The sequence below is a fragment of the Oceanobacillus limi genome, assembly GCF_900111445.1.
GTDB classification, from domain to species: domain Bacteria; phylum Bacillota; class Bacilli; order Bacillales; family Amphibacillaceae; genus Ornithinibacillus; species Ornithinibacillus limi.
The window spans coordinates 1-55,804 of record NZ_FOHE01000011.1 but is presented as its reverse complement, the minus strand read 5'-3'; the positions used below and the strand labels follow the sequence as shown (position 1 = coordinate 55,804).

Here is a 55,804-nt window from a genome sequence, read left to right as displayed (position 1 = left end):
GCACATATTTGTAGCGGGGATTAAAGATTATTTACCATTCCCGAAAAACCTAATTTACCCTTTTATTCAAAAGAAGCAATATAATATGGTGGTTAAAGTTGATCATGGCGGGGATACACATGTTTGGACTAAGATTTTGGAGCAAACGACTCCTAATTATCAACCGGTTGAAGTCGATCCGAAAGAAGATTTGGCTTTACTACAGTATACAGGAGGCACAACTGGTTTCCCAAAGGGGGTTATGCTAACCCATTATAACTTAGTGTCTAATGTTCAAATGAGCGACGCTTGGCTTTATAAGACAAAAGAGGGAGAAGAAATTGTTCTTGGTGTGTTACCGTTTTTCCATGTGTATGGGATGACTACAGTCATGAACATGTCGATTATGGCTGGTCAGAAAATGATTTTAATGCCGAAATTTGATGCTGGTGATGTCTTAAAAACAATTCAAAAGCAAAAACCAACATTGTTTCCTGGTGCACCAACGATATATGTTGGATTGTTAAACCACCCAGATTTGAAAAAATACGACCTCTCCTCTATTGAGGCTTGTATTAGTGGATCAGCACCTTTACCAGTTGAGGTTCAAGAGCAATTTGAGAAAGTTACTGGTGGTCGACTAGTTGAAGGATATGGTTTAACAGAATCATCTCCTGTTACACATGCTAATTTTGTGTGGGAAAAAAGAATAAATGGTAGTATTGGTATCCCATGGCCAGATACAGATTCTAAAATATTGGATATGGAAACGTTAGAGGAAGCGGAGATAGGTGATGTTGGAGAGGTTGCTGTGAAGGGTCCTCAAGTCATGAAGGGGTATTGGAATAACCAAGAAGAAACAGATAAAGTGTTAAAGGATGGTTGGTTATTCACTGGAGATATGGGCTACATGGATGAAAATGGTTATTTTTATATAGTTGATCGAAAAAAAGACATGATTATTGCAGGTGGGTATAATATTTATCCAAGGGAAGTAGAAGAAGTATTGTACGAACATGAGGGCGTACTAGAAGTGGCTGTTGCCGGTATTCCGGATCCTTATCGCGGGGAAACCGTTAAGGCATTTGTGGTAGCGAAGGATGGATATGACTTAAATGAAGAAGATTTGAATACTTTTTGTAGAAAGCATCTTGCTGCTTACAAAGTTCCACGATTATATGAATTTCGTGATGAATTGCCGAAGACTGCTGTTGGGAAAATATTAAGAAGACAATTAATCGATTCCGATACAAAGAAAAAACAGGAAGAAAGCAATGTTACGTAGTATTTTTTTAATTCGTTTATGCCCAAGCTGTATATTGACATCTACATGATTCAGAAGTATAATAAAATATGAATGAGTATTCATTCATTTTAGTTTTGTAGATAGAAAGCTACTTATTTAATTACGTGCACGTAAAATATTTGCCCTAAAGGCTCTGCTTGTGCACAGCTTTCTAAGGTTGTTCGAAGGAGTTCAAGTATGAAGAAAAACAAGCCAAAATACAAATTAATTATTGATGCAGCTGTAGAAGTAATTGCAGAAAACGGCTATCACGCTTCACAAGTATCAAAAATTGCTAAAAAAGCAGGGGTTGCTGACGGTACTATTTACCTCTATTTTAAGAATAAAGAAGACATTCTTGTTTCTGTATTTGAAGAAAAAATGGGGCAATTCATTGAGCAAATTGTGTCAGCAACTAGTGAAAAGGAAGATGCGAATAAGAAGTTGCTAACTTTGATCGAAATGCATTTTCGTCAATTGGCTGAAGATCACTATTTAGCGATTGTAACTCAATTAGAGCTTAGACAATCCAATATTGACTTAAGGTTACAAATTAATAATGTACTAAAGCCTTATTTAGTAGTTATCGATGAGATTATAAAAGAAGGAATAGAGCAAAAGCTCTTTCGCGATGACTTAAACAGGAAATTAGTACGCCAAATGATTTTTGGAACGCTGGATGAAACGGTTACGAACTGGGTAATGAAAGATGAAAAGTATGACTTAGTTAGTTTGGCGCCTTCTGTTCATGCGTTAATTACAAATGGTCTCTCTGTTAAGTAAGATTGCTCCAGCTCCCAAAAATGGGAGCTGCGATGGAGAGATGTGATAAAAATGAGTAGTTTTGTTAATATAAACATAAGAAGGAGGGGGAACATGGGGACATTATCATATGAACTACAGGATCAAATAGCTGTTTTAACGATTCAAAGTCCACCAGCTAACGCATTATCTAGTAAATTATTAAGAGATTTATCCGTAAAGCTCGATGCAATTGAACATGAAAATACTGCAAAAGCGATTGTTATTAAAGGGGAAGGGAAGTTTTTCTCTGCAGGGGCAGATATAAAGGAGTTTACTTCTTTCCAAAATTCTTCTGACTATCAATCATTGTCAGAAGAAGGGCAAAACCTTTTTGACAGGATGGAAAGCTTTTCTATACCAATTATTGCAGCTATTCATGGAGCAGCATTGGGTGGAGGATTAGAGTTAGCGATGGCTTGTCACATTCGTATAGTGACAGAAAGTGCGAAGCTTGGATTACCAGAATTAAATTTAGGTATTATTCCTGGTTTTGCTGGAACACAGCGCTTGCCACAATATGTTGGGGGACCAAAAGCATATGAGATGATTTTAACAGGTGATCCAATTAGTGGAACTGAAGCGCAGGCCTTTGGGTTAGCAAATCGAGTCGTCGCTGATGATAACTTAGTTGAAGAAGCTATGAATCTAGCAAAGAGAATTGCTGCAAAAAGTAAACCAACGATCAATCAGGTAATGAAGCTGGTACCATATGCAAAAACGACACAATTTGCAGAAGGTGTGAAGGAAGAAGCGAGAGCCTTTGGAGAGATATTTGGCTCTGAGGATGCCAAGGAAGGTGTTCGTGCTTTCATTGAAAAGCGAAAACCCAATTTCCAAGATAAGTAGATTATCTATTTAAACCTGACTTAAATTTTGAAAACGCTTAAAGAGGAGGAAAATCAAATGAATATTTATGTATTATTGAAAAAGACATTTGATACAGAAGAGAAAATTGTCGTATCAAATGGGCAGATTGAGGACGATGGTGCAGAATTCATTATAAATCCTTACGATGAATATGCAGTGGAAGAAGCAATTAAACAGCGTGATGAACACGGTGGAGAGGTAACAGTAATTACGATAGGTGATGAAGAATCAGAAAAACAATTGCGAACTGCATTAGCTATGGGAGCAGATAAAGCAGTGTTAATTAATACAGAGGAAGATCTTGAAGAAGGAGATCAGTTTACTACTGTAAAAATATTAGAAGCATTCTTTGAAGATAAAGAAGTAGACTTAATTCTTGCTGGTAATGTTGCTATTGATGAGGCTAGCGGTCAAGTTGGGCCTAGATTAGCGGAACGTTTGGATATTCCTTATGTGACAACAATTACAAGTTTGGAAATTGATGGAGATACGGTGAAAATAGACAAAGACGTAGAAGGTGATGTTGAAAAAGTTGAAACAACTTTGCCTGTTTTAGTCACTTGTCAACAAGGTCTTAATGAACCAAGGTATCCATCATTACCTGGTATTATGAAGGCAAAGAAGAAGCCATTGGAAGAATTGGAAATTGATGACTTGGATTTGGATGAAGATGAACTAGAACCAAAAACGGAAACCGTTGACATATTCCTTCCACCAGAAAAAGAAGCAGGAAGAGTGTTGGAAGGCGAAATAGACGATCAAGTAAAAGAGCTTGTGTCATTACTTAAGGATGAAGCGAAGGTACTTTAAATAGAGGGACAGAAGGGAGAAATTCTCATGAGCGATAAATTATTAGTTATTGGTGAAACAAGAGACGGTGTATTACGAAATGTAACCTTTGAAGCTATTGCTGCAGCAAAACAAATTAACCCAGATGGAGAGATTGTTGGTGTCATCTGTGGGGAAGAAAGCCTAAAAAGCCAAGCGCAGGAAATGATTTATTATGGAGCAGATCGAGTAGTTTCTGTTCTTAATGAAAAATTAAAAGATTATACCTCAGACGGTTACGGGCAAGCCGTATTATCTGTCATTGAGGAAGAGTCTCCATATGGTATTGTTATGGGACATACTGCCGTTGGAAAGGATTTAACGCCTAAACTTGCAGCAAAACTTGAAACCGGTTTAATTTCCGATGTAACAGGTATTGATGTAGACGGTGATGAGGTAGTATTTACACGACCAATATACTCTGGTAAAGCCTTTGAAAAGAAAACAATTACGAGTGGTGTCGTTTTTGCTACGATACGACCTAATAATATTCCAGCACTTGACCATGATGATTCTCGTTCTGGAGAAGTTGATGAGAGAGAAGTAGATATTGCTGATTTACGTACAGTGATTAAGGAAGTTATCCGAAAAGCTTCGGAGGGTGTTGATCTTTCTGAAGCAAATGTAATCATCGCAGGTGGCCGTGGGGTTAAAAGTGCTGACGGATTCAAGCCGTTGTATGAGTTAGCAGAGGTACTAGGTGGAGCAGTTGGTGCTTCACGTGGTGCATGTGATGCAGATTATTGTGATTATTCGTTACAAATTGGTCAAACTGGTAAGGTAGTAACACCAGATTTGTATATTGCTGTTGGAATCTCCGGAGCAATTCAACATCTGGCTGGTATGTCAAACTCAAAAGTCATAGTAGCAATTAATAAAGACCCAGAGGCAAATATTTTTAATGTAGCCGATTATGGAATTGTTGGAGATCTATTTGAAGTAATACCATTATTAATTGAAGAAGTAAAAAAGATAAAAGGATAAATACTTTGAAGAGGCTTGGATAAAAGGAATCAAGTCAAAAGGAATCCGAACAATGATTCAAAATTCTTCCATTAGAATTGAATCAGTTCGGATTTTTACTTTACGCATCTTCATAGTTTACTGCGCGTTAGGTATATTATGTGACGTAACTTTTGGTTTCACCTAATGGAAATATTGTTAGATAACCGCTACGGCAGAACGCTTCGCTTTCCGCGGGCACGGCCTTAGCTTCCTCAGAAGCAAAAACCGCTTCTTCCGGGATCTTCGGACACGTGCTGTTCCCGCAGGAGTCTACGCATTCTGTCTCCGCTGTTGAAGTGGTTCTTATTTTGCGAGAATATACAAAACTATGATTATTGATTGAATAATAATCAAAAAATATCAGCGGAGGAAATACATGGAGACTCCTGCGGGAACAGCGAAGATGATGAGACCCCACAGAGAGCGGTCTTTGCGATCGAGGAGGCTCAGCACGAGCCCGCGGAAAGCGTAATGTATTTCCGTAGCGGTTGTCGAAGCGCTAAACAATCGTCGTTAAAATTTTTAACTAAAGCTACAAGAAGTATGACGCATCATATATCAACTGTGAATCAATTTAATCGTGTAATTGTTCTTGGGGTTGAAAGTTTTAATATTCTTCAGTCTCTTTCACATAATTATACTGATAAAAAAATTGGCTTGAAGCAAACTATTAGTAAGGTAATATTTTTGATGATATACTCGTTAACGAGTACAGTATGAGGAGGAAAAATAATGGCAATTGTAAATGTAACTGATCAAAACTTCGCTAGTGAAACTGCTGAAGGATTAGTATTAGCTGATTTCTGGGCGCCATGGTGCGGACCTTGTAAAATGATTGCTCCTGTTCTAGAAGAAATAGACGGAGAAATGTCTGAAAAAGTTCAAATCGTTAAACTCGATGTTGATGAGAATCAGGAAACTGCAGGGAAATTCGGCGTTATGAGTATCCCAACTTTATTATTATTTAAAGATGGTAACGTTGTGGATCAAGTGATTGGATTCCAACCTAAAGAAGCACTTGTTGAATTAATCAATAAACACGCTTAAGAAAATATATGATAACATGAAATAATAATCCCTTGTTGCAAATGTGACAAGGGATTAACTATCGTTATTATAAAATAAGAGTTAAGGATGAAATTGGTTATGAACCAAAATATAAAAGAAAAGTTGGCTGTCCTCCCCGCACAACCTGGCTGTTATCTTATGAAGGATAAGCATAAAACAGTGATATATGTAGGGAAATCAAAACTACTGAAAAATCGTGTCAGATCTTATTTTACTGGTGCTAATGATCAAAAAACACAGCGACTTGTACAAGAAATAGATGATTTTGAATATATTATTACTTCTACGGAAATGGAAGCTTTAATATTGGAAATGAACCTAATCAAAAAGTATGATCCTAAATACAATGTTATGTTAAAGGATGATAAGTCGTATCCTTATTTAAAGATAACTGCAGAGCGACATCCCCGATTGTTAATAACACGGAAAGTAAAGAAAGACAAGGGAAAATATTTTGGTCCGTACCCAAATGTTTCAGCAGCTCGGGAAGCAAAAAAATTGCTTGATCGACTGTACCCTCTACGTAAATGTAATAATCCTCCAGGTCGATATTGTTTGTATTACCATATGGGTCAATGCCTAGCTTGTAGCGAACAACCACCCACAAACGAAGCGTATAATCAAATTGTTCAACGAGTGACATCATTTCTTCATGGTGGTTTTAAAGATATAAAAAAAGACTTACAAACAAAAATGTATGAGGCAAGTGAACAACTTAATTTTGAACGAGCAAAAGAGTTACGAGATCTAATCGAACATATTGAAGTTGTGATGGAACAGCAAAAAATGACATTAAATGATAATGTGGACCGAGATGTGTTTGGATATAGTTATGATAAAGGCTGGATGTGTATTCAAGTATTTTTTATTCGCCAGGGAAAATTAATAGAGCGGGATGTAGCTATTTTTCCATTTTTTGATGAACCAGAGGAAACATTCATTAGTTATGTGGGACGGTTTTACTTGCATCAACATCACCCAAAACCAAAGCAAATATTTGTTCCAATAGGAATTGATATAGAACTTCTCAAGGAGTTACTTGAAATTAACGTTCATACACCATATCGTGGTCGTAAAAAAGAACTAGTGGAGCTTGCTATGGAAAATGCGAAAGCATCCTTAAAAGAGAAGTTTTCTCTCATTGAACGTGATGAGGAACGCACTATTCTTGCCGTTGAAAAATTGGGAGATGCATTAAATATTGAAATACCACATCGAATCGAAGCTTTTGACAACTCCAATATACAAGGAACAGATCCGGTATCGGCAATGGTCGTTTTTATTGATGGTAAACCAAATAAAAAGGAATACCGAAAATATAAAATTAGAGATGTTAAGGGACCGGATGACTACGAAACAATGCGTGAAGTTATTAGGAGAAGGTATACACGTGTTTTAAAGGAATCTTTACCTTTACCAGATTTAATTGTTATCGATGGGGGAAAAGGACAAATGAGTGCAGCTCTAGATGTATTGGAGAATGAGCTTGGGGTAGATATTCCTATTTGTGGTTTAGCAAAGGATGATAAACATAAGACAAGCGAATTACTATACGGGGATCCTCCCGCTGTCATTCCTCTATCACGAAAATCACAAGAATTTTATCTTGTACAGCGTATTCAGGATGAGGTCCATCGATTTGCGATTTCATTCCATCGACAATTACGTGGTAAGAGTTTATTTCAATCGGAATTAGATAAAATACCGGGTGTTGGAGCGAAGCGTCGTAAGTTATTATTAACCCATTTCAAATCCGTTAATGAAATAAAACGAGCTTCCATTACAGATATTACGAAATTGGGAGTACCTAAAAACATTGCTGAAGAAATCTTAGAGTATCTCAATACGGTAAATAATGAAAGAGGTACGGAGTAATGTCGTACCTCTTTTTGTAAATAGTTGTATCTACTCAATAAATACAATTTCGAATTCAACTTGGCGTATTTTTTTATTAGTTTCTTCGACGCACTCACAGTCTTTTCCTTTTAATATACGTATTGCTTCCGCAAGAAACCCTGCTTCAAGTCGGAAATTTACATCTATAGGTGCATTAATCCGTTGTACGACGGAATCTGAGAGCATATGAAAGATTAATTTGTTTCTCTTTTCTTTAAATAGGTCTAGTTTTCCCCAACCACATTTATCAAAGAAGTGAACAATATCTCCTAAAGATTTGATTTCAAACTTTCTTGCCAAATTCTTTCCCATAAAGTATAACAATGTATCTGCTTCTGATCCTAAAATATCTGGTAAACTTATGTAACGAAGGATGTCATATCCCGCTCCCGAAGTGTGTAATTCATCAAGAACAGATAATGATAGTGGTTCCTGTTTGTTCGACATTTTATATTCCCTTCCTATAGTGAAAATTAGCAAATGTAACTAATAGTATTATGTATGCATTTATAGGATTCTGCAAGGGGGGCTTTCGATCATTTATATATTATCTACCTAATCGTAAAAATGATGTATCCATTCCTTGACGCTTATTGTAGATAGAAGTACAATAAATATGTTGTAAATATGTACATTTTAAGAACAATAATAAATCTATAATTATTGTCTGAAATGTCCAACTTTATAAAAAAATCATAGATAAATTAAGGGGGGTAACACATGGCAGAGCATCGTGAGTTTTTTTACAGAAGATTGCACTCACTATTAGGCGTTGTTCCAATTGGGGTATTCTTAATTCAGCATTTAGTGGTGAATCATTTTGCTGTGTATGGGGAAGAAAGTTTCAATAAAGCTGCTGCATTTATGCATGATTTACCATTTAGAATTGTACTTGAAACTTTCATCATTTTCCTACCAATTTTATTCCATGCTATTTTAGGGGTTTACATTGTGTTTACAGCGAAGAACAATGTGAAAAGGTATGGATTCTTCCGTAATTGGTTGTTCTACTTACAACGATTTACTGGAATTGTGACGTTAATCTTTATTTCCTGGCATGTATGGGAAACTCGTGTACAAATCGGATTAGGTAACGCAGATTTAGATTATAGTCTTATGGAAGGGATTCTAGCTAATCCTATCATGTTTTGGTTCTATATTATTGGTGTGATTTCTACTGTATTCCATTTCTCTAATGGGTTATGGGGATTCTTGGTTTCTTGGGGATTTGCTCAATCACCGAGATCTCAAAAAATCGTTACATATGCTACTCTAGTGGTGTTCTTAGTAGTAAGTTACATCGGTATTCGTTCATTAATTACATTTGCTTATGGAGTATAAAGAAAAAGGGAGTGAGTATATATGAGTAATCGTAAAGTCGCTGTAGTCGGTGGAGGGTTAGCTGGACTCATGGCAACCATAAAAGCTGCTGAAGCTGGTGTAAGCGTTGACTTATTTTCTATCGTACCTGTTAAACGCTCTCACTCTGTATGTGCCCAAGGTGGTATTAACGGGGCTGTCAATACAAAAGGGGAAGGAGATTCTCCTGATATCCACTTTGATGATACGGTCTATGGTGGGGACTTTTTAGCAAATCAACCACCAGTTAAAGCTATGTGTGATTCTGCACCTAGTATCATTCATATGTTAGACCGAATGGGAGTAATGTTTAACCGTACTCCTGAAGGTTTATTAGACTTTAGACGCTTCGGTGGTACACAACATCACCGTACAGCATATGCAGGAGCTACAACAGGACAACAATTATTATATGCATTAGACGAACAGGTTCGTCGTTATGAAGTAGAAGGATTAGTTACGAAATATGAAAGTTGGGAGTTTATCGGGATTGTTACCGATGATGAAGGCGTTGGTAGAGGAATCGTTGCACAAGATATAAAAACACATGAGATTAAATCATTTCCATCTGATGCAACCATTATGTCTACTGGAGGACCTGGAATTATCTTTGGTAAATCCACTAACTCTATGATTAACACTGGTTCTGCTGCTAGTGCTTTATATCAGCACGGTGCGAAGTATGCAAACGGTGAGTTTATACAAATTCATCCAACTGCAATTCCTGGAGATGACAAACTACGTCTAATGAGTGAATCTGCTCGTGGTGAAGGTGGACGTGTTTGGACATATAAGGATGGTGAACCTTGGTATTTCTTAGAAGAGAAATATCCTGCCTACGGTAACCTAGTACCTCGTGATATTGCAACCCGTGAGATTTTCGACGTTTGTGTCAATCAAAAACTAGGTATTAATGGGGAAAATATGGTTTATTTGGATTTATCTCATAAAGATCCTAAAGAATTAGATGTAAAACTCGGTGGTATCATTGAGATTTATGAGAAATTCGTAGGTGAAGATCCACGTAAAGTGCCAATGAAAATTTTCCCTGCTGTTCACTATTCAATGGGTGGGTTATGGGTTGATTATAACCAAATGACTAATATTCCTGGTATTTTCGCAGCTGGTGAGTGTGATTATTCGCAACATGGTGGAAACCGTTTAGGGGCTAACTCGTTGCTATCAGCAATTTATGGTGGTATGGTTGCTGGACCTAAAGCGATTGAATATATTGAAGGTCTAGAAAAGCATGTTGACGATCTTCCGTCTAGTTTATTTGAGAACCGCGTAAAAGAAGAGGAAGAAAAATTTGAAGCAATGATGAATATGGATGGCGACGAAAATGCTTATCAGCTTCATCAAGAGCTTGGCGAGTGGATGACAGATAATGTAACCGTTGTACGCGATAATGAAAAACTATTAAAAACAGATGAAAAGATCCAAGAATTACTTGAGCGTTGGGAAAATATCAATGTAAATGATACCGCACGTTGGAGTAATCACGGGGTTATGTTTACTCGTCAATTGAAAAACATGCTTCACTTGGCTCGTGTTATTACAATTGGTGCATATAATCGTAACGAAAGCCGCGGGGCGCACTATAAGCCAGAATTCCCTGATCGAAATGATGAGGAATGGTTGAAAACAACAATTGCTCAGTTTGATAAAGAAACAAACTCTCCTGTCTTCTCTTATGAAGATGTAGATGTTTCGTTAATCAAACCTCGTAAGCGTGATTACACAAAAAAAAGCGAAGGGAGTAAATCTTAATGGCTGAGAAACAGACAGTTACTTTTATTATAACTCGACAAGACAGCCCAGAATCTGCTCCTTATGAAGAGACATTTCATGTGCCGTATCGTAAAAACATGAATGTAATCTCTGGGTTAATGGAAATCCGTAAAAATCCAGTAAATGCAAATGGGGAAAAAACAACACCAGTGCAGTGGGACATGAACTGTCTTGAAGAAGTTTGTGGAGCTTGTTCCATGGTTATAAACGGAACGGCTAGACAATCTTGTGCTGCATTAGTTGATGAGCTTGAGCAACCAATTCGACTTGAGCCAATGTCTACTTTTCCAGTTGTTCGTGATTTAATCATTGACCGCGAACGTATGTTTGATGCGCTTAAGCAAGTTAAAGCATGGATTCCGATTGACGGAACGCATGATCTCGGTCCGGGGCCACGTATGCCTGAAAAGAAACGTCAATGGGCTTATGAACTATCAAAATGTATGACATGTGGTGTATGTTTAGAAGCTTGCCCGAATGTTAATGATAAATCAGACTTTATTGGTCCGGCTGCGATTTCGCAGGCTCGTCTATTCAACTCTCATCCAACAGGTGAGATGAATAAGAGTGAAAGATTAGAAGGGTTAATGGAAGATGGAGGAATTGAAGGATGTGGGAACGCACAAAACTGTGTTCAAGTTTGTCCAAAAGGTATTCCGCTAACGACTTCCATTGCAGCGATGAATCGTGCAACAAGTATTCAATCATTTAAAAATTTCTTTGGTAGCGATAACGCTCATTAATAGTTTATGAACAATACGACCCCTACCTAGCTTGGTAGGGGTTATTTTTTACAGAGGAGAAAAATATATGAAGAATATTAGTTATATAGATAATATGGACACGTGGAGAGAGGAGTTTACCTTTTCTACACCGATAAAAATAAGGTTTTCTGAAACAGATATGTTTGGCCATGTTAATAATGTATCCCCTTTCATTTATTTCGAAGAAGCTAGAATCGAGTTCTTATCCTCGCTAGGATTGTTTGGTGAAAATCAAGCAAGAGATGGGATTCCGATCGTAGCTGATTTACAATGTGATTATCATAAACAATTGTTTTTTGGACAAAAGATTGATTTGTTCGTAAAAGCGAGCCATGTTGGAACAAGTTCTTTTGATATTCATTATATGGCTTTAAATAAAAGTGGAGAGGTTTGTTTAACCGGCCGAGGGAGAATGGTTTATGTAAATCCTACTACTGGAAAGCCTGTCCCTTTACGTGGTGAGATGAAAGAAAAGTTGCAATCTAATTAGTATAACTATGGATAAAACCGACTTCCAAAAAAGGAAAGTCGGTTTTATTTAGAGCTTTAGTTCGCCCATACGAATAAGCTCTACTACAGCTTGAGAACGCCCCTTGACACCTAATTTTTGCATAGCATTTGAAATGTGGTTACGGACAGTCTTTTCAGATATAAACAATTCCTGGGCAATTTCTTTTGTTGTTTTGTCCTGTACTAAAAGTTCGAAAACTTCTTTTTCGCGTTTAGTTAATAATTGCTTCGGTTTGTAGTCGTTGTCCTTCAAATGTTAACCCCTCCTTGCTGTCATAGAGCTGCAGTATGAAGGGAAATTATTTAGTCACTATTAGCTTATGAAAAGATGCTCAAACGGTGCGCACATTTCCATTTTAAAGAATATAATTACGAATAAAAGCTGGGCTTGTAGTATGTTTCCTCGGGAAAAAAAGAAGCTTGTCTATTCTGCAAAATTAAAATTGAAGCAGGCGTCTTCAAGGCTTCATGAATGTCCATTTTTGAATAAATTACATGTTTCACAAACAAATTATAAGTTTTTTAGCTTATTTATGATAAAATATGACTATATACAGGGTAATTCTACGGGAGGTTACATCTTTGGAAACAGAAATGCAAAGAGACGCGATAGAGAGATTAGAAAAAAGGTTACGCCATATATCCGGCGCAATAAAACAAAATGGTCGAAAAATTTTAAATAACTATCCAATTACATCTCCACAGTTTATAGCTCTACAATGGTTGATGGAAGAAGGAGATTTAACTATTGGGGAGCTTTCAACCAAAAACGGATTAGCTTTTAGCACAACTACTGATCTTGTAGATCGAATGGAAAAAAATGAACTTGTGGAGCGGGTACGTGATTCCAATGATCGACGAGTCGTTCGGATTCATGTATTAGATAAAGGGAAACGAATTATCAAAGAAGTAATTTTAAAACGCCAACAATATTTAGGAGAAGTTTTAGAAAATTTCTCAGATGACCAAACAGCTACCTTAATAGAACTGTTGGATCAATTACATGATAAAATGAAAAGTATCAATGAAAAATAACAGCAAAGATGAGGCGGTATGTTTGAATAAACCAATTGGGGTCATCGATTCTGGTGTCGGTGGCTTAACAGTAGTGCATGAATTGATGCGCCAATTACCGAAAGAAAAACTGATTTATTTAGGTGATACACAGCGTTGTCCATATGGTCCAAGATCGGAAAGTGAAGTAGTTGAATTCACATGGGAAATGGTTGATTATTTATTAGAAAAAGATGTGAAAATGATCATCGTTGCTTGCAATACTGCTACAGCCTATACGTTACAAGATCTTCAACGAAATTTAAATATTCCGGTGTTAGGTGTGATTCAGCCTGGTGCTCGGGCAGCCATAAATTTTACCCAAAGCAATCATGTTGGAATAATTGGAACCGAAGGAACAATTAAAAGTAACGCATACATCCATGCATTACAACATATAAAATCAGACATCAAAATAGATGCATTAGCCTGCCCTTTGTTTGTACCGATGGTTGAACAGGGGATATTAGCAGGAGATTTAGCAAAAGATATTGTGCAAAAATCATTACAACCTATAATACGTGATAAAGCGAATATGGATTCTTTAATATTAGGATGTACCCACTATCCATTAATTAAGGATGTAATCCAAACTGTGCTTGGTCCTGAGATTACGCTAATTTCGTCTAGCGAAGAAACGGCACGGGAAGCAAGTGCACTGTTAGAATTTCATCAGCTATTAAACAATGGGGATGAAAAAACGACGCATCAGTTTTACACAACAGGGGAATTAGATATTTTTACAGAAATTACTAGAAGTATTTTTAATAGTTCCGTTGAAAATTTACAATCAGTAACAATTGAAAAAGCGGTTATTCAAAAAAATTAGGACACTATTATCTCATAGCGTCCTAATTTTTTTATGTACGAATTTTTAAAGGTTGGTCTAAATTTAAAATAGGCTCGTATATATAATAGTACAAACCATCGTAGGAGGGAATTGCATGAGAAAACACCGCGTAAAATTATTCATTGCTGCTACTAGTGTTTCGCTTATTTTGACGGGATGCTTTCAAGGTGAACAATCACTTGAGGAGAATATGGATCCACCACAAGAAGCGGAAGCAGTGGATAGTACAGAAGATTTAACTTCTAGTATCCAATCAGAAGATGAAGAAGCAGAGTCTTCTGAAGCTGCAAAAACGGTTGAGCGTGAATTATATCTATTAGACGCAAACGGTATGGTAGCATCTCAAACTGTAGAATTGCCAGTACTAGATTCTAAGGAAGTTGCAACACAAGTTCTTGAGTATTTAGTAAAGGATGGTCCAGTATCCAACATATTACCTGATGGGTTCCAAGCTGTATTACCTGCAGGTACGGAGATTTTAGGATTGAGATTACAAGAGGAGGATGGCACTTTAATCGTTGACGTATCGGAAGAATTCAAAGAATATGAGGCAGAAGATGAGGTCCGCATTTTAGAAGCAATGACTTATACGTTAACTCAATTTGACAATGTAGAAAATGTAAAATTATGGATTAATGGACATGAGCAAGAAGTTATGCCGGTTAACGGTACGCCGGTTGCAGATGGTTATACACGGGCTAATGGGATTAACGTAATTGAGTCAGATAATATTGATCTTATTAATAGTCAAGCAGTAACAATGTATTTTCCTGCTGAGTATAATGAAAATCAATATTTCGTTCCAGTGACACAGCATGTGAAAGTGGAAAATGGAGATGAATTACAAGCAATTACGGATTCTCTAGTAAATGGACCGGGATATGTTTCGAATTTAATGCAAGTATTCAATTCAGAGACGGAGTTGGTTGAAACGCCAACACTAAAAGATGGTGTGTTAGAGTTAGTTTTCAATGAAAATGTATTACAGGATACAGATAATTCTGTCATATCTGATGAAGTTATGGAAACCTTGGTAAGGACATTTACCGATCAGCGAGATGTTGAAGCTGTTAATGTGCGTGTCGAAAACGTAGAGCAGTTAGCAAATGAAGATGGAGAAGTTTACACCGAGCCAGTTACAAAAGATTCTTTTATACAAACTGAAAAGTTCTAACATATATATAGCCTCAAATTACACACTAACGATTTGTTAGTGTGTTTTGTTTTTTTGATACATCTTTTCAGCAGATATATGTTAAGCTAATGGGTGACAAGAGGAGGAGTTTATCATGAGACAAGATCAAAGAGAAGCAAATCAATTGAGACCAATTACAATTACAAAGAATTTCGTCAAGCATCCAGAAGGCTCTGTTTTAATCGAAGTAGGAGAAACAAAAGTAATATGTAATGCAAGTATTGAAGACAGAGTTCCTCCTTTTATGCGTGGACAAGGGAAAGGATGGATTACTGCTGAATATGCCATGCTCCCTAGAGCAACTCAAGAGCGAAATATAAGGGAATCCTCTAAAGGTAAGGTAAGCGGAAGAACGATGGAAATCCAGCGATTAATCGGACGTGCCCTTCGATCAGTCGTAGACTTAAATAAAATTGGTGAAAGAACAGTTTGGGTAGATTGTGATGTGATCCAAGCGGATGGTGGAACGAGAACAGCTTCAATTACGGGAGCGTTTGTAGCAGTTGTTATGGCTTTTGGAGAATTAATAAAACAAAAAAAGATTAGCAAGATGCCTGTCACAGATTACTTGGCAGCAACTTCTGTAGGGATGTTAAGTGATGGTAAGGAAATATTGGATTTGAACTATGCTGAGGATTCAAATGCAGCAGTTGATATGAATGTTATTATGACGGGTTCAGGAGAATTTGTGGAAATACAAGGAACCGGTGAAGAAGCGACCTTTTCATTTAACCAATTACAAGCAATGCTTCATCTTGCTAATGATGGTATGAATGAAATCTTTACGATTCAAAAGGAAACGATCGCTGATTTGGCAAACCGTATTGGAGAGACTGATGAAGATGGTGATAAGTGATGAAAAAAATAATTATTGCGACTAAAAATAGAGGTAAAGCTAAAGAATTTGAAACGATGTTTACAAAATATAATATTCAAGCAGTGTCTCTATTGGATTTAGATAATGATATCCCAGACGTAGAAGAAACAGGATCTACGTTTAAGGAGAATGCAGCATTAAAAGCAGAAGAGATATCTAGACTACTGGAAACACCTGTACTAGCAGATGATTCAGGACTTGTCATTGATGCACTTAATGGAAGACCAGGGATTTATTCTGCTCGATACGCAGGGGAGCCAAAAGATGATAAAGCGAACGTTGAAAAGGTGCTGGCGGAGCTTAAGGAAGTACCAGAAGAAAATCGTTCAGCGCGTTTTGTGTGTGTATTAGCCGTTGCGATACCTGGGGAAAAGACACTTTTTCGGACAGGATACTGTGAAGGGAAAATCCAACGACAGCCGAGAGGTGAAAACGGGTTTGGATATGATCCTATTTTTGTTCCAAAGGATTATGATCGAACAATGGCAGAGCTTGCGCCTCAAGAAAAAAACAATATTAGTCATCGGAAAAATGCGATTGTTCAGTTAGAAGACTGGCTGAAGAGTTTATCATAACGAGGTGTTAAAATGAATCGTGTACTAATTGTAAGTGATAGCCATGGCTTAACAGAAGAACTCATGGAAATTAAACTGCGACATGCTTGTACATATATGTTTCATTGTGGTGATTCAGAGCTAGAATTCGATGCGAAGGAATTAGAAGGCTTTACAAGTGTAGGTGGAAACTGTGACTTCGATTCCCGGTATCCAGAGGAGTTCGTAACCGATATTGGAGATCTCTCTTTCTTTATCGCGCACGGACATTTGCATAATGTTAAGATGAACAGTATGACGATATCCTATCGTGCAGCAGAATTGGATGCGAAAATAATATGTTTTGGTCATACGCATATTGCTGGTGCGGAAAAAATAAATGATCAATTATTTATTAACCCGGGAAGTATCCGATTACCAAGAGGTAGAACAGAAAAGACTTATGCTGTTATGCAATGGGATAACGTAAATGATATAGAAGTCCTCTTTTATACATTAGATGGTAAATTGGTGGAGGATATGACCTATCATACAGATCTTGCGGATAAATAGATGATCTACTAATGCTTTTCAAAAGGGGCAGTTATAACCTTTTGAAAAGCATTTATGATTTTTTTGAAATAAATGGTTGACATATTTATGTGTAATGAATATAATATATTTTGTGACCAAAAAAGAAACCTTAATTTTAAGTGGTAAAGCTACGTGTTGTTCCGAAGCACAATAATCAATGAATAACCTTATGCGGGTGTAGTTTAGTGGTAAAACCTCAGCCTTCCAAGCTGATGTCGAGGGTTCGATTCCCTTCACCCGCTCCAATATGTCCCAGTAGCTCAGCTGGATAGAGCAACAGCCTTCTAAGCTGTGGGTCGCAGGTTCGAATCCTGCCTGGGACGTTTACCGTTATAAATTCCGATAAAAACCCGTTAACTTAGGCGATAGACCAGTACGGAGAGTTATCGGTGAGTATTCCGATTTTCCCTTTCCGATAAACGTAACGATGCAGGATACGGGAACACTGTCGGACTAGAACGCTTCCTTGCGTGGGACTAATGTCACCGCGAAAAGGAGGCGTTTTTGTTTTGGGACGAAGTTTTATCGGAGAAAGACGACCAACAGCCGTCCGTTCTGTCCGACAACGTAACGATGTCACACATACGGACATAACGCTCGACGAAGCGTTAGAAATATTCGTTAATGCGAAAGAGGCGGAAGGTGTGCGTGAACGCACCGTCAAGGAATATCGACTACATATCCGTTACCTATCCGAATTTATTTCGGAGCAAAACGGACAAGCCGAGGTTATGTTATCGAGTGTGACTCCGGACATTATCCGAGCATACATTACGTATTTATTACGCGATAGGAAGGCGTATGAGGGCGATTTAACACGCCGAGATACGAAGGAAGGGTTATCGCCTAATACCGTTAATATACGCCTTAGAACGCTTAAGACGATGTGTCGATTTTGGTACGAAGAAGGTTACGCAGAAAGTAACGCCATGAAAACGATAAAGCCGGTTCGGACGGATAAGGTTGCGGAGGTGCAAGGACTTTCCGAGCCGGAGATTAACCGAGTATTGAACGCGTTGGACGAAAGGCAATACGCACAATGGCGAGATAAGACGCTTATTTACCTGTTGCTCGACACTGGCTTGCGGATTAACGAGGCAGTCACGTTGACGGTCGGGCAGATTAATCAGCGACATAACGAAATCACCGTTACATCGGAAATAGCGAAGAATCGGAAGTACCGCGATGTTCCGGTTAGTCGCGAAGTGTTAAAACGATTGCTCGAATTGCATCGCGAATCAACCGATTATTTCGGCGGTACTGACCGTATATTTATGAACGCGTACGGCGAGGAATTTACGGCAGATGCGTTCCGGAAGCGATTGAATCGACTGAAAAAGAGAATCGGAATGAATACGCTACATCCGCACCAATTCCGACATACATTTGCTCGCGATTATCTATTAAATGGCGGAGATTTATTTACGCTGCAAAAAATCCTCGATCATGCGGATATTAAAACGACGAGGAAATACGTACAGATGGACGCCGAACACGTCCGCAGTCAGCATACGAAACATTCGCCATTACGGAGATATATGCGAAGAAGATAACGGATATGCGTCACCTTTTCGGAGGTGGCGTTATTTTTTTTGCGTAAAAGTGTGCGAAATGAGGTTCTCGCGCATCTAACATTATAAGAGCGAAAATAATTTCGTGGATTTATTCGCCATTTGTGGAGTTAGTTTCGATGTAGTTAATAGGAGGTGGATATATGACGAATGAAAATCTCGTATCCATCGAGACAAAGACCGAGCGTTCCTTAACGGACGGGAAGTCGGAAACGCAGATATTCCTTAAGATGTACGTCAGTGCCGTCAAGCACGGGTTACTAGCCGACATGGGCGATAGCAACTGGCGTACACTTTGCGTCATAGCTTCGTTCATGGACGAGGATGGTAACTGCTATCCGACACAATCGCAAATAGCGAAAGGGTTAGGAGTTTCGCGTCAAGCAGCCGGAAGGAGGGTGCGGAAGTTACTCGAATACCGATGGCAAGGTCGTCCGTTAGTAACTGCGATACAAGATAGGCACGAAGGTAGATTCGATAATACGAGATATACAGTTCTTCCGATTAGTCAGATACGAATATTTGACGCAGAACCCGAAGAATTGTAAGGATTTCGTAGCCACCGTGCTACCTGTGGTCGCGCGACTGTGAGCCGACATGGTTATAGGTTGCACTAACTAGAACTAGGTTTTAACAAGAACTAATCTTTTAACAAGATAAAACATACCGCCTTAAAGAAATTCACTTTAAGTCGGGACGAATAAAAGATATTCCGAAATGTATTGTATATAGGTATTTGTCGGAGAAGTGTTTCTTGTTAAAAGAAACCAAAGAAAATTAAAAATAAAAGAAAGGTGGCGCAGCGACGCCTAAAAGGAGTGAGTAACATGGTTTGCGACTGTTGTAAATCGAGAGGTAAAACTTGGGAAGGTAGCGATCCTAAATGCGCATTTGATAGCGAAGGTAATTTTCTATCGGACAATTGGAATTGTGGAACTATGAATGAATTACGATTTATTGCTAATGAGATAGGAACCGTCAACCGTGACGATAACTCTTGCGGAACAATAGGATATGTACCGGTTGATAACGATTTTGCACCGGATGATTTCGATACTTTCGGCGGATACATCGTTATGATGTGGTATAAAGATCGCGGTAGAACAGATAACGCCGTGTTCATGACTGACGATGAAACTAGCGATATAACTATAAAACACGCAGAGTTGGCGATAACCACGTATCAAACTTATCGAAAAGGAGGACGATTAACGTGAGCGAAAAAGTCGCATTACCGAAGGAAGTAGCGGAAGTAATCGAACACTTGCGAAGCCTACCGTATTATTCCGACGATAAAATACTCGAAGTAACCGTCGATCCTGCTGACGAATGGGTAGGCGCTAAAACAGACGCACTAAATGGTGTCGACACAATGACGTTAGCAAGCGCACTAGTCAACGGATACACCGTCGAGCAGACGCCTCACGAAAAGTTGCGCAATTATTACGAAGCTAACGATTGGTTACAGGATTCCGAAGAAATGAGTTCCACGGAACGGCAGCGGTCGTTAGGGTGTAGGCAAGGCGTTCGAAAGACGCTACACATTCTCGGAATCATCGTCGAAGGCATCAACGACACCACAGACGCAAAATAACCGCCCACACAGACGTTTTTATCCGCAACATGAACGCTAATACTCCGAGAGCGTCAAACGGCTTATATGGGCGTTATAGTAACGAAATTATTACGGTAAATAGCGAAAGGGTGACGAAGTATGACGGACAAAGATCAGGCGGATTATTTCCACGAAAGATGGTGTGAAGAACGCGAAATCACCGCAGACGCTCACCGCAAACTAACGACCGTTACGCAAATACTCGATCATATGACGGAGAGTGGCGTGCATGACGTAAGTATCGACTTAGTTAAGGCGTTATTACAACCGACAAAGGAGGCGTTGAAAGATGGCCAAGGGTCTTAGTTTTAACGTAACTTTAAGTGACGAACAGATCGATCAAATCGCGGCAGTAACCGCGGATAAAATAAGGTATTCTACGGAGGTTGAGCGTAATACGCACGAATACTACGAAAGTAAGTTAAGGACAGAAAAGAGGAAATTCGAATTATTAAGCCGGAAGTTAGCAGAGAAAGAATTCGCGATAGATCGTCTACGTGACGTAGCGAGGAAATGGAAGGAAAAGGCGGAAGGGAGTGCTGACGATGACGGAAACTAAACGACTAACCGACGAACAACTAGCGGAAATCCGTGAGCGTGCCGAAAAGGCTATGGAAGGTCCGTGGCGAATCGGAAAACAATCGCCAAACGGTGCGCAGAATGTCGGAACTATGGGCGGATTATTAACGGCACAAACTACCGACTTAGATAACGCAACCTTCATCGCACACGCTCGCGAGGATATTCCGAAGTTGGTGGCGGAGATTGAGCGGTTACGTAAGCAATTAACGCTAATACATTCCGACACTTTTTACGAAGATGATGAGTTTATTAGCATAAAGCACGTAATCAGAAAACGGACGGAGATAGCGTTAGGAGGCGAACGCAAATGACCCGAACTAAATCGACCGACTGGCGTAACCTTCCGCTCGACAAGTGGAATACTTTGACATTCCACGCCTACCTATCGGACAAGCACGAAGAAATGTTCGGAGTGGAATACGTACCCTACCGCGGATGGCAAGCGGAAAAAGGGTTAATCGGAAACTTGATCGGAACTAAGACGAAGGGAGCGAAGTATGATAAGGCGATTGTTAAACGATTTATTGACGAAGCCATGTCCGAATATAAGCCTACGCGACAATATCCCGGAACTAGTTTCGGATGGCTTTATACGTACCGTAAGCAGACATGGCAACGTGTGTTGGCGGAGGTACAGCGGAAAGAGGAACGGAAGGAAGCGCAAGAAATCGATGTGGACGATATTAGCGGATGGCTATAAGCGAAATTAAAAACGGAAAGGGAGCGGTATAATGAGCGGAGTTATCGAAAATATGGAGGCGAATATCGAGGATTTACGGAATGAGGTTGCGGAGTTGAAGCGTAAGGTTGGGGCGCTGGAAAGCGGCAATATCGAGAAGGAAGTATGTACGACGTTAGAGGAGCGATTATGGACGCCTCAAAAAGAGCGTGACGAAATCGTGGAGCGCGCTAAGTCTGATGTGGAATCCTTAAAAGATTCTAAGGGAGGCATAACCTCGAGGCTAGGGTATAGGGAAGGTGAATCTGGTATCATATGCGATGCAGAATTTATTGTTAACGATGGAAAAAGAACAGTCGTTTGCCTACTGAAAGGGCAGCTAAGTTCGATTGTCTACGCAAGAGGTATCGCAAAATGCGCCCCTAACGATTGCTTCAACGTTCATATCGGAAAGGCTATTGCGTTACGACGCGCACTAGGACTCGAAGTACCTAGCGAATACCTTAACGCACCACAACCGACGGAGGTTCGCGTTGGTGATATCGTTGAGTACGAAGGTGAGTTTTGCGAAGTGGTACCGGATAATACGGATATAGGCGATGAAGTACCTTTACGTTATTGTTGGGTAACTAGCGCATTTGCAACGCAAGGTAAAATCATCGACGACTCACGCGAATAATTAACGGAGGTGAACGCAAATTGACGAAATGTTTATTAGACGGAATCACCACGTCAGCCTGTTCGCCAACTAACGCAATCCACACGGGGTTTCACGGCGTATCCGGCGAAGGTGGGCGCGTAGGCTCCGCAGGTGTTCCGAAAGATTACCGCAATACGACGCTCACCAATTCACCAGTACGCGAGAGCCAAGCGCAAGCATATGCGGTATTTGACGCCTATGTATCGACATTCAGCCGTCAGTTTGAGGCGGACGGCGAGCGGATAAAGTCGCTATACCTATGGAGCGAATCGCCCGGTACCGGTAAGACGACGTCAGCCAGCGCCTTGCTTAACGAATGGCTCATACGCCACTATGTCGGAAGTATTCAGCGAGGACGGACGCCGTTACAACGTCCGGCATATTTCCTCGATGCCAACGAGTTGCAGACGGAATATAACGCGTTCAACCGTCCTAGAGTGCCGGACAGTATCGCAAATCCCGCAGCCGAGCGGTATTATAACGCGATTAATCACGCAAAGCATACGCCATTTGTCGTGATTGACGATGTAGGTGTCAGGGATGTGTCGGATGGGTTTCGCGGAGATTTCCACAGTATCGTCAATTACCGTGTGACGGCGCAGTTGCCTACGGTGTATACCTCGAATATTCCGATGAAGGAATTACCGCGAGTGTTCGGTGAGGAGCGACTGTACGATCGAATGCGAGATATGACGCAAGAGATTGCGTTTGGTGGCGAGAGTAAGAGAGGTAAACGCTAATCCAACTCGGCATCCGGCGGCAACATACTCCGATCCCACACACGCTCTTTCCGTTCGAAAGGTTCGGCGCTAAACAGATATTCGCGCATAATATCGGATGTCATCGCCTTTAACTGTTCGGAAGTATACGTAAGCGTTCCGGAATCTTTTCGATCATTCCATCGATATTCCGTCGCTGATATTTTACGCAAAGTCAGTCCGTACTGTTTCAACAGTTGCGCCCGACTTTCGTTAATATCACGGTGAATATCTTCGATAATGGAATCGATCTTATCGAGATATACGTTACCTACGTATAATCCGTCGAGTTGTTCTCGGTCTTGCTTGAATATATGTAGCGCTAAGGGGAGCGCAATAATACGTATAATTAATCGGTTCAACTTAATCACCTCATCACGATTATATCAGAATAAGAAAAGGAGGCGAAGATATTGGAGGATATAATTATTTATTCGATTCTGTTGCCGTTAGTGCTATTGATGTGGGCGATGATTATGGGCGCAATTATAGAAACGGTAAAATATTTTAAACGAAAGTGAGGCGAAGTAAATGCGAAAATCAACGCTAATCATCGGAACATTATCCGCAATCCTCACGTCAGCATCCGTCATCCTAGCGCAACGCACATCCGACAAACCTGCGGAAATCCAATGGATTGACGGAGAGGATTCCGATGATATGAACGAACCTAAGCCGATGTTTTACGTAGGCGACGACGTTCTCATCTACGACCCATATACCGCCGAATTCTTCTCGGACGGTGAAACGATTGCTCCGACTAAATACGAAATTACGGACGTTAAATATGACGAGGAGCATAGCGTATTCCGTTACCGACTAGAAGGCGGAGATCCTAACGATTGGTATTCGGAAGATTGGCTGTCATTGCCGGCAACAACGGACTTTATCCGCGAATGGGAACCGGAGGGGATGACGGAAGCCGAACGCGAAAAGTTGTCGGAGGAATTGGACGATAGCGCACGTCAAACGGCTATCGACTATTACCTCGATATGTTAACGTACGGCTCCGAGAATGAAAAGGCGTATGCTGAACGATTGCTTACCGAATTGACGAAAGGGGAATGACGGTGTCAAAACGCAAACAGATTTACGAGATAATCAACGAGCATATCGAAGTAGAACACGAGAGAGATTATGTTTCGGAATATATCCGTAATTTACACGAAAAGATTAGCGAATTAGAGTCGTCTGTCAGTCGGAAGAAGAAACGTCGTTCAGGGAGAAGGCGCAAGAGCAAATTAGGTACGAGCCATAAGAAAAGAGGATCGGAAGGATGAGCGACCGTTACGAATACATGTCGAACGCGGAATTGATCGAGGTTATACGGAAGTTGGAGCGTGAGATTGCGCGACTGGAACGTGAAAGGCGTAAATGGGCGGTAAGTACGAGTTTTGGACGATGAAATAACGAAAGGAGGACGCAACTATGCCCGCATATGGCGAATCATTCTTATCGAAAATTCTCGATGATGGTAACGTGTCGGCTGTCCGTTCTCATTCCATCGAAGAATCCGACTTTGCTACGGAATCCGAACGCAATGTATTTCAATACATTACGGAGTACGCCGAAGCCAATCGAGGACAAGCGCCGGACTTCCGTACAGTGGTCGAAGAATTTCCGGACTTCTATTATCGAGAAGGTGTGTCGGATAGTTACGAATGGCTGACGCGGCAACTAAAGTCGGACGCAGCCAAGCGAGAATTTATTGCGCTAGTTAACGATAAGGATACGCAGAGAATGATCGAACAATCTGACGGAAATGATTTCATAAAAGAGTTGCAATCGAAATTGGATCGTATTACAATGAGAACAAGTGTTCGTGAAAAAATAGGAACAGACGTAAAAAATGATACGAACAAATTCCTCGAAGAATATCGCAAACGTAAAGCCGGAGAATCATTCCGCCTATGGGAATCGAAGTTTAACGGAATCAACAAGGCAATCGGCGGATATTATTCCGGAAACACTTACGCATGGTACGGTAAAAGTGGACGAGGTAAATCCGTGTTTGTCATGGAGGACGGAGCAATCGAACCGGCTTTTCAGGGCGCAAATGTCCTCGTATGGGCTCGAGAAATGAGTAAATTCGAATGGATGGCGAGAGCCTACGCAAGTATATCGGCAAGGGTTAGCGGTACGGTCGAGAAAATTGACGGAGTTGATTATGAAGTCGGTTTCGAAAATAGTAAACTATTATCCGGTAAGTTAGACGAAGGTTATGAAGCCGGATTAGAAATGTTCCTTGAAAAATTAGACGATATTTTACCGGGAAATATTACGGTTCGTGCGATAGATGATGAGGATTTCACACGCGCAGACGTCCGTCAATTAGAATCGGATATTATTCAGACTAACGCAGATATAGTCGTTATTGATCCGATTTATTTAATGGACTTCGAGCAGAATAGATCACGGACAGCAGGCGGCGATGTAGCGGAAACTTCCAAGAAGTTACGCGCTCTTGCTGGGCGCACAAATACCGTTATACATGTCGTTACACAAGCCGAGGAAGTTAGCGCAAATACAGACGAAGAAGGTAATCGCGAATTGCAACCGCCGAAACGTAGCGAGGTTAAGAAATCGAAGCAGATTCTCGAAGATGCGTTCAACCTATTCGGAATAGATACAGTGGACGGTCGCTTTATGATCGAGATAGGCAAGGGGCGTAATGGTGGAGAAGGTACGCAAGTTGAAGGAGTATACCTTCCGAATTACGGGATAGTCCGAGAGATATCGGAGGATACGTTAAGTGCGGATGAGTTTACGAAGGAATTTTAGAAAAAAAAAATCGTAGAGACTATTGCAGATCGAAAAAAACGGGGTGTATTCTATTAGTGCAATCAGAAAGGAGGACGCTTATGCCGATTATCCGAATACAAGGCGAAGAATTAGACGTTGACATCCGCACCGAACTCGAAGCCTTTCCGTGGACTCGACCGCGCTGGTCATCCGATAAACTTATCGCAGCTTCACCGTTCCGTTACGACAATACTCCGTCCTTCTTCGTCAACCTAGACGGAGAATACGCGGGAACATGGCGGGATAGTGGCGCATACGATTCCGACTATGAATCCGGTAACTTTCCGAAGCTACTAGCGTTCTTACGCGACGAAACCTACGAGGAAACGTGCGAGTACCTTACGGAGTTATACGGTATGCCAGCGCAGACAGAATCGTACATTATACCGAAATTATCGCTACCTAAACGGAGAGTCCCCGTAAAGTTACCGGAATCTACGTTAGCGCCGTATCGGTATCGGCATAAGTACCTCGCAAGTCGCGGAATCTCCGAAAAGGTACAGCGGTTCATGGGCGTAGGTTATTCGAAGCAATCACGGGCGATAGTCCTACCGTGGCGTCATGCGGACGGATCGCTTGCTAACGTCAAGTATCGGAAGGTACGCGGTAAGGTGTTTTGGTACGAAAAAGGCGCAGAACCCGTCAGACGCCTCGTATATGGCATCGACAAGGTGTATCGCCATAACCTAACAGAAGTGTACGTATGTGAGGCGGAGATTGACGCTATGAGCGTATGGACGAGCGGTAAACCTGCGGTAGCCATCGGAGGCGCTTCGGTTAGTGACGAGCAGCTCGAATTAATACGGAAGTCTCCGATTGAGTCCGTGGTAATTGCGACGGATAACGATAAGGCTGGCGAGAAGGTTAAGCGACAGTTGGTCGAGGGGTTGCGCGGATACGTGGGATTGCGGGAGTTGGCGTTGCCGGACGGAGTGAAGGACGTGAATGATGCGTTGGTGAGTGGGCGTATGGAGGACTTACAAATAAAGAAAACAAACATTTATCAATTGTTAAAAAATGGGTAACGCTTTCAAGTAAAATTTTGTTATAATTGACAATGAGTTAGGGATAACTTCACTTAATGATGAAGTAAATTCACGAAGAAAGGCATTGACGCCTTACTCCTCCTTCTTGAAGCCTTGGTATTCCCAATCGTAGAACTCCTCGGCATGGCAACCTATGATGATCGAAAACTCTATAGCTGTCCTATAAGACATGTATTTTCGCCCATTTATATAGTCGCTAATTTGAGTTTCCGTCTTTGATGAACGTTCTGCCAGATCTATTTGTTTCATGCCGGCTCTACGTAATACTTCACGAAGGAGACATCTTCCGAATTCAATCTTCATAGGAAGCCGTCCCTTCATTTAATATTTAATTAATTATGTATATCAAAGGGGTTATATTCTTTTTATTTTTACTACTTGTTCTATATTAACATCTAAAAACACACAGATCTTTCCTATTGTAGTTAAAGTTAGAGATTCTTTCTTTTTGAATTTTGCGATGGTTTTTGTGCTTAATCCTACTTCTTCACCTAGTTCGGACAGACCAATATTACGGTCATATAAAATGTTCATTAACGGGGAGTAGTCAATGGTAAAATCATCCAACAAAAAATTCACTTCCTTTTTATAAATTTTTATTTACTTTTGGAAAGAAAATAGGTACAATGTAATTATAATATAATCATTACTTTTAATCAAGGTTGTTTAAGGGAGGAGAACAAATGGGGCAGGGGAAGGATTTGTTATTAAATTTTATAGACGATCATGATTACAAACGTAAAACAATCGCGGAATCGGTTGGGGTTAGTTGTGCGACATTGTCCAACTTCTTAAACGGAAAACGACCATTAAATTTTGACGTTGCTTTCTCTATTCAAAACATATTCTTTAAAAAGGATCGGGAATTTATCCGTAGCGTATGTTTAAGTTACGATAAAATGGAGCACGTCAGACCGGCGTTAGAGTTCTTATCTATAAACTTTTTGTTAGACGACTTAGAAAAATTACTGAATAAAATAGAAGGGTATCACGGATTCGAGGAAGTTCATTCTGTTTATTCTTTTGTCTTAAAGTACCAAAGAAAATTACATTCTTATGAGATAATCCTTCGGGATTTAAAAGGTCTATATTCGGAAGTAAAATCTATGGATTTAACTGCTTTATTACATACGATAGAAGCTAACATCTATTCTTTAACTAGAGAATACAAGTCCCTATTTCGAGTAGCAGAAGAATCTAGGTTACTTATCGAAAATTTGGAAAGAGGTTTTGTGAAAGAATGTTTCCGAATAAGAATGTATGAGGTTTTAGCGCAAGCTCATTTATTCCACAATAACGACTTAGAAAAGAGTCGTAAATATGCAGAATTAATTTTTTCCATGAAAATTTGCGCGAAAAGCGAAGCTTATGCATCTTATATTATAGGGACATCATTCATGTTCCAAGATTACGCGGAATCATCATTTCACTTATCAGAAAGCGTTAAGAAGTATCAAGAGTTAGGTTTGATCGCACACAGAGATACAATTCTGAATCAAAACATAAAGTTGCTCGAGACTACTTGGAGTCATAGGTTGGACGAGACTGACGGTTTTATGGATGATTCAGAACTAGCCTATAGATACGCTAAGCGTGGAGATAGTGATGCAGCATTGAATTTACTCGACGGACTAGATGAGACTGCGTTCAGAGTCTACTACCGAGCGTTGGCAACAGAAGATTACAGCTTACATTTAAAATCACTCGGTATGTTTATGAAGGAGGGTGATATGTTTTATGCGCAATTTCCGTTAAAGGAATTATCAAAGAAAGAGGAATTTAAAGAATTAATCAAAAACATACTATAGGAGAGTGGAAAATTATGAAAAAAGTAATCGCAGCAATTTTAACAGGTGTATTAGCATTCGGAATCTTCGGAGGAACGGTATCAGCAGACCCGGGCAACCCGGTAAACGAACCAACAAGTACAAGCTATGAGGTTGAAACACTTAATACTGACCCAGGAAACGTCGTAAATTAATTAAATACATTAATCGCCCTCTAGTCTAAAGCTAGAGGGTTTTATTTACATAATAGAGAATTTTAAGAAAAAATAAATTCTAGGAAAGTTTAAAAAATCAACAAGAAAAATAAAGAAATTGTTAATGTATAAATACATCCTACGGGTGAACTTTTATAAAATAAAAAATTTACTATTTTTTGCGCGAAATACAATTCACGTGCATCTAATATAGTACAAGCACTAAGGAGGAATTAATGAATGAAAAGTCAATTGAATAGTTTAGCTGATTTGTATAGGTCAAATCCTACGGAGGAATTATTCACTAGGATCTACACCGAAGCAATGACGAGTTATCGAGAAAACGCCGAAACGGTAGCCAAACATAACGGAATCGATAAATTCGATCTGTTAGCAGGATATGACGATGTGTTTATGAACTGCCTCGATAGCTTCAAAGATAATTTTGAACATCTATTAAGTCGCTCACTAAAGATTAAGCGACTGGAACTACGGAGAAACAGAGCAACGAAAGAGAAATACGAAACGCATATCATTAACTCGGAAGGTGAATCTGACGCTGCCACGTTAGATTACTTACTACTTAAACAAGATCGCGTAGAAGACGGAGATCATACGGAACATATTACGAAAAGCGATGAATTAATCGAACTTATCAAATCGCTTATAAATCCAGACAAAATAAAAGACCCCCTAACGACTGCCATCGTTAACGAGGTCTTAAAAGATGAAACGATAGGAAAGTTTCGACCGACTGCCATCGCGAAGAAACTAAACGTTCATCACTCTAAAGTTACCCGTAAGCTTGCCCAGCTTAAACATAATTACGATAGCGCCCGTTTTGGCGATTACCGCGATTATTTATGTGGATAACTGTGTCTTTCTTACTATATTTTATACGCAATATAGTATAATGACAACCCGGAACGTACGTTCTTATTACGTGTGTTCCGCGTTCTTCTTAATATAATGATACGCAAATATAAACGAAAATATACCTAGAGAGGACGATAAAAATGACGGATTCAGAAAAAATTAAACGCGACATTGACGAATATATAACGAAGAATCACCCGCAAGTCGTATACGAAGGTACGATACCTACGGACGACGACCTCGCAGATTACTACGCAATCGATACGATAAAGGCGGTGCGTGTCGGATGAAAACTACGCTAGACAATCCGATTATCAAGTATCACGCGAAGTTACGCGCTACCGAAAGATTCGGTATTAAGCGATCAATCGTCGAAAATTGGGCGAAGCAAAAGGCGTCTACTTCCGTATTCGTATCCGAAGTTATCGACGACAACGGAAAGCCGGGACGATTGTTCGTATCGAACGGCGTAGGCTTAATCGCCGATATTACGCAAGACATTGTCGTCACAATCGTCGACCCTAAGACGTACGGATTCTCGGAAATTAACCGCAAGCTAAGTCGTTTTGCTGCGAATGAGTTGACGATTGCTGAACGAAATGAAGCGAAGGAACTACGCAATATCGAGCGCCTGCGTGCCGAAATTGAAATCGAAATAGGCGAGTTGAGGTTGCGCTTGTTAAAGACGCGTAGCCTTCCGAAGAAATTGGCGATACAAGGACGCATGAAGGCGTTGGAAATGCGGTTAAACGAATTACCTTCGGAAGAACACGCAGTCAAGCGTAAAAGGGTGCGTAAGGCTATCGCGTTGGCGCGAGTGATATAACACTCGCCCGTCCGTTATGGCGTATGACTGCGAACACTATCGGTCGTGCGCTGTCACGGGCGGATATATGCGGAAATGCCTAGCGTGAGTAAGCCGTGCCTCCGAATATCGGCGCGACTGAAAGCGTTAGGGAGTGCGCACCGTTTCCGCAGTTTGCTCGATAGGACACGTAAACCTTTCGGACATCGAACGGAGAGATGCGTCTCAATGTCGGATAAGTAGGTTCGCAACCTTGCCGAAAGTAGTGTCCGATAATTAACGATAATAGGACGAAAGGGAGCGATTTAATGTCGAAGTATCAATCGGGAGCAGACGCTCTAAACGCATTAAACGAAGAATCAAACGGAGGCGGAAGCAATGCCGAGTTTTCTCCGTTTAAGTCCGGTACAACCTACACGGTAAAAGTATTAGGTACATCCGATTTAATCACGTTCTTTTCTTACGGAATATATAAGCAACTTAACTCGTTCGTAGCGAAGAATCCTTCGAAGAAATCCGCGAAAGGGTATCCGGTCGATAACCTCACAGCGTTTGACAAGGCGTGGAAATATCACAAGGATTTATCGGAAGATTTTTCGGACAAACACGGACAGGAAGCCGGTAAGTATCGCGCTAAACAACGCTTTGCAATGGGATTCTTCGATTTAGATAGCGGAGAGCCTATCATCATTGACGTATCTAAACCGCAAGCGCAAGCGATCCATGGCTCGATTAAGAAGTACGAAAAGAAAATCGGCAAGATTGCGTTCGAACTATCGAAGGAAGGCAGCGGAACAAATACAACGGTAAGCTTAACGCCGGTACTCGATATGGACGAGGACTTGACCGACAAGCAACGCGCTAACTTCGATAAGGCTCCGGAATCATTCGATATGGCGTTGTTCGACGGAATCTTGTTCGAAAAGGACGAGGACGAAATGATTGAGGCGTTACAGTCTGTAGGCTTTGACGTTAGCCTTATCGGATTACAGCCGAAGAAAGAGGCGGACAATAGCGGTGACAATGACGGAGTTGAGGCGGTAGAGGACGGAGAAATCAGCGAGGATAAGTTACCGTTCTGATTGAGCGGTAGTTTGTCCGAGTGATTAACGATTGTACAACGAAAGGGGACGGTTAACATAGCACATATATCAGAACAGACGGGGATCTACTCGCAAGTTATCGCAAAAGCGGCGCTAATAGCCGGCGGATGGCAGGTCGCAGAAACGGAAACAGCGGAAGTGTACGACTTTATCGCAAGGGATCGATTAACTGGCGAATGGCATACGTTCCAATGCAAGACGATTCGCATACGCGGCGACCGCAATAACGAATTAGTCGTCTACGCTAAGAACGGAAAGGGGCAGCCGTACTCGAAATCCGACGCGGATTATATCATTGGCGTCTTGGCGGAGGACGGCGAAACGCCTCGCGTATTTTACTTCGAAAACGAAGAAAAGGGCGAATATTGGGCGTCCGAACAGTCGGCAGTTAAGCGTTGGGTCGAGTTACCTATCGCACTTGACCGAGGAACCTTAACGGATGAGATTGCGAGTGTTACCGCATGACTATTCGAAATTATGACGAATGGAAAACGAAATTACCCGAGGATACGCGCAAGGTAGTCGGAGATTGTGCGCATTGCCTAGACGAGATCCTCGAAGGTTCCGAGGTTTGGTATTCGCAAGAACACGACATTACCGTATGTAGTGTCGGATGTTTAGTACGGCTGACATCGAAGTTTGACGTCGATATCGATGAGTTCGAAAATATCGAAATGGGGGCGGAATAATATGGCGAAGTTACAAGGCGTAGAAGTAATTGATATGGTTGGCGGAGAGGTTACGAAGATTGCGTATGCTGGTGCGGAATATACGAAGGTTGATGAAAGAGCGGAAATGGGAGATATCGTTCTATCTAACGGGACTATTGACGCGAGAAAAGGTTTTTATTACGAAGTTAATACGGAGGACGGATACGGGGATAGAGCGATTGTAGACGACGTGAGCAGTAAACGTTCAGCGCTAGATAAATTTGTAGTATTCCGCAAATCCTCCGCACCGACGCTGACCGAACGCGTAGGCGATTTAGAGACGCGGGTGTCTGCGATAGAGAGCGGAAAGCAGGCGGAAGGTTTCGTTAAGGTCGACCGTAAGCCGAAAGTGGGCGATTACGTGAAGTTTACGGAGACGGACGATGACGACATTACAGTCGGAAAGTATTACGAGATTATCGAAATTGATTCAGACGGCGACCCGAGATTTATCGCTGATGGTGGCGGAGAAAATGTCGCAGTTTCTTACGAAACTTTCGAAATATACGCAAAGACTTCGGACACGCCTACGCAAGTAATCGAGGGCGATCCGCAAGTTGGCGATAAGATTCGGATTGTTGACGTTCACATTCTTAGCGTCGGCGATTACGAGGAAGGCGACATTTTTACGGTTGATAGCGTCCATCATAAGACGTTTTCGCATCGTTCGTATGTCAAGGTAAAAGAAAACGACGAAAACATTTTCCGCGAAGAATTCGAAATCATTGAGCGCCCTAAAAAGGCGGAAAAGCCTGCGCTTAAAGTCGGAGATTATGCGAAGGTTGTTGAGCACAATAACGATAATTGCTTCGGCGGAAAGGGCGGTACACCAGTAGGCGACATCGTAAAAATTGTGGACGTTTGGGGATCGTCATTTAAGTGGTATCGAGTCGAAGAACTTGACGGCGGTGACTACGACGGCAATCCGAACGCTAAAGAAGACGCGCTAACCAAAGCAACCGACGAAGAAGTTGCGGAAGCCAAACGCAAACTTGCCGAGCAAAAGGAAGCGGAAAAGTGGAGTGCTTTAGGGCGTAAGCCTAACGAGTATAAGGTAGGCGATATTGTTCGCGTTACTATCGCAGCCTTCGGAGGGCATGAAGTCGGAACAATCGGAGAGTTGGTCGAGGAAATGAGTATAACAGGGAATCATCGCGTATTAGCTAACGGGAAAGTATATTCGCAACGATACGAACTAATCACGCCAGTTGAACAACGTTTCGACCGCTAACGCGGAGGTGCTTCGCACTATAACGAAGCCACAACGCGAAAGGAGGTACCGTCCTATTGACGGAAATTAAGCTATCGCTCAATCCGAAAGCAACCGAATCTACTGACGCTAAATCTCGCATAAAGGACGCAGAAAAACGGAAGGCCAGCGCTAACGAGACGATGGACGAGGCGTGGGCGCGGATATTATCGATGAAACTATCGGATAAAGACCGACGCCTCGTAAAGTTGGCGCAGCAGGCGTTTAATGACGGAAATATCGGACGACTAAAAGACGGTAAGTTTTCGAAGATTGAAGCCGTTCAGATGGGGCGACAAGTGGATGAAGAAAATAAACGGGTTATGCGCGAGGAACGTATGCAAGATACGCTCGCAAATAAACCGAGCAATTACTTCGTCATTACCGACGACTCCGACTTGCCGGCTATGGTCGAAAGGTTGCGTCAAGAAGTCCGACAACAACAAGACGACGATTGGTTTCGTAAAGTATTCCGGCTATTCAACGATACTCATATCCGCAAGAAACTAACGTCAAGAGGCGTTGATTTGCCGGAGATAACGTCATTCACCGAATGGGATACGGAGACTTCCGGAACAGATACGATGATCGACATGTCCGGCGGTTATTCGTTTTGGCTTCCGATATTGAACGAAGGTTATTACGTAGCTTACGGACACTTAACGGATGATCCGCAATGTTCTCGGTCGGCTGCGCTAGGTGCAATACGAAAGTTTATCGAACATCCATCGCAAGCCAAAGCGTTTCATAATACGCCGTTTGACTACTCGATGTTTCTAAACGACGGAATGAATCCGAAAGGGTTTCGATATGATTCGTTGGATGCGCAATTTATCCTTAATGAACACGAAGAATCAAACGGACTAAAACCGTTGACGACGAAATACAAATCGCTGATAGGTACGGAACACCTAGACGACTATACATTCGAGGATTTATTCGGAAATGGGTCGCCAATGGTCTACCCTCCGGAAGTTGTCGGCATATATGCGATAAAGGACGTAGAAAAAGGCTGGCTATTAACGAAGTGGCAAATCGAAATGATGCTCGCAAAGGATGATCTATATAAACCGTACTTTGAGATTCGCCAATATCTTTACGAGGTAAATACGACTATCGAGCGAACTGGGTTCGTAGTCAATACGGAAAGACTTGCGGAACTAGAAGCCGAATATGAGCCGAAATTACAGGAAGCAATCAACGCAATCACGGAAACGTACGGGATTAATGACGAGTTCTTACGTAAGATGGATCGTAAAATTAACGCAAATAAGATCGATAAGTGGTGCGAATCTCAACGGAAGCGAATTGTACGCAAAAAGGAACAGATCGAAAAGAAGCGTAGTAAAATCGCAGAGTTACAGTCGGAAGCAAAAACGCACTTAAAGTCGTACCAGAATGAAAGAGATATGCTCGAAAAATATGAACGTGAGTTATCGGAATTAGACGAACCTACTATCGATAACGCTCCGATATTTACCGAGGAATTTAACCTTAACTCTAACGATCATCTAGCGTACCTAATATACGACGTTCTTAAGATCGAGGATAAAACGAAACTATTCGATAAGAAGAAAGAGCGCTCAACAAGTAAGGACGTTCTCGAACTGTACTTTAAGGAGGAGGAGTCGTTAAAACCGCTATCCGAATACTCGAAGTTGTCAACTCTATTAGGTACTTTCATCAAAAAGATACCGAAGGCGTTCGATTATGACGGCAGAGTACACACGAGCCTAAGCACGGTATCAACCGGTCGGTATGGCTCAAAAGGATATACCGGAAAGCCTAACGAACTTTGGCGCAATAATATCGATGATAATAATTTTCTCGATCACATGGCGGTACTTGTTGAAGCGGAGAAAAAATCGAAGAAGGGGACGAATCTACAGAACATCCCGTCACGCACCGAAGAGGGACAAAAAGTGCGAATGGCGTTCGAACCTCCGAAATATCACACGTTCTTTGGTTCCGACTTATCTTCGATTGAGCCGAGGATTCAAGCGCACCGTATGGCGACCGAGTTTGACGATGAGATATTCGCCGAAATGTATCGGAAAGGTCTCGATCCATACGTCGAGTTTGCTGCGATATTGTTCGATGTTCCGAAAGAGGTATGTACCGAGGCGTACTACAAGTCGGTAAAGGGTACGGACAAAGCGGTTCCTGCGTACCGTAAGGCGATGAAACAAATGTTTCTAGCGATAGGTTACGGACAAGCTTTCGATATGTTCTATAAAGGCGTTATCCCTTTCGGAGTTGGCGAAGAACAAGCACAAGTAGCTTACGACAAATTCGACGAAATCCTTCCGGGATTTAAGGGGATGGTCGAAGCTACATTCGAACATTTACGCAAGCACGGTTGGACGGCAACTATATTCGGACAGAAACGGAGATTCCCCGGATATGTCGAGAAATATAAGCGACTGTGTACGCTAATGAAACTCGCAGGGATTTCGGATAAGAACGATCCGGAACTCGGTAAGAAAGCGAATAGGTTACGTAGAAAAGGCAGTAAGGATTCCGATTTAGTCGGCGAGTTTTGGGACTTAATGCGATTTACCGGCGGATGTGAGCGGGCAGCGTTCAACCATACGATACAAGGTTCGGGCGCTAATATCTTGCAAATGTGCATGATTCGCGCTTACTACGAATGTACGTTAGGTCGCGGATGGGAGTTCTCGCTAACCTTGCATGATGAATTGAAATTTGCGGTACCTAACGAACAAGTCACGAAAGAATCAGCAGAGTTGCTCGACGACATTATGAAAAATACGTATAACCTCGTATTGCCGTTAGATTGCGATACGGTAATCGAACCTCGGTGGATGGAAGAATATTCGCCGGACGAATGGTTTTCGAATAAATAACGAAAGGGGATCGATTAGATGTACGACGTTGATTATAGTAGTTTAGAGGAAATAAGAGAAATGATCCTATATAAAAGAGTAATCTCGGTAACCGATGATGAAGTACATCTCGAAAATGGCGTTAAGTTAACGATAGAGTGCAGTGAATGGGATTGTTGCGCCGGTGGAGGAGGAACTTTCAGTCTCACCGACGGCGAAATTCCTTTGGATGCCGTAATAACTGATATTAACGTAGATGAACAAAAAGACGTTCCTGATGATGATACAACAGTATCGGAAAACACTATCACTATATTCCACAATCAAAACCCCATCATTGAAGCTAACGCAACTACAGACGCAGGTAACGGCGGTTATTATTACAGCGTAACAAGTCTTGTTGTAAATGGCGCACACTTCCCGTTTGTAAGGGCGTAAAATAAGGAGGAGATTAATTGTCGCAACAACTAGCGGATAAAATAGCGAAAGATTTTCACGAATTCATGTCGGAGTTCCACCGTTACAATCAGCCATACGACGATAATATGGACGCAGATATTCACGAAAGGTATGCGAAGGTGTTACGCGAACAATCGCGATGGGGTTACTTCGATTTCAACCGTAACCCCGACGGAATAAAGCGCCCGCACTTCGGACCATCTAGCGCAGGCTACAGTGACCGCGAGCTTTACGAAAAGGCGCGTAAGTCCAAACGTGACCCTGCGAAGTTTACCGAGAATCAGCGCGATTGGATCGGACTTGGTTCGCAGATTGGCGATTACTTGCAGCGCGAAATCTTATTAGCCGAACGCCATTTCGAAAAGCTAACCGGTAAGCCTCCGCGATTCAAGTTCGAACGTCATGCGAACGGCAATCCGAGATATGAACACTTTGACAAAAAGATGCACGAAATCGAACACAACGGACAACACTTCGCCTATTTCGGATTGCCGGACGGTATTCTCGAATACATTACGGACGATGGCGAGAAATTACGAGTCGGACTCGAAATTAAGTCGGTACAGCAGAATTGGTCGAAGTTTAAGTCGCTAGATGCGCCGAAAGCCGGTCATATAGCGCAAACAACGGCTTATAGCGATATGTACGACTTTGACTACGTAATCGTTGCGTATATGCTGACGTACGGACGCGGTTGGAACGAGGACTTTAGTCGACTGAAAACGTTCGGTAAATACGTGTTGGAAGGCGAGCGATTACACTTGCGCGATAGGTGTGCCGATGCCGTCAGACGTGCGAAGGAGAACGATCCGCCTCCGTTAGATTTAGCGGATTGGAAATTTAACGATTACAAAACGGTGATTGCGAAGTCATTAACGGAGGACGAACTGTTTGATCTGCGTAGGCAGGCGGATATGGCGCAACAATCGAATTTACCTGCGTGGCAGAAACGGAGTTATGCGGAAGCTATTGCGGAGATTGAGGAAATACGGAGCGAACATAATCATCGCGATATGGTCGACTTAATGAAACGGCGCGGTGTGCAATGACTAAACGCTACCTTGCGCTAGACACCTCGCTCACCAAGTCAGGCTACGCAATCCTAACGGTATCTGACGGATCGCTCTCTCTGACAGACTACGGACTTATCAAGTCCAACGCGAAACTGTCTGACGGAGAGCGTTTGCGACAGATACACGAAGGAATTACGAACGTAATCGCACAGTATCCGGACATCGAGCGTATCATTCCGAGGGAAGCCGGTATCGTCCGTTTTAACCTTCCGACGAAGCAGATATTTAAGGCGCATGGTGTGACCGAATTCGCCCTCGCTGACTTCGAGATTGTTGATATCAACATACAGACAGTCAAGGCGTGGGCGAGGCGTATCACCAACTCGCCAGGTAAACGGAACGATAAGGCGATGATTGCGGAGGCAGTTCGGATATATTTCGGAGATAGCGGGATGAAGCTGAATAAAGGCGGGGACGAAGCCGATGCGATTTCGGTCGGTATCGTCTATTTAATCGGAAAAGGGGAGATTGTATGAAAATATTACTGATTAAGATAGTCGTTTTATTACTGTGTATTCCCGCATATCCGTTTTACGTGTTTTTCGTAGGCGCGGAAAGGCGACGTTACTTTGGTAATCAGACGACTTACAAGGACGTAAGTAAAGAATATTGGCAGGATGTTAAAGAAACTCTTTTATACCGAAAGGAGGACGAATAAATGGACGTATTAAACGACATAGCGAAAATTATCGGAATGGTGTTACTCGTCGTATTCCTAGTTCCGCTAGTTCTAACGGCACTCGCGTACATCGGATACTTTTTCGGACTTATCATCGCTTTCCTAGCTGGCGGAGTCCTTACCGGAGTATTTCCGATAACCTCCGCGACAACTATACCGTATGTTATCGCATGGTTATTCGTAATTGGTGGAGTATTCTCGTTAGGCGGGCGCAAAAGTGAGTAGCTTTATCGAACAACTGACGAAAATGTACGACGATCAGAAGCGCGAATATGCGGAGATTGAGCGGAAGGAACGCGAACTAGACGAACGTAAATCGGAATTAAGGGCGGACAAGGTCGATGTATTACGCGGAATTATGAAAACGGAGCAAATCCTCGAATGTTACGGAGTTAACCCGAATGTCGAGCGGTAACACCATCGTATACTACTCGATGACCGGCAATACAAAGGCGTTTGCCGAACGATTCAAGGCGGAAGGTTACGAGGTGGTTTCCGTAGAACATGCGGAGCCTTCCGAACCTTTCACGCTATTTACTCCGACATATAATTTCGGAGAGGTTCCGCAGCCTGTACGCGAGTTCCTCGATAAGTACGAGGGGTTACTGACCGGAGTGGTTGCGTTCGGCAATCGAAATTGGGGCGCTAAGTTCGCACAGGCTGGCGACTTGATTGCGGAAGTGTGCGAGGTTCCTTTACTGCGGAAAGTGGAAATGCGGGGGACGGACGAGGATTATGAATACGTAAAGGAGCGGATAAATTGGCAGAAATAACGAAGTCACATATCGTGCTAAACAACGAAATAATGACGAGAGACGAACGAGGAACTTTGCGTTTTGATAAAGATAAAGAGGCGGTCAGGGCATACTTTATCGATCATATAAACAACCGTATGAAATGGTTCCATTCGCTCGAAGAAAAGATCGGATACCTCATCGATTATAACTATTACGACAAAACGTTGACCGACAAGTATCCGATGGGCGACATCAAAAGCGTATATAAGCGAGCGTACTCGTACAAATTCCGATTTCCTTCGTACATGTCGGCGAAAAAGTTCTACGAAAACTATGCGCTTAAGACGAACGACAAGTCGCTATTTCTCGAACGTTACGAGGATCGCGTAAGCATAGTCGCCTTATACTTCGGTAACGGTGACGTGGAGTATGCGCTACAATTCGTAGATTTATTAATAAATCAAGAGTATCAACCGGCTACTCCAACGTTCCTTAACGTAGGTAAGGCGCGACGTGGCGAGTTTGTATCGTGCTTCCTTCTCGAATGTGGCGACTCGCTGAACGATATTAACATGATGAACTCGACCGCCCGTCAGCTATCGAAGAAAGGCGGAGGTATTTCGATTAACCTATCGAAAACACGCGCAAAAGGCGAATCGTTAATGGGCTACGAGAACGTAACTAGCGGAGTTGTTCCGATAATGAAGAACCTCGACCAGTCATTCCGCCATATTAACCAAGCCGGTCAGCGTAACGGAAGTGGTTCCGTCTACCTTAACGTATTCCATGCGGACATTTACGATTTCTTAGATACGAAGAAAATAAGCGCAGATGAGGACGTACGTATTAAGACGCTAAATATTGGCGTAGTTATTCCGGATAAGTTTATCGAACTAGCGCGCGAAAATAAAGCGGCGTACTTATTTTATCCGCATAACTTACACCAAGTTACCGGAAAGTATCTCGACCAAATTGACTATGATACGGAATATGATTCGCTAATTAATAACCCGGATATACGGAAAGAGCGTATTGATCCTCGCAACCTATTAGAACGTATTGCAATCGTTCAACTCGAGAGCGGGTATCCGTACATTATGTTCGAAGGAAACGTAAATAAGTCGCACGCACTTGATAACCTCGGAAAAGTGACGTTCAGTAATCTATGTTCGGAGATATTGCAGTATAGCGAGGTGTCCGAGTACACCGACTACGGCGAGGAAGATATCCTCGGTCAAGATATATCATGCAACCTCGGATCGTTAAACATCGTATCGGTTATGCGTAATAAGTCGATAGAATCCTCGGTAAAACTCGCAATGGACGCACTTACGAAAATATCCGATGATACCAACATCGCTAATGCGCCAGCCGTCCGCAAGGCAAACGAGGAAATGCATAGCGTAGGACTTGGCGCAATGAACCTTCACGGATTTCTAGCGCAAAATGGTATACCGTACGAAAGCGAAACGGCTATCGAGTTTGCTGATGTATTCTTCTCTACGGTTAATTTTTGGTCGCTAATTCGGTCGAATCAAATTGCGAAGGAACGTGGGGAAACGTTTAAAGGATTCGAAGGCAGCCGATACCATACCGGAGATTACTTCGACGAATTTATCGAAAATCCTGCCGAGATTAAGTCGGAAAAGGTTGCGGAATTGTTCGAAGGTATTTTTATTCCGAAATCCGACGATTGGGAGCAACTTAAGGAGGACGTAAGGGAACACGGACTGTATCACAGTTACCGCCTAGCGATAGCTCCAACTGGTTCGATAAGCTACGTCCAATCGTCGACAGCATCGGTTATGCCGATTATGGAACGAATTGAGGATCGCGTGTATGGCGATAGCAAGACGTACTATCCAATGCCGGGATTATCGGCGAATACGTGGTTCCTCTATAAAGAGGCGTACGACATGTCGATGTACAAGGTTATCGACTTAATTGCGACGATTCAACGCCATGTCGATCAAGGATTATCATTTACGGTGTTCGTTAAGGATTCGACGACAACGAGGGAATTAACGAGGATTCAACTGTACGCTCACTATAAAGGGATAAAAACATTATATTACGTCCGACAAAAAGACACAGGGAACGAGGAGTGTATTTCATGCACAGTTTAACGACTATCCTAACCGCAGCTAATTGGAACGCAAAGGACGACGAATTTTCCGAAATGTTTGCGTTACAAAACCTCCGCCAATTTTGGCTTCCCGAGGAAGTATCGCTATCCGGCGACCTCCTAACGTGGAAACAACTCGATGCCACCGAAAAGGATACGTATAAGAAAGTTCTCGCAGGACTAACGCTACTTGACACGTTACAAGGCGACGTAGGTATGGCGCGTATAGCCGAACATGTTCCGTCACACCAGCAGAAGGCGGTACTTACGTTCATGGGCGGAATGGAAAACCTCATACATGCCCGGAGCTATTCGAATATATTCCTAACGCTCGCAACTAGCGCAGAGATAGACGCACTATTCGAGTGGGTCGAGAATAATCCGTATTTGCAACGTAAGGCAACGATCATCAAACGATATTATGACGAGATAAGCGGGTATAACATGACGCTATATCGAGCGATGGTCGCGTCGGTTGCACTCGAGTCATTCCTATTTTACAGCGGATTCTACTATCCGTTGTATATGGCGGGTCAAGGCAAGTTGATTAATAGCGGTGAGATTATCAACCTCATAATCCGTGACGAGTCCATCCACGGAGTATATGTCGGATTATTGGCGCAACAACTCGACGTAGACAAGGCGGAAGCAGAAACGTTCGTACACGAGTTATTCGACGAACTCCTCGAAAATGAAATCGAATATACTCGCGATGTATACGCTGGACTAGACGTAGAGCAGGACGTAATCGAGTTCGTTAAGTATAACGCAAATAAGGCGTTGAATAATCTCGGATTTGACGCAAAGTACGAAGTTAACGAGGTTAATCCGATCATTATTAACGGATTAGATACGAAGTCTAAATCGCACGACTTTTTCTCGACGAAAGGTAATTCGTATAAAAAAGCGCTAGTTGAACCGATTCAAACGGACGATTTCTATTTCGAAGGGAGCCGGTAGCTTATGCCATTACCTGACGGAAACCTATTACACGGATTTGCACCGAAATTAACCGACGAACAACGCGAGTATGTCGACTCTATATTCGATAATCAATTTACGATCGTGAATGCGAAGGCTGGCACGGGCAAGACAACTCTTGCCGTCGCCTGCGCTCACGTTATCGGAAAGCCGTTAATTTATACGTTTTCGCCAGTCGAGGAAGGTTCCATCGGATATACGCCGGGTACAGTCGAGGAAAAGGAGTCGAAGTACACCACGCCACTACTAGACGCTTTAAACGAGATAGGCGTCGACCCTAGATTCGCCATTAAGTCGGAAAATAATCCGGACATTATCAATGATAAGGCGTGGATTACGGCAAAGTCGCACACGTTCTTACGCGGTAGCAATATCAAGGATTCAACGGTCATTATCGATGAGGGACAGAATATGACGCGCGGAGAATTGAAGAAGGTCTTGACGAGAATTCACGATAGTTCCCGCGTTATCTTAATCGGACATGACGGACAGATCGACTTAAAGAAACCGGAAAAAAGCGGTTTTATGCCATACCTGCGTCACTTCGAAAGTGAGCCGTACGTAAAGGTGGTTCACTTAACGAAGAACTTCCGAGGTGAATTGGCGCAACATGCGGACGAACTAAGTTGGCGTTAGTTTCGCCAACAGTCCGTTCATATCGATTATATAAATAGGGGGCGGTTATATGAACGATAACAAACGGAATGACATCCGCACACTACTCGAAATGGTGGCGTCAGCAGATGATCCGGATTATAGCGAAGTAGAGGCGATAGCTAAACGGAATGGGTTCGAGTTTGCTGCGGACGGCACGTTAGAGGAGGCGGAGTGATGGGTTATAATTTAGCGAAGCTAGTATCAGAAATTACCGAGGATAATCGACATGACTTCATATGGGACGAACCCATTTCCGACTTCGACAACGGATATAACCGAGGATACATTACGGGAGTCCTCGCCAACTCTCCGAAAACTGCCGACGTCAAAGTTAAACGCATACACTCGGACGCAGTTATCCCGACCAAAGCGCACGACGGCGACGCTGGCTTCGATCTATTTGCGGTAGAGGACGTTATTATCGAACCTAACGGAACAGCGTTAGTCAAGACGGGAATTGCCGTAGAGTTGCCGGAAGGGTACGAAATGCAGATTCGCCCACGATCCGGTATTACGCTAAAGACGAAATTACGCGTGCAATTCGGTACGGTTGACTCGACGTATAGAGGCGAAATTGGCGTGATTGTCGATAACATTACCGATAAACCTAGCGCAAATTTACGGTCATTAGCGAACATTAAACGGATAAGGACGGTAGAGAACGAATTTATCGATTGCGATGAGGCGGTCAGACAAGGCGCCTATATTATCCGCAAAGGCGAAAAAATCGCACAAGCGATCATACAACGATTACCTTCCGTACAATTTACGGAGGTTTCCGAGTTAGGTGAGTCGGATAGAGGCGACAAAGGATACGGTTCAACGGGGGTGAGCGAATGAATGTATTAAGCGTACTATTTGCGTTATTTTGGTTCGGTTGGTTTATCGCGTTATGCCTCGGCGTTGAGCCGGATAAGGTCATAATTGGTTGCGCGATGTTAATATCCGCAGTTAATTTCTTGAAGGAGGTCGAATAGATGGCGAAATCAAACGAATTTATCTCCGTATTAGATCAAGGTTATATCCGACTAGTCAACGTAATGGGTTCGGACTTAACGGTAGCAAACGCAGCGCGTGTCAGCTACGACAAGGAATCGTTTGAACTCGACGAAAAGGACGAAAAGTTAATCCGTTTCTTGGCGCGAGAGGGGCATACGTCCCCTTTCCGCCATGCAACGTTACAGTTCGAGGTCTATGCGCCGTTAATGGTCGCTAGGCAATGGTGGAAGTACGTAGTAGGCTCCGACCATACGATGGACGCATGGAACGAATCATCGCGACGATATGTTACCGAAGAGCCGACGTTTTATATTCCCGACAATGACGAATGGCGCAGCAAACCAGCGAACAGCAAGCAAGGTAGTGGAGAGCCAATCGATTACTCAGACGGAAAGCACTTTACGGGGGCATTAATGCGTTATGTAGACGATGGTTTGGCAATGTACGAAAAGGCGATAGAACAAGGAATCGCTCCCGAACAAGCGCGCCTATTCCTTCCGGCATACGGAATGTATGTGCGTTGGTACTGGACGGCCAGCCTACAGTCGGTCGCACACTTCGTCAATCAACGGTTAGCACACGATGCACAAGCGGAAATACAAGCGTACGCAAAGGCGGTCAACGCGTTAGCGGTCGAACATTTCCCGGTAAGTATCGAAGAATTAACGAAGCACGCGAAAGGATGATTCTATCGGACTCATAACGAAAATCACGCTATTACCGATCATAGTCGGCGTATTCTTGTCGGAAAATCCGGAGGTGATTGACGATGTTCAAACGGTTAATAGCGATATTCCAACGATTGAAAGCGAAGTTTCAACGGACGATAGTGGCGATAACCTTAGCGCTTTATCTTCCGAGGAACAGTCGGAAACGTTCGAAGTAGAGGCGACATCTTATACGGCACGCTGCGAAGGTTGTAGCGGAATTACCTACACGGGATATGACGTACGCAATACCGTATATACACCGGAAGGTTATCGCATTATTGCGGTAGACCCTTCGATCATTCCGTTACATTCGACGGTTAGGATTACGTTAGGTGACGGAACAACCTACGAAGCGAAGGCGTTAGATATCGGAGGCTCTATCGTAGGAAAGCGTATTGATTTCCTTGTAGAAACGCGAGAGGAAGCGTTACAGTTCGGAAGGCAGACGGTAAGTATCGAAATATTAAACGAAGTAAATTAGCCTAACGGCGAAAGGGGAGCGGTAATATGAGCGAAGTTAAACGACACTACATCGCAGACGAGTCACTAGGCGGAATCGAACGGGAGTATGTCGAGGTTGATTGGAAGGCTGACGTTGGGGATTACGTCGTAAGCAACGAGCAACTCGAATTTATCGATAGAATATACGAGGTTTATCACGTGTCTGTCGGATGTATACTTGGCAAATACTCTCGAGGTCATGCGAGTTTAAGCAATTATAAAACGCTATCCCCAACGAACATTATCCGCCACAACAACGTACGTTACGAAATGGTCGATAGGCGTGCGGAGGTTGGCGAGAAGGTTATCATCATCAATCCTCAACACACGTTAAAGATGTACGGTTATAGAAATGGCGATATTTTTGACGTAAAAATGACTCACAGAGTCTCTGTAGAGTCAACGACCAAAACGCCTGGAAGAGGCGACTATTTACGGTTTTGGGAAGAAGAATACCGCGTACTCGTCCCGCTAGAATCTACCTCGCCACAATCTACCGACGACATCATCGCAAACTTAGTCGGACGCCTAGCGAAAGCCGAGCGCAAGATTGCGGAACTAACCGAGCAATCCGACTCTAATGCGAAGGATATTCGCACATGGGCGGATGATTATACGGAGTTTAAGTCGTCACCAAGTCTGTGGGCGACGCAATCCGACGTACTAAGCATCAACGCAGAACTCGGAATCTTACGCGAAACGTCGTTCGATTGGTCGGAGAAAATCGAGCAGAAAATTGAAATGCTTATCGATGATGTCGTCGCAATAGACGAACGCACGCAACCGCTAACGACCGAAGGTGTATCGGAACTATCCGAAGAATTGACGAAAGTTGTTACGCAAGCAATCGACGATAAGCTACGGAAGGTAGGTCGGTAATATGGCGGAAGTAGTGACGTTCAATCCTGAAGCCAAGGCGGAATATTTCCGTGAGAAAGTGGCGGAAGGCTTACCAGCTGATAAGCTGTTCGCAGGACTTGTCGGAAATATTGCGGAAGGACGCGACGGATTGGCGGACTTTCATATGGCGGAGTTGCGTGCGCTAGTTAGCGCTTATAACGAAATAGAGTCGGAAAGGCTGGCGAAATTATTCGAGGAGGTTAGCGGATGAAGATACGGATAACGGAAGGTCGCGGTTGGTATACGGATAAGGTCGGAGAGGTGTTTGATGTCGTTGGGAGGTGGGGGAGTCACAAGTACATCGTTAATAATAACGGAGATACCGAGAATTACTTCGTAAGTGACGGCTACTGCGAAATTGTCGACGAATCAAATTCCGAAGCCGACGCGATTAATTCACCTCAACATTACACGAATGGGCGCTTCGAGACGATCGAAATTATCGAAGAAATAACGAAAGGGTACGACAATGGTTACGTCAGTTATTGCGTAGGTAATGCGCTGAAATACCTCGCAAGGGCACCGTATAAGCACGGAGAACCTACGGAGGACTTACGCAAGGCAGCGAAATATATCGAGTTTGCTATCGAACATTTGGCGAAGGAGGGCGAGTGATTGAGTAGATTTACATTCGTAGAGTTGTTCGCAGGGATTGGCGGTGTTTCATTCGGATTTGAACGATTAGGCGGTAAGTGCCTGCTTGCTGCGGAATATGATCCTCAAGCAAAAACGCAATTTGCACAAATGGCGTACAAAACGCTACATCCCGATTCAACGGTAACTGGCGACGTATTCGAGTTGCAGTCGGAAGATGTGCCGGACCACGACGTATTATCCTTTACAACTCCTTGTCAATCGTTTTCCGTTGCAGGGAAGCGAGGCGGATTTAATGACGTTAGAGGTACGTTATACTTCGAAGCTATGCGAATTGCTGCCGAAAAGAAACCGAAGATTATCTTTATGGAAAACGTAAAGGGACTTGTTGGGCACGATAAAGGTAAGACGCTAGATACAATTGTAAAAGTAGCGAATGAGTGCGGCTATACTATCGATTTTAACGTACTCAACTCGAAATATTTCGGTGTACCGCAGAATAGGGAGCGGTTCTTTATGATAGGCATTAGAGACGATCTAATCGAACGCGAGCCGTGGGTTATCGAAGGCACGAACGTAGTGGCGAAAGGTAAACGAAGAATTAGCGAATATGATGACTTAAAGACGTTCAATTTCGACTGGCCTTCGCAAGATTCCGTGACTACTAGATTACGAGATATTCTCGAAACGGACGTGGACGAGCGGTATTATTTGAGCGAGGAAAAGACGGCGAAGTTGATATCGCAGCTAAACGAAGGTAGTGGGATCGGTAAAGACGGAAAGTTAAGTACGATATGTACGGGCGAAAACATATCTCCGTGTATTGACGCTAACTTTACGAAAGGTATTGGTCCGGCAGATGTAGCGAAGAATCGTAATAGACGTCCTCATATGATAGAACCTCAAATGGTCGGACATATCGACCTAAAAGGTCACGACGCAATCCGCCGAGTCTACTCGGCGGAAGGTGTATCACCAACCCTTACGACAATGGGCGGAGGTCATCGCGAGCCTAAGATTGCGGAACAACAATCGTTAGACGCCGGTATGAATGAGGGCGCGACCAAAGTACGGGAGGACGGATTATCCAGTACATTAACCGCCTCATATCACAAAGGACTATGCGGTCAATCACGCCCATTTGTCGGAGAAGAAGTCCGCCCCGTTCTTACGCCTGACCGCGAAAACAAGCGCCAAAACGGGCGCAGATTTAAAGACGACGGAGAAGAATCGTTCACCCTTACGGCACAAGATCGGCACGGTATAGCGGAAGGCACTCCGCCAAAATATCGCATACGCAAACTTACGCCAAAAGAATGTCTACGACTTCAATCGTTTCCCGACGAGGTATTCGAAAAACTAACGGAAGCAGGCATCAGTAACTCGCAACTCTACCGTATGAGCGGAAATGCCGTCACTGTGAACGTTATCGAGGCGTTAGGCGAGCGGTTATTACCGTACCTATAACGAACCGTCTTCGCCTGCTCTAGCGTCATCCATAAGCTGAAACGCATATGCTCCGTCAGGGTATTCGGAGAAATCGCGACCTACGTAATTATATCGGAGTGGTAAGTCAGCATCCGACAAGCCAACGGAATTGATTAACGGACGTGCTGACGCATAACCGCGTTTATCGATCTTATGTGGCTTGACGTTTGCTGGGCGAACCACATCCGCAGCACCTACGATAATTCGCTTATTAGCGATGTCATATCCGATTTGCACCGTATCAGAGCCGACTAGACTGCGCGCTTTGGCGTTAAAGTATAGGCGACGTTGTGCATCTACGGATATAAACGGATCACGGTCGGGTTCGGACGTAATCCAACGGAATGATTCCGATTGTTTAGCGGATTTTTTCGGCATATAGGACGCCTCCTTTGCGATGGTTGTACGAGTAGTATAACCGAATTATAAACGATATAAACGGTAAATGCAACGGAAATGTAACGATAAATATGCGAGTGTGTAGCGCACATGTATAAATACGAAAGGACGTGGTTTATTGAGCGGGAATATAACGGAACAAGTAAACGGAATCCTCGGTATTAACGATTCATACGAGGCACCTACGAAAATCATGGAGATATTACACGATAAGGAACGTAGAGAGTCCGTGTTTAAGAAGTTCCTCGAAATATTCGATTATGACGTATCCTACGATTGGTTCACGGATTACTTTCAAGACGAACACGCTGACCGAAAGAAGAAAAAGCAAGACTTTACTCCCCGTAGTGTCAATACGTTAATCACCGAATTAACTGGCGAAGAATATGACGGGAGCCATTACGAGCCTTGCGCCGGAACTGGCGGAATGACTATCGCAGCATGGCAACGGGATCGTATAAAGCACTCGCCATTCGATTATAAGCCGTCATGGTACGTCTATACTTGCGAGGAATTAAGTGACCGTGCGTTGCCGTTCCTTTTGTTTAACGTAATGATTCGAGGTATGAACGCTATTGTCGTCCACTGTGACGTACTATCTCGGAAGTCATACGGAGCGTTTTTCGTACAAAACGACTATGACGATCATCTCCAATTCTCGTCGCTAAATGTTATGCCTTATACGGACGAGGTTGCTAATCACTTGGCGGTAACGTGGGAAGAAGAACGGTATGAGGCGTTAGTTGAAACGCCGGGCATTCCGCATCATGTACTGTATCCGACACCTCGCGGAGAGATCAGCGACTTTACAAAGGTTGTGTACGAATTAGTCGGTGTGGAGGTGATGGAATGAGTAAATATAGCGTTGGAGACGTAGTACGAACTAAAGACCGAGGATTGCTTGGATTGTGGGAAGTAACGAATATATGCGATATTGCCCGCGACCCGGATTCGTTTGATTATGATTATATGATAACTGACAACGAATGCGACTCGGAGATTTACGTAAGGGAGAACGATTTAATCCTTGTCTGTAAAGTGGAAGATAGACGCGATATTGATGAAGGAGTGTCAAAATAAGTGACTAAAAAGAAAAAGTTAATGTTTCCGATGAAATGCGATAAGTGCGGAAAAGAACCAGTTGCTGAGATGAAAAAGGACTGGAAAGTGATTAGATTAGATTGTACTTGTGGCGGCCGAATTATTACCGATTATAGCGATCCCTACTACGAGTAAAATACAGCTTCAAGGAGGTTGAGTTGAATGAAATCTAGTGAAGATTTAGTACCTTGTAGCCATTGCGGGGAGTATATTTCTCTATCTGAGGCACATAAAACTGAGTGGAAGGAAATAAAGTTGTCATGGTATTACTGTGAAAGGTGCGAGGGAGTTTTTAAGGGTTCGAACGGAATGGAGGCGAAGTAATGGGCGCAGTATCCATCGATATACACGAAAAGGAACGAAAACTAGACGAAACCTATGCGCTAGATAGTCCGGAAGGCGTCCGCCTACTCTTATCCGACTATCATGCGCTAGTCAAACGGCAATATGACGGCGATACAGACGCGATTGTCATACTCGCAGACCTAGCGCACGCCATCGATAAAGCACGTCTTACATGGCGCCAGAAAAGCGCCTTGCATTACGTATTTATCGAAGATTGGACGCAGGAACAGACGGGAGAGGCGTTAGGGATTGCGCAAAAGAACGTTTCCACGCTAATAGACCGAGCGTTATTAAATATTGCGGAAGTGTTCGAGTATTGGGCGAGGCATGACGAAGGGTATCGATTAACTTACGGAGAGGCGGAAACGGAATGAATATCGACTTCAAAGGCGACTACAAAGCGAAATTAAACGAGATTATCGACGGCTTGTACGAAAATAAATCGGGGATGAGTCGTAATCAGCGTATATGGGCGGTTCAATATTATACGGATGAGTACGTTAGGCAGACGGGAGAGCGTCCGGAGAGTGGCGCATTAGACCGGTTAGCTACGTTAATACTGGACGATGAGATTGCGGATAAAGACCGAATGAAGATGCGCAATAACGAGTATCCGATAATGAGTGACGACCAACAAGAGCGGAGAGATCGCGAAGTGGCGTCGATTAAATGGGCGGAAGAGGTTGGGGTTGACGGTAAAGACCACCGACCAAAAACTAGTAAGACCGTCCGTAGCAGGGAACGTAGATTCATGTCGTATAGAGAGTTTACTAAGGTTCAGCCGGTGATTACGTATAATTTGCGAGAAATTTAACGTAAAATGGTATATTTTACGTGATTTTGTACCTATACGTTATAGGAATACTTTTACAATCGTCTGTCCTACGTGGCAGGCGTTTTTATTATGAGAAGGAGGACGATGTAAATGGCGGACAAACAGTCGCGCGAATTAAAGGAAGGAAACGAAAGCAATGTCGGAAACATATCGATCAAGGTGGACGTAGATTGCTCGGATGCCTTAACGGGATTAAAGGCGATCCAACGTGAGGCGAAGAAGGCTACACAAACGCTACGAGAGTTGGAGGCGGAACGAGATCGCCAAGACGAAGAGTTTGGAAAGTTGTTCGACGCGCACCAAAACTTAGCGCAACAACACGACGATCTGACGGTTAAGCCGTTATCTAACGCAACAACGGAAGAATTGACGGAAGAGTTGGCGAAAAGGGAAGGCGTAAGGAAAGCGGAGATTAAACCAGATATTCGTGGCGAGTTATTGCCGGAAGGAATAAGTGGATATACAACGTTTATTCACGGACCTGCTCGCGTATTGGTGGTGACGGACTAGTGGCGAAGTCTTATTTACGCGGTCATGAAATCGAACAAGTGAACGGAGAATGGGTTTACGTAGATACAAAAGAACCTACGGAAGAAACATGGCAACAAAGAGCGTGCGGACACTGCCACAAACACGCAACAACCGAAGGGCATGACGCATGTTTAGGAACGTTACCTGGCGTTATGAACGCGTGTTGTGGTCACGGACAAGACGACGAGGCGTACGTACAATTTCTCGACACGTCCATTATCCGTGGGTGTGACTCGCTTGAAATAATGAATATATTACGGAAATATGCAACGAATAATAGAGACGGAGGAATCCGATGAATAAGAGTAAAACCGATGAACACCGTTATTTTGACGGTGTTTTTTCTTATACAGACGAAAACGGTGAAGCGCGTATATCCGCACCAGCTACGACACATCGCGTAATCAGTTACGAACAAACCGAAGCCTATAAACGCGAACAAGCGGCGGAGAAATGGCGCCGAGGTCGCCAGCCTAGCTTTACCGCGACTAGGATGCGAAACATACACGAAGTATATGACGCACTAACTACCGCACAATGCGGGTATCTCATGCGCTTACAATGCTCGGTAGATTACGTAACAGGACGATTGGTTAATTCGGATAAATCCGCGATGAGTTACGCAGACATGCGGAAAGAACTCGGACTAGCGCGCAAGAAAAGCACATTCAGCGAATTTTTATCGGCGTGTAAAAGGAACGACATTATTACGGAGAAAGACGGAGAGCATTTCGTCAATCAACGGTACCATTTCCGAGGCGCATTTACCGACCCTTACGTAGTTAAGGCATATACAACGAAAGTGAAGCATGTGTATCGCGAAGTAAAAGCGGCAGACATCGGATTGATGTACCGAATGCTTCCGTATGTACACTACGACCTAAACGCGTTGTGCGACAATCCTTACGAAGATGATCCGAATAAGATTCGGTGGTTCAATCGGAAAAGTTTAGCGGAAGCAATCGGCGTTGATCCAGCGACATTAGGACGTAGGTTGCCGAAGATGAAATTCGGTGATGAATACGTGATTGCACGGATTAAGGTCGGAGGTAAAGAGAAATATACGTTCAATCCGAACGTGTTTTATCGGAAGGATACGAAGCCATCTGACGACTTAATTGCGATGTTTAATACGAAGGAAGCGTAAAAAGTGTGACTTTATTCGAACAAAACGGCAAAAAGTGTGACTTTATTCGAACGAAATAAAAACGGAGTAAATAAGAGAAAACGTTAGTATGACGGAGATATATCGAGATATATGCGATTTTTGTTCGTGAAAAAAGCGTAATTATATCTTAGTCTTTGTCAGTAATAACAAGGAAGGATAATACCTTGCGATTTCGGGAAAACCGCCCTCATCGCTATCATTACATTTTCGGAGATTCTTTTCCGATAATAAAGAACTTCGATAACTATTGATAGTAATACGGGGTGAACTTTCCCCGGATTACAAAGGTTTTAATCTTTTTATAAGACGCAACTTATAGGCGCTAAGTTAATCCGCCAAATGTAGCCGCAGATATTATCATATCTAACCGTACATTTGGCGGAGATACTTCCGTATCTAGCGGTAACTTATGCGCACATATACGTAATCGGAGGCGTTATTATGACGGAACAGGAACGTAAGTATATCGCACCTTTTGCGGAACTATACGGATATTCGAAGGGAGAAGTCGCAGAGTATGGCGATATTATAGCGCGGACTTTAACGTTTAAGCGCTATGTATTGGCGGAGAGTATACGGGAATTATTTAACGGAATTATACGGAGGTGAACGAACATATGGCGAAGAGATTAAGCGAAAAGCAGATCGCAGCAATAACGATACTAGCACAACCGAAGATGAACGGAATGACTAACGATCAAATAGCCGAGGAAGTAGGCGTAGATAGGTCGACATTATATCGGTGGAAGAACGACGATACATTCAACGAGGAATTAAAGCGTACGATTATGCGCAATACACTCGACAGATTACCGGAAGTAATGGCGTCTATACCCGACCATATTATTAACGATGGTAATGCGGCTATGTTCCGTACATTACTGCAAGCACACGGAGTATTGACGGAGAAGCACGAAATTAATACGAAGTCTAGCGGAGATTCTACGGACATTGATGCGATGAAAGCGGAGTTAGAGGCGTTTAGAAAACGGAAAGATTCCGAGGAATAGTCGCAACGGAATTATTGGCGGACATTATAATAGGGAAGATACTCGGAATTTCTACGGAATTATTGCGCGAGTTAATGCGACAAGTGGACGCAGATTTATCGAGATTACCGGGCGACAGGCTTTGGCGCGTGACCCCTCGATCACTTTGACGGAATCCTTGGCGAATATACACCGCACATTATACCGAATATGCACGATTTTATACATCGGATGATAAACGGAAGGAATTGGTAAACGTTGATATAGCGGTATGTAGGCGAATGCATAAACGAAAGTTACGTTAATGTGCGCTAGGTATGTGCGTGAGTGTAGGCGTAGCAAGGCGCGAGGACGTACGTCAATGTAACATAATCCGTTTTTGTTACATTCGGTATTCAGCGGATTGTATGAAAATACATGCGGATATGGGTGACGAAAATAGGGGGCGGCGGGTCAAGCCTATCCGACCTTTGTCAGGCGGATTTTAAATACGGATATCAAAAAATCACTTTGAGTCGGGGCGATATGCCTTCGGCTCTTTTTGCGTTGGAGGCGATTATATCGGTAGAGGATCGAAGAAGTACCCAGATAAAGACGCAGTCATGAACGAAATAATACGTAGACATAGCGAAGGATTGCCTGTAAATTATTCTGCTATACGAGTACAAGACGATGCCTTACGTAGAAGATGTACGGCTCTTTTCGGAGGGTATTCGAAAGCGGTCGAGGCGTGCGGATTTAATTACGATGACTTTCGTACAGATACCGCTATGGCGTCTTATTATGGGATAATTCTTGAGGATTTGGTAAAAGACATTTTCGCAGAGTTACGAATCGAGTTTGGCGAGAAGCCTCCCGGCAATCTTAGACCGGACATTATTATGCGATACAAACGTTGGGTAGACGTTAAACTTTCCGAATGGACTATCGATAATAGAGATTGCCCGACAGTAGAGAAATACCTACCGCATTGTCGTTCCCTTACGATTGTATACTTACGCGGTCGTCAAGGAGGTAGAATGTACGACGATAAGGTTAGATTAATAAACGTAAAAGAATATGTCAAGCAATTACCTAAACATATAAGAAGCTATTACTACAGTAAATTAGACGAAATAGAAACGATGTTAAACGAAATAAATGTATAGGTTACGAAACAACTACGCAATATAAACGAAATAAAGGCGATTACAGACGTTTTTGTCCGTTTTAGGCACGATAACCCTCGGCGCAAACAAAAACGCCACAGAGACGCTCTAAATGCGTTCTATGACGGTTATACTTCGTGTTAGCACAAGGGTTACACCTCAATGCTTTCGTATGCTTCCGATATTTCGTCGGCTGTCACACCGATATATTTCAGCGTTTCTCTTTCGGAACTGTGCGCTAGGATCGTCATGATACGCGTAATATTCACGCCGTTTTCGTATAGGCGATAGCCGAACGTTTTACGTAGCGAATGGGTTCCGATGGTACCGAGCTTATCCGTAAGTCCTGCGCTTGCTACTGCGTCATTTAATATGCGGTATGCTTGCACGCGGGATATGGGGCGATCACCTTTCCGACTAGCGAAAATATAGTCGCTATCCTTACCGGACAATATTGCGATTTCTTTTTTAACGGACTTACTAAACGTAATCGTCCGTTTTTTCTTACGCTTACTTTCCGTTAAGGTGAGCGCATCTTTACCGCGCAAGTCACCGACCTTTAACGTAAGTAAGTCGGAGATACGGAGTCCAAACGCAGTTCCTAGCGTAAGTAATAGGCGGTTGCGTCCGTGTAATTGGCGCTTGATTTTATTAAAATCGCGTTTATCTTTTATCGGATACACTTCGTTTCCCATAACGTAACACCTCGCAAAGTTTTGTTACATTCAGTATATAACGAATGATTGACGATGTCAACGAATAATTAACGTGTGTATAGCGCACATGTAATAACACGAAAGGGGG

The 55,804-nt window shown here is 42.7% G+C and carries 76 protein-coding genes and 2 tRNA genes (1 of these 78 cut by a window edge); 71 read left to right on the top strand and 7 right to left on the bottom strand.

Features of this window, described 5'->3' with window-relative positions; translation table 11 throughout:
* The 7 genes from BMX40_RS12515 to uvrC form a co-directional block, all read left to right on the top strand.
* Positions 1-1,264, top strand: the 3' portion of a protein-coding gene (locus BMX40_RS12515; RefSeq protein WP_170840782.1) for a long-chain-fatty-acid--CoA ligase. The gene continues 467 nt to the left of window position 1, outside the view; the window shows 1,264 of its 1,731 coding nt (coding positions 468-1,731); its start codon lies beyond the left edge, outside the window; the stop codon is at positions 1,262-1,264.
* A gap of 198 nt (positions 1,265-1,462) precedes the next feature.
* Complete coding sequence (locus BMX40_RS12510; protein ID WP_090870400.1) at positions 1,463-2,047, top strand: fatty acid metabolism transcriptional regulator FadR; 585 nt, start codon at positions 1,463-1,465, stop codon at positions 2,045-2,047.
* Positions 2,048-2,140: 93 nt separating this feature from the next.
* Positions 2,141-2,914 carry an enoyl-CoA hydratase gene (locus tag BMX40_RS12505; protein WP_090870399.1) on the top strand — a complete coding sequence of 258 codons (774 nt, stop codon included), beginning with the start codon at positions 2,141-2,143 and terminating at the stop codon, positions 2,912-2,914.
* 57 nt (positions 2,915-2,971) lie between these two features.
* Positions 2,972-3,745, top strand: coding sequence for an electron transfer flavoprotein subunit beta/FixA family protein (locus tag BMX40_RS12500; RefSeq protein WP_090870397.1), 774 nt, complete (start codon positions 2,972-2,974; stop codon positions 3,743-3,745).
* 27 nt (positions 3,746-3,772) lie between these two features.
* Entirely contained in the window at positions 3,773-4,747 is a 975-nt protein-coding gene (locus tag BMX40_RS12495) for an electron transfer flavoprotein subunit alpha/FixB family protein (RefSeq protein ID WP_090870395.1), read from the top strand.
* 753 nt (positions 4,748-5,500) lie between these two features.
* A complete protein-coding gene (gene trxA / locus BMX40_RS12485; protein ID WP_090870391.1) occupies positions 5,501-5,815 on the top strand; it encodes a thioredoxin in 315 nt (104 codons plus the stop codon).
* Between the two features lie 99 nt (positions 5,816-5,914).
* A complete protein-coding gene (gene uvrC, locus BMX40_RS12480; RefSeq protein ID WP_090870389.1) occupies positions 5,915-7,711 on the top strand; it encodes an excinuclease ABC subunit UvrC in 1,797 nt (598 codons plus the stop codon).
* Between the two features lie 30 nt (positions 7,712-7,741).
* Here the strand turns inward: uvrC and BMX40_RS12475 are convergent, their stop codons facing one another.
* Complete coding sequence (locus tag BMX40_RS12475) at positions 7,742-8,179, bottom strand: YslB family protein (protein ID WP_090870387.1); 438 nt, start codon at positions 8,177-8,179, stop codon at positions 7,742-7,744.
* A 273-nt stretch (positions 8,180-8,452) separates the two neighbouring features.
* On the opposite strand from BMX40_RS12475, the gene BMX40_RS12470 reads away from it, so the two are divergent.
* The 4 genes from BMX40_RS12470 to BMX40_RS12455 all read left to right on the top strand — a co-directional run bounded on the left by BMX40_RS12470 (position 8,453) and on the right by BMX40_RS12455 (position 12,136).
* Complete coding sequence (locus BMX40_RS12470) at positions 8,453-9,073, top strand: succinate dehydrogenase cytochrome b558 subunit (protein WP_090870385.1); 621 nt, start codon at positions 8,453-8,455, stop codon at positions 9,071-9,073.
* Positions 9,074-9,094: 21 nt separating this feature from the next.
* A complete protein-coding gene (gene sdhA / locus BMX40_RS12465; protein ID WP_090870383.1) occupies positions 9,095-10,861 on the top strand; it encodes a succinate dehydrogenase flavoprotein subunit in 1,767 nt (588 codons plus the stop codon).
* Positions 10,861-11,625 (top strand): succinate dehydrogenase iron-sulfur subunit, encoded by a 765-nt coding sequence (gene sdhB / locus BMX40_RS12460; RefSeq protein WP_090870381.1) that lies wholly within the window; start codon positions 10,861-10,863, stop codon positions 11,623-11,625. Before sdhA ends, sdhB begins: the two co-directional genes overlap by 1 nt.
* Positions 11,626-11,692: 67 nt before the next feature.
* Positions 11,693-12,136, top strand: a complete 444-nt coding sequence (locus BMX40_RS12455) for an acyl-CoA thioesterase (RefSeq protein ID WP_090870379.1) — start codon at positions 11,693-11,695, stop codon at positions 12,134-12,136.
* A gap of 48 nt (positions 12,137-12,184) precedes the next feature.
* Here BMX40_RS12455 and BMX40_RS12450 read toward each other — a convergent pair whose 3' ends face one another.
* Complete coding sequence (locus BMX40_RS12450; RefSeq protein WP_072892025.1) at positions 12,185-12,409, bottom strand: helix-turn-helix domain-containing protein; 225 nt, start codon at positions 12,407-12,409, stop codon at positions 12,185-12,187.
* A gap of 341 nt (positions 12,410-12,750) precedes the next feature.
* On the opposite strand from BMX40_RS12450, the gene BMX40_RS12445 reads away from it, so the two are divergent.
* The 18 genes from BMX40_RS12445 to BMX40_RS12360 all read left to right on the top strand — a co-directional run bounded on the left by BMX40_RS12445 (position 12,751) and on the right by BMX40_RS12360 (position 23,145).
* Entirely contained in the window at positions 12,751-13,191 is a 441-nt protein-coding gene (locus tag BMX40_RS12445) for a MarR family winged helix-turn-helix transcriptional regulator (RefSeq protein ID WP_090870578.1), read from the top strand.
* Positions 13,192-13,213: 22 nt separating this feature from the next.
* The gene (racE, locus tag BMX40_RS12440; protein ID WP_090870576.1) at positions 13,214-14,038 is read left to right on the top strand and encodes a glutamate racemase; all 825 of its coding nucleotides are present in this window, start codon (positions 13,214-13,216) and stop codon (positions 14,036-14,038) included.
* A 115-nt stretch (positions 14,039-14,153) separates the two neighbouring features.
* A complete protein-coding gene (locus BMX40_RS12435) occupies positions 14,154-15,233 on the top strand; it encodes a GerMN domain-containing protein (RefSeq protein ID WP_090870377.1) in 1,080 nt (359 codons plus the stop codon).
* A 115-nt stretch (positions 15,234-15,348) separates the two neighbouring features.
* On the top strand, positions 15,349-16,110 hold the full coding sequence (gene rph / locus BMX40_RS12430) for a ribonuclease PH (RefSeq protein ID WP_090870376.1): 762 nt from the start codon (positions 15,349-15,351) through the stop codon (positions 16,108-16,110).
* Positions 16,110-16,706 (top strand): XTP/dITP diphosphatase, encoded by a 597-nt coding sequence (locus tag BMX40_RS12425; RefSeq protein WP_090870374.1) that lies wholly within the window; start codon positions 16,110-16,112, stop codon positions 16,704-16,706. Before rph ends, BMX40_RS12425 begins: the two co-directional genes overlap by 1 nt.
* 12 nt (positions 16,707-16,718) lie before the next feature.
* Positions 16,719-17,237, top strand: coding sequence for a metallophosphoesterase family protein (locus BMX40_RS12420; RefSeq protein ID WP_090870372.1), 519 nt, complete (start codon positions 16,719-16,721; stop codon positions 17,235-17,237).
* A 192-nt stretch (positions 17,238-17,429) separates the two neighbouring features.
* Positions 17,430-17,503: transfer RNA gene (locus BMX40_RS12415), tRNA-Gly, on the top strand.
* 4 nt (positions 17,504-17,507) lie between these two features.
* A tRNA-Arg gene (locus tag BMX40_RS12410) sits at positions 17,508-17,581 on the top strand.
* Positions 17,582-17,767: 186 nt separating this feature from the next.
* On the top strand, positions 17,768-18,811 hold the full coding sequence (locus BMX40_RS12405) for a tyrosine-type recombinase/integrase (protein WP_170840781.1): 1,044 nt from the start codon (positions 17,768-17,770) through the stop codon (positions 18,809-18,811).
* A 161-nt stretch (positions 18,812-18,972) separates the two neighbouring features.
* Entirely contained in the window at positions 18,973-19,377 is a 405-nt protein-coding gene (locus tag BMX40_RS12400) for a helix-turn-helix domain-containing protein (protein WP_090870368.1), read from the top strand.
* Between the two features lie 390 nt (positions 19,378-19,767).
* Entirely contained in the window at positions 19,768-20,046 is a 279-nt protein-coding gene (locus BMX40_RS12395; RefSeq protein ID WP_244513524.1) for a hypothetical protein, read from the top strand.
* Positions 20,043-20,423 carry a hypothetical protein gene (locus tag BMX40_RS12390; RefSeq protein ID WP_090870364.1) on the top strand — a complete coding sequence of 127 codons (381 nt, stop codon included), beginning with the start codon at positions 20,043-20,045 and terminating at the stop codon, positions 20,421-20,423. Before BMX40_RS12395 ends, BMX40_RS12390 begins: the two co-directional genes overlap by 4 nt.
* Positions 20,424-20,543: 120 nt before the next feature.
* The gene (locus BMX40_RS12385; RefSeq protein WP_090870362.1) at positions 20,544-20,750 is read left to right on the top strand and encodes a hypothetical protein; all 207 of its coding nucleotides are present in this window, start codon (positions 20,544-20,546) and stop codon (positions 20,748-20,750) included.
* On the top strand, positions 20,734-21,003 hold the full coding sequence (locus BMX40_RS12380) for a hypothetical protein (RefSeq protein WP_090870360.1): 270 nt from the start codon (positions 20,734-20,736) through the stop codon (positions 21,001-21,003). The genes BMX40_RS12385 and BMX40_RS12380 overlap by 17 nt, the downstream gene beginning before the upstream one ends.
* A complete protein-coding gene (locus BMX40_RS12375; RefSeq protein WP_244513523.1) occupies positions 20,990-21,337 on the top strand; it encodes a hypothetical protein in 348 nt (115 codons plus the stop codon). Before BMX40_RS12380 ends, BMX40_RS12375 begins: the two co-directional genes overlap by 14 nt.
* The gene (locus BMX40_RS12370) at positions 21,334-21,726 is read left to right on the top strand and encodes a hypothetical protein (RefSeq protein ID WP_090870358.1); all 393 of its coding nucleotides are present in this window, start codon (positions 21,334-21,336) and stop codon (positions 21,724-21,726) included. The genes BMX40_RS12375 and BMX40_RS12370 overlap by 4 nt, the downstream gene beginning before the upstream one ends.
* A 31-nt stretch (positions 21,727-21,757) precedes the next feature.
* Complete coding sequence (locus BMX40_RS12365) at positions 21,758-22,384, top strand: hypothetical protein (RefSeq protein WP_090870356.1); 627 nt, start codon at positions 21,758-21,760, stop codon at positions 22,382-22,384.
* Between the two features lie 20 nt (positions 22,385-22,404).
* Positions 22,405-23,145 carry a P-loop NTPase family protein gene (locus BMX40_RS12360; protein WP_244513522.1) on the top strand — a complete coding sequence of 247 codons (741 nt, stop codon included), beginning with the start codon at positions 22,405-22,407 and terminating at the stop codon, positions 23,143-23,145.
* On the opposite strand, the gene BMX40_RS12355 is transcribed toward BMX40_RS12360, so the two are convergent.
* A complete protein-coding gene (locus BMX40_RS12355; protein ID WP_090870354.1) occupies positions 23,142-23,525 on the bottom strand; it encodes a YhjD family protein in 384 nt (127 codons plus the stop codon). The genes BMX40_RS12360 and BMX40_RS12355 overlap by 4 nt on opposite strands.
* 169 nt (positions 23,526-23,694) lie before the next feature.
* Between BMX40_RS12355 and BMX40_RS12350 the strand changes: the two genes are divergently transcribed.
* The 5 genes from BMX40_RS12350 (at position 23,695) to BMX40_RS12335 (ending at position 26,990) form a co-directional block, all read left to right on the top strand.
* Entirely contained in the window at positions 23,695-24,231 is a 537-nt protein-coding gene (locus BMX40_RS12350) for a hypothetical protein (RefSeq protein WP_090870352.1), read from the top strand.
* A gap of 2 nt (positions 24,232-24,233) precedes the next feature.
* Positions 24,234-24,443 (top strand): hypothetical protein, encoded by a 210-nt coding sequence (locus tag BMX40_RS12345; protein WP_090870350.1) that lies wholly within the window; start codon positions 24,234-24,236, stop codon positions 24,441-24,443.
* Positions 24,440-24,568 (top strand): hypothetical protein, encoded by a 129-nt coding sequence (locus BMX40_RS20790; RefSeq protein WP_280139678.1) that lies wholly within the window; start codon positions 24,440-24,442, stop codon positions 24,566-24,568. The genes BMX40_RS12345 and BMX40_RS20790 overlap by 4 nt, the downstream gene beginning before the upstream one ends.
* A gap of 23 nt (positions 24,569-24,591) precedes the next feature.
* On the top strand, positions 24,592-25,944 hold the full coding sequence (locus BMX40_RS12340) for a DnaB-like helicase C-terminal domain-containing protein (RefSeq protein ID WP_090870348.1): 1,353 nt from the start codon (positions 24,592-24,594) through the stop codon (positions 25,942-25,944).
* Positions 25,945-26,024: 80 nt separating this feature from the next.
* Entirely contained in the window at positions 26,025-26,990 is a 966-nt protein-coding gene (locus BMX40_RS12335) for a toprim domain-containing protein (RefSeq protein WP_090870346.1), read from the top strand.
* 93 nt (positions 26,991-27,083) lie between these two features.
* Here the strand turns inward: BMX40_RS12335 and BMX40_RS20945 are convergent, their stop codons facing one another.
* Positions 27,084-27,314 carry a helix-turn-helix domain-containing protein gene (locus tag BMX40_RS20945; RefSeq protein WP_170840780.1) on the bottom strand — a complete coding sequence of 77 codons (231 nt, stop codon included), beginning with the start codon at positions 27,312-27,314 and terminating at the stop codon, positions 27,084-27,086.
* 51 nt (positions 27,315-27,365) lie between these two features.
* Positions 27,366-27,581 carry a helix-turn-helix domain-containing protein gene (locus BMX40_RS12325; RefSeq protein WP_244513521.1) on the bottom strand — a complete coding sequence of 72 codons (216 nt, stop codon included), beginning with the start codon at positions 27,579-27,581 and terminating at the stop codon, positions 27,366-27,368.
* Positions 27,582-27,694: 113 nt separating this feature from the next.
* Here BMX40_RS12325 and BMX40_RS12320 point away from each other — a divergent pair, with 113 nt between their 5' ends.
* From BMX40_RS12320 to dcm, 27 genes are all read left to right on the top strand, one after another.
* Complete coding sequence (locus BMX40_RS12320; protein WP_090870343.1) at positions 27,695-28,819, top strand: AimR family lysis-lysogeny pheromone receptor; 1,125 nt, start codon at positions 27,695-27,697, stop codon at positions 28,817-28,819.
* A 14-nt stretch (positions 28,820-28,833) separates the two neighbouring features.
* The gene (locus tag BMX40_RS20320) at positions 28,834-28,992 is read left to right on the top strand and encodes a hypothetical protein (protein WP_170840779.1); all 159 of its coding nucleotides are present in this window, start codon (positions 28,834-28,836) and stop codon (positions 28,990-28,992) included.
* Between the two features lie 240 nt (positions 28,993-29,232).
* Positions 29,233-29,865 carry a hypothetical protein gene (locus BMX40_RS12315; RefSeq protein ID WP_090870341.1) on the top strand — a complete coding sequence of 211 codons (633 nt, stop codon included), beginning with the start codon at positions 29,233-29,235 and terminating at the stop codon, positions 29,863-29,865.
* A gap of 143 nt (positions 29,866-30,008) precedes the next feature.
* A complete protein-coding gene (locus tag BMX40_RS20315; RefSeq protein WP_170840778.1) occupies positions 30,009-30,158 on the top strand; it encodes a hypothetical protein in 150 nt (49 codons plus the stop codon).
* On the top strand, positions 30,155-30,694 hold the full coding sequence (locus BMX40_RS12310) for a hypothetical protein (RefSeq protein WP_090870339.1): 540 nt from the start codon (positions 30,155-30,157) through the stop codon (positions 30,692-30,694). Before BMX40_RS20315 ends, BMX40_RS12310 begins: the two co-directional genes overlap by 4 nt.
* Positions 30,695-30,981: 287 nt before the next feature.
* A complete protein-coding gene (locus BMX40_RS12305) occupies positions 30,982-31,755 on the top strand; it encodes a hypothetical protein (protein ID WP_090870337.1) in 774 nt (257 codons plus the stop codon).
* A 324-nt stretch (positions 31,756-32,079) separates the two neighbouring features.
* Positions 32,080-32,241: a hypothetical protein gene (locus tag BMX40_RS20675; protein WP_244513519.1), complete on the top strand. Its 162-nt coding sequence runs from the start codon at positions 32,080-32,082 to the stop codon at positions 32,239-32,241.
* A gap of 225 nt (positions 32,242-32,466) precedes the next feature.
* On the top strand, positions 32,467-33,717 hold the full coding sequence (locus BMX40_RS12290; protein WP_090870331.1) for a hypothetical protein: 1,251 nt from the start codon (positions 32,467-32,469) through the stop codon (positions 33,715-33,717).
* Positions 33,718-33,878: 161 nt separating this feature from the next.
* Positions 33,879-36,602, top strand: coding sequence for a DNA polymerase (locus tag BMX40_RS12285; RefSeq protein WP_244513518.1), 2,724 nt, complete (start codon positions 33,879-33,881; stop codon positions 36,600-36,602).
* A gap of 18 nt (positions 36,603-36,620) precedes the next feature.
* Complete coding sequence (locus BMX40_RS12280) at positions 36,621-37,019, top strand: DUF7448 domain-containing protein (RefSeq protein ID WP_090870329.1); 399 nt, start codon at positions 36,621-36,623, stop codon at positions 37,017-37,019.
* 17 nt (positions 37,020-37,036) lie between these two features.
* Positions 37,037-38,089, top strand: coding sequence for a hypothetical protein (locus tag BMX40_RS12275; RefSeq protein WP_090870327.1), 1,053 nt, complete (start codon positions 37,037-37,039; stop codon positions 38,087-38,089).
* Entirely contained in the window at positions 38,086-38,589 is a 504-nt protein-coding gene (locus BMX40_RS12270) for a RuvC family protein (RefSeq protein ID WP_090870325.1), read from the top strand. Before BMX40_RS12275 ends, BMX40_RS12270 begins: the two co-directional genes overlap by 4 nt.
* A 182-nt stretch (positions 38,590-38,771) precedes the next feature.
* A complete protein-coding gene (locus tag BMX40_RS12260) occupies positions 38,772-39,017 on the top strand; it encodes a hypothetical protein (protein ID WP_090870321.1) in 246 nt (81 codons plus the stop codon).
* The gene (locus BMX40_RS12255) at positions 39,010-39,207 is read left to right on the top strand and encodes a hypothetical protein (protein WP_090870319.1); all 198 of its coding nucleotides are present in this window, start codon (positions 39,010-39,012) and stop codon (positions 39,205-39,207) included. The genes BMX40_RS12260 and BMX40_RS12255 overlap by 8 nt, the downstream gene beginning before the upstream one ends.
* Positions 39,194-39,565: a class Ib ribonucleoside-diphosphate reductase assembly flavoprotein NrdI gene (gene nrdI, locus BMX40_RS12250; RefSeq protein WP_090870317.1), complete on the top strand. Its 372-nt coding sequence runs from the start codon at positions 39,194-39,196 to the stop codon at positions 39,563-39,565. The genes BMX40_RS12255 and nrdI overlap by 14 nt, the downstream gene beginning before the upstream one ends.
* Positions 39,562-41,655, top strand: coding sequence for a class 1b ribonucleoside-diphosphate reductase subunit alpha (gene nrdE, locus BMX40_RS12245; RefSeq protein WP_090870568.1), 2,094 nt, complete (start codon positions 39,562-39,564; stop codon positions 41,653-41,655). The genes nrdI and nrdE overlap by 4 nt, the downstream gene beginning before the upstream one ends.
* Positions 41,643-42,614 carry a class 1b ribonucleoside-diphosphate reductase subunit beta gene (nrdF, locus tag BMX40_RS12240; RefSeq protein WP_090870316.1) on the top strand — a complete coding sequence of 324 codons (972 nt, stop codon included), beginning with the start codon at positions 41,643-41,645 and terminating at the stop codon, positions 42,612-42,614. The genes nrdE and nrdF overlap by 13 nt, the downstream gene beginning before the upstream one ends.
* 3 nt (positions 42,615-42,617) lie before the next feature.
* Positions 42,618-43,271 (top strand): PhoH family protein, encoded by a 654-nt coding sequence (locus BMX40_RS12235; RefSeq protein WP_090870314.1) that lies wholly within the window; start codon positions 42,618-42,620, stop codon positions 43,269-43,271.
* Between the two features lie 49 nt (positions 43,272-43,320).
* On the top strand, positions 43,321-43,467 hold the full coding sequence (locus BMX40_RS20310) for a hypothetical protein (protein WP_170840777.1): 147 nt from the start codon (positions 43,321-43,323) through the stop codon (positions 43,465-43,467).
* Positions 43,468-43,577: 110 nt separating this feature from the next.
* Positions 43,578-44,132: a dUTP diphosphatase gene (locus BMX40_RS12230; RefSeq protein ID WP_244513536.1), complete on the top strand. Its 555-nt coding sequence runs from the start codon at positions 43,578-43,580 to the stop codon at positions 44,130-44,132.
* Entirely contained in the window at positions 44,129-44,269 is a 141-nt protein-coding gene (locus BMX40_RS20305) for a hypothetical protein (protein WP_170840776.1), read from the top strand. Before BMX40_RS12230 ends, BMX40_RS20305 begins: the two co-directional genes overlap by 4 nt.
* Entirely contained in the window at positions 44,270-44,977 is a 708-nt protein-coding gene (thyX, locus tag BMX40_RS12225) for an FAD-dependent thymidylate synthase (RefSeq protein ID WP_090870310.1), read from the top strand.
* Between the two features lie 55 nt (positions 44,978-45,032).
* Entirely contained in the window at positions 45,033-45,482 is a 450-nt protein-coding gene (locus tag BMX40_RS12220) for a 3D domain-containing protein (protein WP_170840775.1), read from the top strand.
* A gap of 395 nt (positions 45,483-45,877) precedes the next feature.
* Positions 45,878-46,381: a hypothetical protein gene (locus BMX40_RS20300; protein ID WP_170840774.1), complete on the top strand. Its 504-nt coding sequence runs from the start codon at positions 45,878-45,880 to the stop codon at positions 46,379-46,381.
* Between the two features lies 1 nt (position 46,382).
* Entirely contained in the window at positions 46,383-46,613 is a 231-nt protein-coding gene (locus tag BMX40_RS12210; RefSeq protein ID WP_090870305.1) for a hypothetical protein, read from the top strand.
* Complete coding sequence (locus tag BMX40_RS12205; protein WP_090870303.1) at positions 46,610-47,017, top strand: DUF3310 domain-containing protein; 408 nt, start codon at positions 46,610-46,612, stop codon at positions 47,015-47,017. Before BMX40_RS12210 ends, BMX40_RS12205 begins: the two co-directional genes overlap by 4 nt.
* The gene (gene dcm / locus BMX40_RS12200) at positions 47,018-48,463 is read left to right on the top strand and encodes a DNA (cytosine-5-)-methyltransferase (RefSeq protein ID WP_090870301.1); all 1,446 of its coding nucleotides are present in this window, start codon (positions 47,018-47,020) and stop codon (positions 48,461-48,463) included. It begins immediately after the preceding gene.
* On the opposite strand, the gene BMX40_RS12195 is transcribed toward dcm, so the two are convergent.
* Positions 48,458-48,862, bottom strand: coding sequence for a hypothetical protein (locus BMX40_RS12195; RefSeq protein ID WP_090870299.1), 405 nt, complete (start codon positions 48,860-48,862; stop codon positions 48,458-48,460). The genes dcm and BMX40_RS12195 overlap by 6 nt on opposite strands.
* Positions 48,863-49,001: 139 nt before the next feature.
* On the opposite strand from BMX40_RS12195, the gene BMX40_RS12190 reads away from it, so the two are divergent.
* From BMX40_RS12190 to BMX40_RS12150, 10 genes are all read left to right on the top strand, one after another.
* Entirely contained in the window at positions 49,002-49,736 is a 735-nt protein-coding gene (locus BMX40_RS12190; protein WP_244513517.1) for an N-6 DNA methylase, read from the top strand.
* A complete protein-coding gene (locus tag BMX40_RS12185; protein ID WP_090870297.1) occupies positions 49,733-49,963 on the top strand; it encodes a hypothetical protein in 231 nt (76 codons plus the stop codon). The genes BMX40_RS12190 and BMX40_RS12185 overlap by 4 nt, the downstream gene beginning before the upstream one ends.
* Before the next feature lie 344 nt (positions 49,964-50,307).
* Positions 50,308-50,703: a sigma factor-like helix-turn-helix DNA-binding protein gene (locus BMX40_RS12180; protein ID WP_090870295.1), complete on the top strand. Its 396-nt coding sequence runs from the start codon at positions 50,308-50,310 to the stop codon at positions 50,701-50,703.
* Complete coding sequence (locus BMX40_RS12175) at positions 50,700-51,143, top strand: hypothetical protein (RefSeq protein WP_090870293.1); 444 nt, start codon at positions 50,700-50,702, stop codon at positions 51,141-51,143. The genes BMX40_RS12180 and BMX40_RS12175 overlap by 4 nt, the downstream gene beginning before the upstream one ends.
* 111 nt (positions 51,144-51,254) lie before the next feature.
* A complete protein-coding gene (locus BMX40_RS12170; protein ID WP_090870291.1) occupies positions 51,255-51,674 on the top strand; it encodes a BC1881 family protein in 420 nt (139 codons plus the stop codon).
* Positions 51,674-51,994: a hypothetical protein gene (locus BMX40_RS12165; RefSeq protein WP_244513515.1), complete on the top strand. Its 321-nt coding sequence runs from the start codon at positions 51,674-51,676 to the stop codon at positions 51,992-51,994. Before BMX40_RS12170 ends, BMX40_RS12165 begins: the two co-directional genes overlap by 1 nt.
* Complete coding sequence (locus tag BMX40_RS12160; protein ID WP_090870287.1) at positions 51,991-52,842, top strand: hypothetical protein; 852 nt, start codon at positions 51,991-51,993, stop codon at positions 52,840-52,842. The genes BMX40_RS12165 and BMX40_RS12160 overlap by 4 nt, the downstream gene beginning before the upstream one ends.
* A gap of 462 nt (positions 52,843-53,304) precedes the next feature.
* A complete protein-coding gene (locus tag BMX40_RS20295; RefSeq protein ID WP_170840773.1) occupies positions 53,305-53,472 on the top strand; it encodes a hypothetical protein in 168 nt (55 codons plus the stop codon).
* Positions 53,473-53,480: 8 nt separating this feature from the next.
* Entirely contained in the window at positions 53,481-53,873 is a 393-nt protein-coding gene (locus tag BMX40_RS12155; RefSeq protein ID WP_090870285.1) for a phBC6A51 family helix-turn-helix protein, read from the top strand.
* A 581-nt stretch (positions 53,874-54,454) separates the two neighbouring features.
* Complete coding sequence (locus BMX40_RS12150; RefSeq protein ID WP_090870283.1) at positions 54,455-55,000, top strand: hypothetical protein; 546 nt, start codon at positions 54,455-54,457, stop codon at positions 54,998-55,000.
* 152 nt (positions 55,001-55,152) lie between these two features.
* Here BMX40_RS12150 and BMX40_RS12145 read toward each other — a convergent pair whose 3' ends face one another.
* Positions 55,153-55,695, bottom strand: a complete 543-nt coding sequence (locus BMX40_RS12145; protein ID WP_090870280.1) for a tyrosine-type recombinase/integrase — start codon at positions 55,693-55,695, stop codon at positions 55,153-55,155.
* Positions 55,696-55,804: the final 109 nt, after the last annotated feature.

Excerpts from the sequence above, each read along its gene's own strand:
- BMX40_RS12435 (WP_090870377.1), top strand. The coding sequence starts at position 14,154 with ATGAGAAAACACCGCGTAAAATTATTCATTGCTGCTACTAGTGTTTCG.
- BMX40_RS20300 (WP_170840774.1), top strand. The coding sequence starts at position 45,878 with ATGACTCACAGAGTCTCTGTAGAGTCAACGACCAAAACGCCTGGAAGA.
- rph (WP_090870376.1), top strand. The coding sequence starts at position 15,349 with ATGAGACAAGATCAAAGAGAAGCAAATCAATTGAGACCAATTACAATT.
- BMX40_RS12455 (WP_090870379.1), top strand. The coding sequence starts at position 11,693 with ATGAAGAATATTAGTTATATAGATAATATGGACACGTGGAGAGAGGAG.
- BMX40_RS20945 (WP_170840780.1), bottom strand. The coding sequence starts at position 27,314 with ATGAAGATTGAATTCGGAAGATGTCTCCTTCGTGAAGTATTACGTAGA.
- BMX40_RS20310 (WP_170840777.1), top strand. The coding sequence starts at position 43,321 with ATGAACGATAACAAACGGAATGACATCCGCACACTACTCGAAATGGTG.
- BMX40_RS20320 (WP_170840779.1), top strand. The coding sequence starts at position 28,834 with ATGAAAAAAGTAATCGCAGCAATTTTAACAGGTGTATTAGCATTCGGA.
- BMX40_RS12315 (WP_090870341.1), top strand. The coding sequence starts at position 29,233 with ATGAAAAGTCAATTGAATAGTTTAGCTGATTTGTATAGGTCAAATCCT.
- BMX40_RS20790 (WP_280139678.1), top strand. The coding sequence starts at position 24,440 with ATGAGCGACCGTTACGAATACATGTCGAACGCGGAATTGATCGAGGTT.
- BMX40_RS12380 (WP_090870360.1), top strand. The coding sequence starts at position 20,734 with ATGGCCAAGGGTCTTAGTTTTAACGTAACTTTAAGTGACGAACAGATC.
- BMX40_RS12420 (WP_090870372.1), top strand. The coding sequence starts at position 16,719 with ATGAATCGTGTACTAATTGTAAGTGATAGCCATGGCTTAACAGAAGAA.
- BMX40_RS12185 (WP_090870297.1), top strand. The coding sequence starts at position 49,733 with ATGAGTAAATATAGCGTTGGAGACGTAGTACGAACTAAAGACCGAGGA.
- BMX40_RS12155 (WP_090870285.1), top strand. The coding sequence starts at position 53,481 with ATGGCGAAGAGATTAAGCGAAAAGCAGATCGCAGCAATAACGATACTA.
- BMX40_RS12395 (WP_244513524.1), top strand. The coding sequence starts at position 19,768 with ATGAATGAATTACGATTTATTGCTAATGAGATAGGAACCGTCAACCGT.
- uvrC (WP_090870389.1), top strand. The coding sequence starts at position 5,915 with ATGAACCAAAATATAAAAGAAAAGTTGGCTGTCCTCCCCGCACAACCT.
- BMX40_RS12335 (WP_090870346.1), top strand. The coding sequence starts at position 26,025 with ATGCCGATTATCCGAATACAAGGCGAAGAATTAGACGTTGACATCCGC.
- BMX40_RS20315 (WP_170840778.1), top strand. The coding sequence starts at position 30,009 with ATGACGGATTCAGAAAAAATTAAACGCGACATTGACGAATATATAACG.
- nrdI (WP_090870317.1), top strand. The coding sequence starts at position 39,194 with ATGTCGAGCGGTAACACCATCGTATACTACTCGATGACCGGCAATACA.
- BMX40_RS12280 (WP_090870329.1), top strand. The coding sequence starts at position 36,621 with ATGTACGACGTTGATTATAGTAGTTTAGAGGAAATAAGAGAAATGATC.
- BMX40_RS20305 (WP_170840776.1), top strand. The coding sequence starts at position 44,129 with ATGAATGTATTAAGCGTACTATTTGCGTTATTTTGGTTCGGTTGGTTT.
- BMX40_RS12500 (WP_090870397.1), top strand. The coding sequence starts at position 2,972 with ATGAATATTTATGTATTATTGAAAAAGACATTTGATACAGAAGAGAAA.
- BMX40_RS12370 (WP_090870358.1), top strand. The coding sequence starts at position 21,334 with ATGACCCGAACTAAATCGACCGACTGGCGTAACCTTCCGCTCGACAAG.
- BMX40_RS12320 (WP_090870343.1), top strand. The coding sequence starts at position 27,695 with ATGGGGCAGGGGAAGGATTTGTTATTAAATTTTATAGACGATCATGAT.
- BMX40_RS12270 (WP_090870325.1), top strand. The coding sequence starts at position 38,086 with ATGACTAAACGCTACCTTGCGCTAGACACCTCGCTCACCAAGTCAGGC.
- thyX (WP_090870310.1), top strand. The coding sequence starts at position 44,270 with ATGGCGAAATCAAACGAATTTATCTCCGTATTAGATCAAGGTTATATC.
- BMX40_RS12260 (WP_090870321.1), top strand. The coding sequence starts at position 38,772 with ATGGACGTATTAAACGACATAGCGAAAATTATCGGAATGGTGTTACTC.
- BMX40_RS12365 (WP_090870356.1), top strand. The coding sequence starts at position 21,758 with ATGAGCGGAGTTATCGAAAATATGGAGGCGAATATCGAGGATTTACGG.
- BMX40_RS12375 (WP_244513523.1), top strand. The coding sequence starts at position 20,990 with ATGACGGAAACTAAACGACTAACCGACGAACAACTAGCGGAAATCCGT.
- BMX40_RS12305 (WP_090870337.1), top strand. The coding sequence starts at position 30,982 with ATGTCGAAGTATCAATCGGGAGCAGACGCTCTAAACGCATTAAACGAA.
- BMX40_RS12210 (WP_090870305.1), top strand. The coding sequence starts at position 46,383 with ATGGCGGAAGTAGTGACGTTCAATCCTGAAGCCAAGGCGGAATATTTC.
- BMX40_RS12175 (WP_090870293.1), top strand. The coding sequence starts at position 50,700 with ATGAATATCGACTTCAAAGGCGACTACAAAGCGAAATTAAACGAGATT.
- BMX40_RS12340 (WP_090870348.1), top strand. The coding sequence starts at position 24,592 with ATGCCCGCATATGGCGAATCATTCTTATCGAAAATTCTCGATGATGGT.
- BMX40_RS12510 (WP_090870400.1), top strand. The coding sequence starts at position 1,463 with ATGAAGAAAAACAAGCCAAAATACAAATTAATTATTGATGCAGCTGTA.
- BMX40_RS12145 (WP_090870280.1), bottom strand. The coding sequence starts at position 55,695 with ATGGGAAACGAAGTGTATCCGATAAAAGATAAACGCGATTTTAATAAA.
- BMX40_RS12150 (WP_090870283.1), top strand. The coding sequence starts at position 54,455 with ATGAACGAAATAATACGTAGACATAGCGAAGGATTGCCTGTAAATTAT.
- BMX40_RS12505 (WP_090870399.1), top strand. The coding sequence starts at position 2,141 with ATGGGGACATTATCATATGAACTACAGGATCAAATAGCTGTTTTAACG.
- BMX40_RS20295 (WP_170840773.1), top strand. The coding sequence starts at position 53,305 with ATGACGGAACAGGAACGTAAGTATATCGCACCTTTTGCGGAACTATAC.
- BMX40_RS12180 (WP_090870295.1), top strand. The coding sequence starts at position 50,308 with ATGGGCGCAGTATCCATCGATATACACGAAAAGGAACGAAAACTAGAC.
- BMX40_RS12160 (WP_090870287.1), top strand. The coding sequence starts at position 51,991 with ATGAATAAGAGTAAAACCGATGAACACCGTTATTTTGACGGTGTTTTT.
- BMX40_RS12205 (WP_090870303.1), top strand. The coding sequence starts at position 46,610 with ATGAAGATACGGATAACGGAAGGTCGCGGTTGGTATACGGATAAGGTC.
- sdhA (WP_090870383.1), top strand. The coding sequence starts at position 9,095 with ATGAGTAATCGTAAAGTCGCTGTAGTCGGTGGAGGGTTAGCTGGACTC.
- BMX40_RS12350 (WP_090870352.1), top strand. The coding sequence starts at position 23,695 with ATGCGAAAATCAACGCTAATCATCGGAACATTATCCGCAATCCTCACG.
- BMX40_RS12235 (WP_090870314.1), top strand. The coding sequence starts at position 42,618 with ATGCCATTACCTGACGGAAACCTATTACACGGATTTGCACCGAAATTA.
- BMX40_RS12285 (WP_244513518.1), top strand. The coding sequence starts at position 33,879 with ATGGACGAGGCGTGGGCGCGGATATTATCGATGAAACTATCGGATAAA.
- BMX40_RS12445 (WP_090870578.1), top strand. The coding sequence starts at position 12,751 with ATGCAAAGAGACGCGATAGAGAGATTAGAAAAAAGGTTACGCCATATA.
- BMX40_RS12495 (WP_090870395.1), top strand. The coding sequence starts at position 3,773 with ATGAGCGATAAATTATTAGTTATTGGTGAAACAAGAGACGGTGTATTA.
- nrdF (WP_090870316.1), top strand. The coding sequence starts at position 41,643 with ATGCACAGTTTAACGACTATCCTAACCGCAGCTAATTGGAACGCAAAG.
- BMX40_RS12310 (WP_090870339.1), top strand. The coding sequence starts at position 30,155 with ATGAAAACTACGCTAGACAATCCGATTATCAAGTATCACGCGAAGTTA.
- BMX40_RS12400 (WP_090870368.1), top strand. The coding sequence starts at position 18,973 with ATGACGAATGAAAATCTCGTATCCATCGAGACAAAGACCGAGCGTTCC.
- BMX40_RS12470 (WP_090870385.1), top strand. The coding sequence starts at position 8,453 with ATGGCAGAGCATCGTGAGTTTTTTTACAGAAGATTGCACTCACTATTA.
- sdhB (WP_090870381.1), top strand. The coding sequence starts at position 10,861 with ATGGCTGAGAAACAGACAGTTACTTTTATTATAACTCGACAAGACAGC.
- BMX40_RS12425 (WP_090870374.1), top strand. The coding sequence starts at position 16,110 with ATGAAAAAAATAATTATTGCGACTAAAAATAGAGGTAAAGCTAAAGAA.
- BMX40_RS12195 (WP_090870299.1), bottom strand. The coding sequence starts at position 48,862 with ATGCCGAAAAAATCCGCTAAACAATCGGAATCATTCCGTTGGATTACG.
- BMX40_RS12170 (WP_090870291.1), top strand. The coding sequence starts at position 51,255 with ATGGCGGACAAACAGTCGCGCGAATTAAAGGAAGGAAACGAAAGCAAT.
- trxA (WP_090870391.1), top strand. The coding sequence starts at position 5,501 with ATGGCAATTGTAAATGTAACTGATCAAAACTTCGCTAGTGAAACTGCT.
- BMX40_RS12290 (WP_090870331.1), top strand. The coding sequence starts at position 32,467 with ATGGCGAAGTTACAAGGCGTAGAAGTAATTGATATGGTTGGCGGAGAG.
- BMX40_RS12475 (WP_090870387.1), bottom strand. The coding sequence starts at position 8,179 with ATGTCGAACAAACAGGAACCACTATCATTATCTGTTCTTGATGAATTA.
- BMX40_RS12385 (WP_090870362.1), top strand. The coding sequence starts at position 20,544 with ATGACGGACAAAGATCAGGCGGATTATTTCCACGAAAGATGGTGTGAA.